The organism is Methylocapsa aurea, assembly GCF_000746085.1.
GTDB lineage: Bacteria > Pseudomonadota > Alphaproteobacteria > Rhizobiales > Beijerinckiaceae > Methylocapsa > Methylocapsa aurea.
Window position 1 is genome coordinate 567,817 of record NZ_JQKO01000001.1, and the last position, 57,671, is coordinate 625,487.

43 protein-coding genes and 1 tRNA gene (2 of these 44 only partly in view) are annotated in these 57,671 nt (G+C 60.2%); 27 read left to right on the forward strand and 17 right to left on the reverse strand.

Going from position 1 to position 57,671, the window contains the following annotated elements; translation table 11 throughout:
- Nucleotides 1-617, forward strand: partial view of an acyltransferase family protein gene (locus DL86_RS18525; RefSeq protein ID WP_162180383.1) — the end only. It extends 1,396 nt beyond the left edge of the window; only the last 617 of its 2,013 coding nucleotides appear in the window; its start codon lies beyond the left edge, outside the window; the stop codon is at nucleotides 615-617.
- 578 nt (nucleotides 618-1,195) lie between these two features.
- A complete protein-coding gene (locus DL86_RS02670) occupies nucleotides 1,196-1,399 on the forward strand; it encodes a hypothetical protein (RefSeq protein ID WP_036257704.1) in 204 nt (67 codons plus the stop codon).
- 299 nt (nucleotides 1,400-1,698) lie between these two features.
- On the opposite strand, the gene DL86_RS02675 is transcribed toward DL86_RS02670, so the two are convergent.
- From DL86_RS02675 to DL86_RS02685, 3 genes are all read right to left on the reverse strand, one after another.
- Complete coding sequence (locus tag DL86_RS02675; RefSeq protein WP_156964425.1) at nucleotides 1,699-2,661, reverse strand: aldo/keto reductase; 963 nt, start codon at nucleotides 2,659-2,661, stop codon at nucleotides 1,699-1,701.
- Nucleotides 2,662-3,490: 829 nt separating this feature from the next.
- Nucleotides 3,491-4,078, reverse strand: a complete 588-nt coding sequence (locus DL86_RS02680; RefSeq protein ID WP_036257706.1) for an LbetaH domain-containing protein — start codon at nucleotides 4,076-4,078, stop codon at nucleotides 3,491-3,493.
- 4 nt (nucleotides 4,079-4,082) lie between these two features.
- A complete protein-coding gene (locus DL86_RS02685) occupies nucleotides 4,083-5,267 on the reverse strand; it encodes a glycosyltransferase (RefSeq protein WP_036257708.1) in 1,185 nt (394 codons plus the stop codon).
- 602 nt (nucleotides 5,268-5,869) lie between these two features.
- Here DL86_RS02685 and DL86_RS02690 point away from each other — a divergent pair.
- Entirely contained in the window at nucleotides 5,870-7,378 is a 1,509-nt protein-coding gene (locus DL86_RS02690; RefSeq protein WP_036257712.1) for a hypothetical protein, read from the forward strand.
- A 266-nt stretch (nucleotides 7,379-7,644) separates the two neighbouring features.
- Here DL86_RS02690 and DL86_RS19045 read toward each other — a convergent pair whose 3' ends face one another.
- On the reverse strand, nucleotides 7,645-8,799 hold the full coding sequence (locus DL86_RS19045; protein WP_084572635.1) for an acyltransferase family protein: 1,155 nt from the start codon (nucleotides 8,797-8,799) through the stop codon (nucleotides 7,645-7,647).
- Between the two features lie 583 nt (nucleotides 8,800-9,382).
- Entirely contained in the window at nucleotides 9,383-10,186 is an 804-nt protein-coding gene (locus DL86_RS02700; protein ID WP_051952501.1) for a glycoside hydrolase family 25 protein, read from the reverse strand.
- Nucleotides 10,187-10,590: 404 nt separating this feature from the next.
- Here DL86_RS02700 and DL86_RS02705 point away from each other — a divergent pair, with 404 nt between their 5' ends.
- Nucleotides 10,591-12,327, forward strand: a complete 1,737-nt coding sequence (locus DL86_RS02705; RefSeq protein WP_036257719.1) for an ABC transporter permease — start codon at nucleotides 10,591-10,593, stop codon at nucleotides 12,325-12,327.
- A 10-nt stretch (nucleotides 12,328-12,337) separates the two neighbouring features.
- A complete protein-coding gene (locus DL86_RS02710; protein ID WP_036257721.1) occupies nucleotides 12,338-13,672 on the forward strand; it encodes an ABC transporter ATP-binding protein in 1,335 nt (444 codons plus the stop codon).
- 30 nt (nucleotides 13,673-13,702) lie between these two features.
- On the opposite strand, the gene mgtE is transcribed toward DL86_RS02710, so the two are convergent.
- Nucleotides 13,703-15,133 (reverse strand): magnesium transporter, encoded by a 1,431-nt coding sequence (gene mgtE, locus DL86_RS02715; protein WP_425348890.1) that lies wholly within the window; start codon nucleotides 15,131-15,133, stop codon nucleotides 13,703-13,705.
- 167 nt (nucleotides 15,134-15,300) lie between these two features.
- Here mgtE and DL86_RS02720 point away from each other — a divergent pair, with 167 nt between their 5' ends.
- A complete protein-coding gene (locus DL86_RS02720; RefSeq protein WP_084572636.1) occupies nucleotides 15,301-16,278 on the forward strand; it encodes a polysaccharide deacetylase family protein in 978 nt (325 codons plus the stop codon).
- Between the two features lie 60 nt (nucleotides 16,279-16,338).
- Here the strand turns inward: DL86_RS02720 and DL86_RS02725 are convergent.
- Nucleotides 16,339-16,423, reverse strand: a tRNA-Leu gene (locus DL86_RS02725).
- A gap of 181 nt (nucleotides 16,424-16,604) precedes the next feature.
- Between DL86_RS02725 and lipB the strand changes: the two genes are divergently transcribed.
- The gene (gene lipB, locus DL86_RS02730) at nucleotides 16,605-17,324 is read left to right on the forward strand and encodes a lipoyl(octanoyl) transferase LipB (protein ID WP_036257723.1); all 720 of its coding nucleotides are present in this window, start codon (nucleotides 16,605-16,607) and stop codon (nucleotides 17,322-17,324) included.
- Nucleotides 17,325-17,453: 129 nt separating this feature from the next.
- Nucleotides 17,454-18,119 carry a hypothetical protein gene (locus DL86_RS02735; protein WP_036258129.1) on the forward strand — a complete coding sequence of 222 codons (666 nt, stop codon included), beginning with the start codon at nucleotides 17,454-17,456 and terminating at the stop codon, nucleotides 18,117-18,119.
- A 44-nt stretch (nucleotides 18,120-18,163) separates the two neighbouring features.
- Here DL86_RS02735 and DL86_RS02740 read toward each other — a convergent pair whose 3' ends face one another.
- From DL86_RS02740 to proS, 3 genes are read right to left on the reverse strand one after another with little or no spacing between them, the layout of a single operon-like run.
- Nucleotides 18,164-18,847 carry an ABC transporter ATP-binding protein gene (locus DL86_RS02740; protein WP_036257726.1) on the reverse strand — a complete coding sequence of 228 codons (684 nt, stop codon included), beginning with the start codon at nucleotides 18,845-18,847 and terminating at the stop codon, nucleotides 18,164-18,166.
- A 2-nt stretch (nucleotides 18,848-18,849) separates the two neighbouring features.
- Nucleotides 18,850-20,121 (reverse strand): lipoprotein-releasing ABC transporter permease subunit, encoded by a 1,272-nt coding sequence (locus DL86_RS02745; protein WP_036257728.1) that lies wholly within the window; start codon nucleotides 20,119-20,121, stop codon nucleotides 18,850-18,852.
- Nucleotides 20,118-21,440: a proline--tRNA ligase gene (gene proS / locus DL86_RS02750; protein WP_036258131.1), complete on the reverse strand. Its 1,323-nt coding sequence runs from the start codon at nucleotides 21,438-21,440 to the stop codon at nucleotides 20,118-20,120. Before proS ends, DL86_RS02745 begins: the two co-directional genes overlap by 4 nt.
- Before the next feature lie 431 nt (nucleotides 21,441-21,871).
- Between proS and DL86_RS02755 the strand changes: the two genes are divergently transcribed.
- From DL86_RS02755 to DL86_RS18530, 11 genes are all read left to right on the forward strand, one after another.
- Nucleotides 21,872-23,140, forward strand: a complete 1,269-nt coding sequence (locus tag DL86_RS02755; protein ID WP_162180384.1) for an efflux RND transporter periplasmic adaptor subunit — start codon at nucleotides 21,872-21,874, stop codon at nucleotides 23,138-23,140.
- On the forward strand, nucleotides 23,137-23,904 hold the full coding sequence (locus tag DL86_RS02760; protein WP_084572637.1) for an ABC transporter ATP-binding protein: 768 nt from the start codon (nucleotides 23,137-23,139) through the stop codon (nucleotides 23,902-23,904). The genes DL86_RS02755 and DL86_RS02760 overlap by 4 nt, the downstream gene beginning before the upstream one ends.
- Nucleotides 23,901-25,121: an ABC transporter permease gene (locus DL86_RS02765; protein ID WP_036257731.1), complete on the forward strand. Its 1,221-nt coding sequence runs from the start codon at nucleotides 23,901-23,903 to the stop codon at nucleotides 25,119-25,121. Before DL86_RS02760 ends, DL86_RS02765 begins: the two co-directional genes overlap by 4 nt.
- 131 nt (nucleotides 25,122-25,252) lie before the next feature.
- Entirely contained in the window at nucleotides 25,253-25,678 is a 426-nt protein-coding gene (locus DL86_RS02770; RefSeq protein WP_156964426.1) for a hypothetical protein, read from the forward strand.
- Nucleotides 25,679-25,885: 207 nt separating this feature from the next.
- Complete coding sequence (locus DL86_RS02775; RefSeq protein ID WP_156964427.1) at nucleotides 25,886-28,189, forward strand: TonB-dependent siderophore receptor; 2,304 nt, start codon at nucleotides 25,886-25,888, stop codon at nucleotides 28,187-28,189.
- 2 nt (nucleotides 28,190-28,191) lie between these two features.
- Nucleotides 28,192-29,478, forward strand: a complete 1,287-nt coding sequence (locus tag DL86_RS02780) for a PepSY-associated TM helix domain-containing protein (protein ID WP_051952505.1) — start codon at nucleotides 28,192-28,194, stop codon at nucleotides 29,476-29,478.
- A gap of 12 nt (nucleotides 29,479-29,490) precedes the next feature.
- Complete coding sequence (locus DL86_RS02785; RefSeq protein ID WP_036257735.1) at nucleotides 29,491-30,078, forward strand: NAD(P)H-dependent oxidoreductase; 588 nt, start codon at nucleotides 29,491-29,493, stop codon at nucleotides 30,076-30,078.
- Between the two features lie 309 nt (nucleotides 30,079-30,387).
- The gene (locus tag DL86_RS02790; protein ID WP_084572639.1) at nucleotides 30,388-30,981 is read left to right on the forward strand and encodes a urate hydroxylase PuuD; all 594 of its coding nucleotides are present in this window, start codon (nucleotides 30,388-30,390) and stop codon (nucleotides 30,979-30,981) included.
- A 310-nt stretch (nucleotides 30,982-31,291) separates the two neighbouring features.
- Nucleotides 31,292-32,914, forward strand: coding sequence for an OpgD/OpgG family glucan biosynthesis protein (locus tag DL86_RS02795; RefSeq protein ID WP_036257737.1), 1,623 nt, complete (start codon nucleotides 31,292-31,294; stop codon nucleotides 32,912-32,914).
- Entirely contained in the window at nucleotides 32,902-35,157 is a 2,256-nt protein-coding gene (gene mdoH, locus DL86_RS02800) for a glucans biosynthesis glucosyltransferase MdoH (protein ID WP_084572640.1), read from the forward strand. Before DL86_RS02795 ends, mdoH begins: the two co-directional genes overlap by 13 nt.
- A gap of 92 nt (nucleotides 35,158-35,249) precedes the next feature.
- Nucleotides 35,250-36,014 carry a class I SAM-dependent methyltransferase gene (locus tag DL86_RS18530; protein WP_051952506.1) on the forward strand — a complete coding sequence of 255 codons (765 nt, stop codon included), beginning with the start codon at nucleotides 35,250-35,252 and terminating at the stop codon, nucleotides 36,012-36,014.
- A gap of 67 nt (nucleotides 36,015-36,081) precedes the next feature.
- Here DL86_RS18530 and DL86_RS02810 read toward each other — a convergent pair whose 3' ends face one another.
- Complete coding sequence (locus tag DL86_RS02810; RefSeq protein ID WP_084572641.1) at nucleotides 36,082-36,996, reverse strand: glycosyltransferase; 915 nt, start codon at nucleotides 36,994-36,996, stop codon at nucleotides 36,082-36,084.
- A 45-nt stretch (nucleotides 36,997-37,041) separates the two neighbouring features.
- On the opposite strand from DL86_RS02810, the gene DL86_RS02815 reads away from it, so the two are divergent.
- Entirely contained in the window at nucleotides 37,042-37,545 is a 504-nt protein-coding gene (locus DL86_RS02815; RefSeq protein WP_036257741.1) for an FkbM family methyltransferase, read from the forward strand.
- 72 nt (nucleotides 37,546-37,617) lie between these two features.
- The gene (locus DL86_RS02820; protein WP_156964428.1) at nucleotides 37,618-37,980 is read left to right on the forward strand and encodes a hypothetical protein; all 363 of its coding nucleotides are present in this window, start codon (nucleotides 37,618-37,620) and stop codon (nucleotides 37,978-37,980) included.
- A gap of 163 nt (nucleotides 37,981-38,143) precedes the next feature.
- Here DL86_RS02820 and ppdK read toward each other — a convergent pair whose 3' ends face one another.
- Nucleotides 38,144-40,822 (reverse strand): pyruvate, phosphate dikinase, encoded by a 2,679-nt coding sequence (ppdK, locus tag DL86_RS02825; RefSeq protein ID WP_036257747.1) that lies wholly within the window; start codon nucleotides 40,820-40,822, stop codon nucleotides 38,144-38,146.
- A 125-nt stretch (nucleotides 40,823-40,947) separates the two neighbouring features.
- Nucleotides 40,948-41,532 carry an HdeD family acid-resistance protein gene (locus DL86_RS02830; RefSeq protein ID WP_036257749.1) on the reverse strand — a complete coding sequence of 195 codons (585 nt, stop codon included), beginning with the start codon at nucleotides 41,530-41,532 and terminating at the stop codon, nucleotides 40,948-40,950.
- 917 nt (nucleotides 41,533-42,449) lie between these two features.
- Here DL86_RS02830 and dxs point away from each other — a divergent pair.
- From dxs to DL86_RS02850, 4 genes are all read left to right on the forward strand, one after another.
- Nucleotides 42,450-44,402, forward strand: coding sequence for a 1-deoxy-D-xylulose-5-phosphate synthase (gene dxs, locus DL86_RS02835; protein ID WP_036257752.1), 1,953 nt, complete (start codon nucleotides 42,450-42,452; stop codon nucleotides 44,400-44,402).
- Between the two features lie 276 nt (nucleotides 44,403-44,678).
- A complete protein-coding gene (locus DL86_RS02840) occupies nucleotides 44,679-45,236 on the forward strand; it encodes a hypothetical protein (RefSeq protein WP_156964429.1) in 558 nt (185 codons plus the stop codon).
- Nucleotides 45,237-45,405: 169 nt separating this feature from the next.
- Complete coding sequence (locus DL86_RS02845) at nucleotides 45,406-46,134, forward strand: TlyA family RNA methyltransferase (protein ID WP_036257758.1); 729 nt, start codon at nucleotides 45,406-45,408, stop codon at nucleotides 46,132-46,134.
- Complete coding sequence (locus tag DL86_RS02850) at nucleotides 46,131-47,405, forward strand: class I SAM-dependent RNA methyltransferase (protein WP_036257767.1); 1,275 nt, start codon at nucleotides 46,131-46,133, stop codon at nucleotides 47,403-47,405. Before DL86_RS02845 ends, DL86_RS02850 begins: the two co-directional genes overlap by 4 nt.
- 49 nt (nucleotides 47,406-47,454) lie before the next feature.
- Here the strand turns inward: DL86_RS02850 and DL86_RS02855 are convergent, their stop codons facing one another.
- Both DL86_RS02855 and prfB read right to left on the reverse strand, forming a co-directional pair.
- Complete coding sequence (locus DL86_RS02855) at nucleotides 47,455-48,264, reverse strand: rhomboid family intramembrane serine protease (protein WP_051952569.1); 810 nt, start codon at nucleotides 48,262-48,264, stop codon at nucleotides 47,455-47,457.
- Between the two features lie 51 nt (nucleotides 48,265-48,315).
- Nucleotides 48,316-49,447 (reverse strand): peptide chain release factor 2 gene (prfB, locus tag DL86_RS02860; RefSeq protein ID WP_156964430.1). Its coding sequence is split into 2 segments (ribosomal slippage): nucleotides 48,316-49,377 and nucleotides 49,379-49,447, totalling 1,131 coding nucleotides; the frame shifts between segments, so codons are not numbered across the junction.
- A gap of 186 nt (nucleotides 49,448-49,633) precedes the next feature.
- Here prfB and DL86_RS02865 point away from each other — a divergent pair.
- Nucleotides 49,634-49,972: a hypothetical protein gene (locus tag DL86_RS02865; RefSeq protein ID WP_036258150.1), complete on the forward strand. Its 339-nt coding sequence runs from the start codon at nucleotides 49,634-49,636 to the stop codon at nucleotides 49,970-49,972.
- Between the two features lie 29 nt (nucleotides 49,973-50,001).
- Here the strand turns inward: DL86_RS02865 and DL86_RS02870 are convergent, their stop codons facing one another.
- Both DL86_RS02870 and DL86_RS02880 read right to left on the reverse strand, forming a co-directional pair.
- Complete coding sequence (locus tag DL86_RS02870; RefSeq protein ID WP_036257774.1) at nucleotides 50,002-52,416, reverse strand: penicillin-binding protein 1A; 2,415 nt, start codon at nucleotides 52,414-52,416, stop codon at nucleotides 50,002-50,004.
- 393 nt (nucleotides 52,417-52,809) lie between these two features.
- Nucleotides 52,810-54,327, reverse strand: a complete 1,518-nt coding sequence (locus tag DL86_RS02880; protein WP_245276174.1) for an N-acetylmuramoyl-L-alanine amidase — start codon at nucleotides 54,325-54,327, stop codon at nucleotides 52,810-52,812.
- A 906-nt stretch (nucleotides 54,328-55,233) separates the two neighbouring features.
- On the opposite strand from DL86_RS02880, the gene DL86_RS02885 reads away from it, so the two are divergent.
- A protein-coding gene (locus DL86_RS02885; RefSeq protein ID WP_036257781.1) for an Rne/Rng family ribonuclease crosses the window boundary here: on the forward strand, nucleotides 55,234-57,671 show its 5' portion. It continues 745 nt past the right edge of the window; only the first 2,438 of its 3,183 coding nucleotides appear in the window; it begins with the start codon at nucleotides 55,234-55,236; its stop codon lies off the right edge, out of view.

Here is a 57,671-nt window from a genome sequence, read left to right on the forward strand (position 1 = left end):
GGTTTCATTGCAATGGCTTCGTAGACAAAGCATTGGATTTCGCCGACTCTCGCGATTTCAAACGCATCGTGCTCGTAGCGAATTGGTATAGCTACTTCAACCCGATCGATAATCACGTTTGTTTCCGGGAGGGCGACGCCTGCGTCTCGGGACAGGATCCATCGTGGTATCGTCAGCATCTCGAGGGCGCGCTTGCCGCAACGCGCGCGCGTCTCCTTCAATTGCAGAAGCGGGGAGCCGAAATCGCGTTCGTTTCATCGACGCCCTATGGCCGGTGGGATGTGCCAATGGAACTCTTGAAGCGGCGTTTCCTGGGAATGGATACGGCAGAAATCGCCTATGTCGACCGGGACAAATTCGAAGCGGCGTCCGGCCCGCTCAAGAGCCTGCTGATTTCCATGGCCACATCCATCGGCGCAAAATTTATCGATCCGCTCGACTTCCTTTGCGACGGCCGCCTCTGTCCCACAATAGACGAGAATGGCCTTTCTTATTTTCAAGATACTGGGCATCTGCGCGCCAGCACGGTGCGCACCAAACGATTTCATTATTTGGACGATGCAGCTGGCGCGACGAACCAATACAGCGCCATGCCGGTCGCCGGCATAGGGAATTGATCGTCTTCTGATGGCCTTGATAATGCGTCTAGAGCGCTTTCCGATCGAATGAAGTCATTCGATCGATCAGAAATCGCTCGAGTGTTAAAGAGGCCGAGCATGATGCCGAAAAGTGGAAACCGGTTTTCGGACGACATCATGCTCTAACTCTTTGATGAGAGGCGGATTCAGACTTTGGACGAGATCGCGTTGCGATTCCGTCCAAGGTCATCCGGCTCTAGCCGCCGCGCTCGCTACGAACGCTCAAGCGCCTTTTCTCGGCCGCTCTTTCCCCCCAAAGGTTTCGGAATTCTCCGATTGTCGCGCCAGGAGAGGATCCGGCCAAGGCGGCAGGCCCAGCCGCGGCAGGGCCGCGCCACGGCGCGTTTGCCTGAATTGGCGATTGCCTTGGCTGCCTTCTTGCTTGTCGCAAAGGCGCAATCCTTTCCGACAAAATCGGCTTTGCGCTCTAACCTATTGTTCTAACAGGGCTTTTTGTGCGAAAGACCTGTATCTTACCGTAGTTCACGCTCTAGCGTTGCAAGAAAACGTCCAGGAAACCCGACCTTATTGGCCAGGTCGCGAGGGAAAGCTGACACATGAATCTGGAAAAGGACGAAGAAGTCATTTTGACGAAGCTGCCGACTGGCAAGTGGGCCCCATTTCTTCGTTTAAACGGATATGAGGAGCCGATCAGCCTCAACCGTGAATTCAAGACCGAGGAAATGCTGGAAGGCTGGCTCGACACAACCGAAGCAAACAATCTGATCGATCAATTCATCACCAAGTACCGTAAAGCCTAGAACATGTTCCGAAAAAGTTGATCGACTTTTTCGATATTTAGACATCGGATATATCCGATGTCTCATAAGAACATGCTCTAGCGACAATTGAGCGGCTTTTCGCCATGCCGGATGGACGGCGCGTTGGAGAGGCCAGAGCCGGCCTCTTTCTCGGTCGCCCTTCCGGTTCAACGCATTAGCGGGAATAGGTTGCCCCCTGAGGTCGCCTTTTGGTCGCTCGGCCGAGCAAAATGACAGCGCCTGCTCGGGCCGAGACATTCTTCCAGCAACGGTCGCGGCATTGGCTGTTCCCGGTTTTGTCACGGATGCTCGCCAATGAAATATTTCTTGACGAATGGGCCAACGTCGTGGCGCGGCGCCAGGGAAGCCCTGGCGCAGTTCAGGTCGATATGGGCCTGATTGAACATCGTAGCGAGAACAACGCCCTCAGGATTGCTTGCAAAGGCATAGTCCAGCACAAGGTCGCTTGCCAAAAACGGAGGTCCATAGCCGAGTTGCGACGCAAGAGCGGCGAGGCGTCCGCCATCCATGACGAGCGCACGCGCAATACGCTCGAAAGCGCCCCGACCGAAGGCGCTTCGGGTTACAAAGAATGGCGCCGCCTCTCTGGAAAACGCAGCCCTCAATTGGTCCGCGGCGGGCTCGAACGGATTGTCCACGAACTGGGCGATGCGATAAACCGCAGACGCGCGCACTGCCCCAATGATCGTCTCCGGCGCTCCGGCGATCGAGACCGCGCGCGCATAACCCTTCTCGACCATGCGCTGCAACGCGCGCAAGATCGCCTCATCGACGCACTCCTCCGACGTCGGCCCATCCAAGACAAGCACATCGACATAGTCCGTCCGCAAACGCCGCAGGCTTTGAACAACCGAATCCTCGATCATTTCCGCCCGAAGCGGAGTGATGGCGCTCGACTTCGTTCTGGCAGCGTCGCCCCGGAGGTACGGAAACGCCTTGAGCGCCACGCGCGCCACGGGCTTTAACAGGCGCGAGAGCGGCGATGGCTTCGCTCTGGGCCTGCCAAACTTGGTGCAGATCACCAATCGGTCGCGGCGCCCCAGCAAGAATCTACCCAATATGGACTCTGCCGCCCCGTCGGCATCAGTGGGCGCGACGTCGCACCATGTTACCCCGCGCTCGAACGCGCGATCGAGCGCGCGGCGTCCCTGCGATTCAGAAACTCTCGAGCCGAGCGAGGCGCAGGCAAAGCCTAAAGCAGAGACATCGCGTCCAAGGCTCGGACAGGCGACAGTTCTCATCCGCACATCTCCCCTTATTCGTATCGCGCCAGCCGCCGCCGAGGCATTTTGCAACAAATTGGACACTGATTTTGCGATAAAGAAAATGCGCCAGAACAAAAATCGAAGCGGCTTTCACACCGTTGCATCATCCGCGTTCCGGCGTACCTAAGGCTTTGGCAAGAATGCGCCGCCAATATAGAATGATGTTACTCTGAATCTTTGGCCCGGGGTGAAATTTGCCCAAAATCATGAATCTGCTTTTGAACGATGATGTAATACATCAATTGAATCGCAGCGCGCTGTCGCCGATCATGCCCCACTCTTGATTTTGATGTTGCTCCAATCGACGCGCGTCACTCGACCGTGAGGCGCTCTGAATGCATCTTCAAGCGCAACGAAGAGATTCGCGCTTCTGGAGCATGTTCTTAAAAAAGTTGAACGACTTTTTCTATATTGAGACATCGGATCCGATGTCTCATAAGAACATGCTCTAACTCATTGAATCTAAGCAAATCCTTTTCGATCAGATGATTCCATCTGATCGTGAGGCGCTCTGGACAAAGGTTCAACCCCGCTCCTTATCTCTGCGAAACATGACAAAGCCGCGGGGAATTGTCCGCATGAGAGGCGCGATGCGCTACGCCGAAATATAGAGAGCTGAAATTATGGGGCCGCGCGCGAAAAAGAGCTTCGCTTCATCGGCCTCCAGGCCACTGGCCGCCCTATGCGACAAGTCGCCGGTCTTTCGCTGGGCGGCAAAGCCCGCGCAGACACTCTGTCCCCAACGATCCGGCTCAGCCGGTCATCCTCCGATTATCATCGGGGCAAGCAACACGCTCCCGCGCAATCACGCAGCCGTTTTGACGACAGCCGGGAAACGAACATTGCGCTGCTTGATCGGCCGAGCGGGATTGCCGGCATAAACTGTCCAAGAGTCAAGATCGCGAAATGTGACCGCGCGCGCGCCCAGGACGGCCCCATCGCCAATCGTCACGCCGGGGCCAATAAAGGCCTCGGCTGCGATCCAGGCTCGCCGGCCGATCGTGATCGGACGCGCAACTGTTTGGAAATGAACGTCTTCGATGTCATGGCCGGCGGAGCAAAGATGCGTTCCTTGCGAAACGACGGCATAGTCGGAAAGGGTGATTCTGGCGACCGAATAGACCGTCACTTGCGGCGCGATGATTGCGTAGCGCCCAACCTCCAGGTGGGGCGGATACCAGACCCTGGCGCTGCCATAGATACAGGCCGTAGGCGCCACTTTCGCGCCAAACAGCCGCAGGAGAACCCGCCTCCAGGCCACCAGCGGAGGTGGCGTCCAGGACGCGAGAACAAGCCAAGCGATGGTCCAGACGCCGCGAAAGGCGCGGTTCTTCAAGGAGTAAGTCGGACCGCCTTCAGTTGGCCGCGTCACTGTCGCATCGAGAATTTGCATGAATTTAACTCGCACGCATCGCTTCGATAAGTTGAGGCGCGTTTGACGCCATGTCGAATTTTTCGACAAATCCTTTTCGGGAGCGCTCGCCAATCCTGTGTTTTTCATCGGCCGAGAGACTTGTGAATTGGCTCAGCAATTGGGTAATTCCCGCCAGATCGTCATTGGCGACAAAACCGGCGCCGCTGTCTTGCACTTCTCGCCATGTATTGACCTTCGACGTCGTCAGCACCGGTTTGCCGCAGGCCATCGCCTCGGCGATGACAATGCCGAAGTTTTCCTGGTGTGATGGCAGAATGAAGGCGGAAGCCGCATGGAACGCCCCCCATTTCAAATCGCCGCTTAACATTCCCGGCCAATGAATCCGGTCGGCTACGCCGCGCCTGGCCGCAAGATCCTGCAATTTTTCCAGCCAGCCCACAGAATCCGGTCCGGCCATAACGAGATCCAACGAAGGATCGTCGCCGGCGATTTTCGCGAACGCCTCGATCAGCAAGTCGCAGCCTTTCTTGGGATGAATGCGGCTGAGAAAGAGGATGAAATTGCGGCCGGCCAGCTTTGGAAAAGCGGCGTGAAACGTCGCCATTTGCGCCTTAGGATCGCCTTTGACATCCAAAGTGCCATAGGCCACCACTCGCTCCTTGCAGCGGAAGGGCCAAAAGGACTTACGCGCGAGCCGGCGCTCCTCCTCCGACACGAAGAATACGGCCGCCGCGTTGGCGATCAAGCGGCCTTCGCTGAACCACCAGAGAATCTGCTTGGCGATGGCTTTGACAGGGTTGATTTTGTTGAAATAGGGATCGAGCATGCCATGTGCGTAGACATAATAGCGCGTATCGCTTTCGCGCAATGCGCGCCATGCGCCAAGAGCTGCGTAGCTCCACAGGCCGTTGACCACGACGGCGTCATATCGCCTTGCGTTCTCCCGGAGCCAGGGAACGAGATGCGGCGTATAGCCGTAACGCAACCAGGGAAGTTTCTTGCGCCACGCAGGATAGTCGGCGTTGCGAATTCCCATCGCGTAGACCGGCAGGGGACATGCGCTGACCCAAGGATCGCTTGGCGAATCGAGAGACAATATCTCGCGATCACATCCCTGTTCCCTCAATGCCTTCGCGGACGTGAAAATTCCTTCGATAGGACCGCCGTATTCCGGGTTCACTGTCAATATGACATGCAATATGATCATTGAACCTCAAGGCCCGCTAAAGCTGGTTTCAGAAGAGGCGTCTTAAATAGCCCGCCACAGGCCGGAGAGTCCGGCGCAGCTGGTCTTAACTCGGAACGCCTTGAAGCGCGTAATGCATGAACAGCAGCGTCATGAAACACATTATCCGATCTTGGCCACTGAAGCAATGCTGTATAGCATCGCGATATGTATATCAAATTGCCGACGCTGATCGATGCTTTCCGCCACCTTTTTCCTGCACCATATTTTCGGCGTTATTATGGCCTTTCGTAACGAGCTTGATCCTTTCATGACGCCAAAAATCTTCTTCAAACAGCGCAGTGGCTCCTTCCGGGAGCGGTCTCAGCCGCGAAGTTTTCCCAGACCGACTTGCTTGAGGATCAAAGGCAGAGAATGGCGCAGTCCGCCCAGAAAATAGGTCAGGTTGATCCGGGCCGCCTGAACGCAAGGGCTGACGCCAGCCCGCGGGATGCTGGCGCCAGCGCCGCCAAAAGCGTATAGCGGCGCTTCTGGCTTCAGAAAACAGCGAGCATGAATTTTGCTCGCATGCGCTAAGCCCGTGTGGCAGAGACAAGGCGGCGCCAGACGAGAGGTTCGAATACGTGATTAGCGGACACAATTCGATCGATTTGAGTGACACCAAAGTACCGATTGTAATTCCGCTCGCGGCGATTGGCATATTCGCGGCCATCCAGCTAAAATTCGGAACCGACCCTTTAATCGTGGCGATGTGCCTAGCCGCGACGGCGACGCCCTTTGTTCCGCTGCGCCTCTTCGGGCGTGATTTGTATTCGATGATCGGGATCGTTTTCAGCCTCCGCTATACAGGCGTGGCGCTGATAGCAAAGACATTCTACGGCCAGACTCTCGAAGAAAACTTATTCAACCCCTTTGCCGCCTATGCATGGGACTTGCTTCTCATGATCATAGTAACAGCGATATTGATGCTCGCCAGAGCTTTCGACCGTGGAACGGTGGCATTCCCCTTCCCAACCGATTTGAAAAGTCTGCGCCGGCTTTCACTGGTTTGTTTTGGAATTAGCACTGCCGCTCAGCTTCTCATGGCCGCGACCACATCGCGAGAGGAGGGCGCCTCTCTCGGCGCCATCGGGATCGTGCTCAACATCATGACCGAATTCAATTTCCTCGCCTTGATCGCGGAGGCCCAATACGCCATTGCCAAATCCAAGGGCCGCACCTTCATCACGCCTGTCCTCGTGATGATGCTCGGCACACTGTTTGCGTTTGTCGTCGCCTTCAACATGAGATCGGTTTTTGCCAACGGCTTGATTGCAATCGTCGTCACCGCTTTCATATATAGGATGTTGCGCCTACGTCATATCGTCGCGGGACTCGTCGTCGCCGGATTTTTCATGTCTTTTCTGACGCCGGTAACCTTGTATCTAAGACTACAAAGAACCGGAATGCCTATATCGCAATTTGCGGAACTGGCTGGCGTAACAATTGTGAAGGCAGCCACCGATCCAAGCTTTTTTAATTTAATTACATCCACCAACGCATCCGTCTATACTCCGAGCATCAATTCGGTGGAGGAATATGACTATTTTGGGGACGGATCGAATGTCTTAAATCGCCTCTCCTACATTGCCCTGCTCGACGCCGTCAACAATAGCGCCCGCACGCATCTACCGATCGGGATGCCAGAGGTGGACCAAGTCCTCACCCGCGTGGCGCCCGGATTTCTGGGATATAGTAAAGAATCGGTTTTGGGCGGCATGGGCGATTGGCTTTCCTGGCAAACCGGCCTCGGGACGCCCGGAAATGTCGCCTATCTGAATTTTGGGCTCCCAATGGAAGGCCTCGCGACATGGGGATGGATTGGATTCGTCACGTATCCAATCTTATTTTTACTTCCAACTCTCCTCGTCTGCGGCCGCTTGTCCAGCTTGCGCCTCCCGGGTCCAGTAAGCATATTTCTGTTTACCGCGTTTCAACATGCGCTTATCGAAGATACATCAGATGGCTTTATCGGACTGCTCACCCGAGGGCTGCCTGTCACTGCTGTATTACTTCTTATTTTGTATAAAGTGTTTTTTCAGCGCTCCCCTCAGTCCACGTCAGACTCCATCGCCACCTCGGCTGCGAATTAAAGCATTTTCGAGCAAAGCAGCAACCGGGGTTTGCGTTAAGAAAATGCGAAGACACAAGGACGTATAGCATTGTTCCGAAAAAGTTGATCGACTTTTTCGGAACAATGCTCTAACCCTTTGTCTCTGAGCGATTTCTTTTCAATCAGATGATTCCATCTGATCCCAAACGGTTTGGAAGCAAGTCGGAAGTCGCCTAAATTGCTCGAAACATGCGCAACATAAACGCCTGAAGCATTCAGGATCCGCAGGAACCACGAACGCAGCTCTTAGAGGACCCTTTCAACGCGTTCGTCCGCAACGGCATAGGCGGCTTTTTCGGAAGGAAGCTTTGATTCCGATCGAGTTCGCCGAGTTATATATTTTGCAAGTTGATGGGACGGGTTCTCGATAAATTTATAAGTAATATGCGCAACAGACAATATTGTTGCGCCGCAGCATATCGCGAGTATAATCTTTACCCAAAAATGCCAATTGACAACATTGAGGCTTACAGCCTCGTACTCAAAAATAGACAAAACCAGCCAATGCGTTAGATACAGTGAAAACGAAATTGTTCCGAGCCATAATACAATTCGGCGCGAAAAAAGATATTCGATATAGCCTCCTTTAAAACAGGAAAATATCAGGCCGCAAAAAGCCAAGGGCGCTAATATAGTGACAGGCGTCCAAATTCCAAGACACAGCACAATTACACTGAATATCTCTATAAGGCGCCGCGCGCCTGGCGATAATTCAGAATTTATCATGGCGTGAAAAAGCAGCACGCCCGCAGTAAACTCGCAAAGACAGCGCGAAAACGCGCCCCAATTTGCTACGTTTAGTCCCACTTCATTGCCATGCAAATACCAGTTACTAGCTCCGAATAAGGCTAGACTTCCACACATCAAAACGACGAGAGCCAGAGCTGAACGAATTCGCCCAACCGCTATTGAAATAATTGGAAAAACGACATAGGCGAATGCTTCAGCGCTCAACGACCAAGCGGGTATGTTCCAAATTGTCCCTCGATGGTAAACCCATTGCTGAACAAGAAATATACTTGCGATAAAAGAAGGAAGGTCGTGCGTCACTTTTTCTAGAATTGGGATAAAAACCGCAACAAGCGCGACCAAACATAGCGCAACAAAATTCAGCGGCCAAACTCTAAGAATTCGACCAGAATAGAAAGCGCTGCTCGCCCGAAGTCCACTTTCCGCAAAACTTTTGCTATAAACAAAGCTGAGCACGAATCCGCTCAAAATGAAAAATAGATCCACGCCCAGGTAGCTTGTCTTAATGAGCTGTAGGTTTCCAAATTCACTAGATGGAAATACAATGTGGACTGGGCTCGGAACATGCGCAAGAACGACCCATAGCGCGGCGATGCCGCGAATCCCAGTTAAGGCTGGAACAAAACGTCTCTCGATGCGCTCATTTGACATACAGCGCAACTACCATAATTGCGCACTGCACACAAGGCTATGCTCTAGTTTGATCGGGGGGGAGCGAACATGGGCTTAAGCGGATTCACGTTTGATCGCGGATTTGTCGCCCTTCTCCTTGCCGTCAATCTCCTCCGCGCCGGCAAGGAGAAGAGAAGCCTCAAACTCCGGCGACAGCGCGTCGGATGGAACACAGAATATTTCGCACCTCCGCTCGGAGCCCTACCGTATGGACAGGCTTTCGAAGTCCCGTCAAAGCGGATTGCAAAAGCGTGGCCGCCCTCTATAGTGAGGCGTCTTCAATCAAGCGAAAGGAGGTGATCCAGTGTCTCATTGTCTCACGTTGCGGGCCCTGACCTGGCGTCATGCTCTTGAGGCCTCCGCCTCCTGAGGTTTAAGTGAAAGTTCGGGATCGCGGACCGCGGTCTGGCAATGGAAGGGCTGCCCTCGCGGGCGGCCCTTCTTTTTGGCGACTTTTTCCTTAGAGCCGGATGTCGTCCGAAAACCGGTTTCCACTTTTTGGCATCATGCTCTAGACGGCCGCTGCGATAAGCCTTGACCTATGCAGGGCTGTGACAATCCGCTATTTGGCGGAAACCATCACCGTGTTTTGCGTAGGTCCGTTTTCACCAAAGCGGCTCCGGGAGCCGGGCGACTGCACGTTCGCCAGCCAAGCCTGCCAATCGCTTGCGGTGCCGTTGAAAGCGTTGCGGTCGACATAGCCTCGAATTCCAGCGACGCGCCCTTCGGCGGTGTGCTGCCAGAATTTCCAATGCCGGTCGCCGTATTTGACGGAAGGGTGATATTTCACGCTTCTGACCCAGATCGGGTATTCCGTGAACTCCCCTCGCATCACGTCACGGTGAAAATCGACCGCGGTATAGATGACCGGCTTCTTTCCGTAAGCCCGCTCCATCGCGGCGAGGATGATTTTCATCTGCCCGATGGCGACGTCGCGCGGCACCCGTTTGGCGCAGGTCTTCGACTGCCCGTTCCACTCGACGTCGAGCACCGGAGGCAAGGCGTCCGGATCGTCGGGAACATTGGCTGTGAACCAGGCCGCTTGTTCTTCCGCGGCTCTGCACCAATAGGCGAAATGATAGGCGCCCCGCGGCACGCCCGCCGCCTTCGCCGCCGCCCAATTGCGCGCGAATTTATCGTCGATATGATCGCCGCCTTCGGTCGCCTTGATCCAGGCGAAACGGACTCCCGCGGAATGAACGCTGTCCCAATCGATCTCGCCTTGGTATTTCGAGACGTCGATGCCATGAACCTCGTAGTCCGTGGGACGCGGAAAAGGGTCGTCGCCAAGGCCGGCGCCGCCGGCGCAGCCGGCAACCAGAAGCGTAAGTGCAAGCGCGAGGATCGAAGCGGGAGCTGGATGCATGGATTTACGAGCCAAACTGCGATCAGAATAAATTATTCCAAAAGCAGTAATGGGGCGTTAACAAGTCAAAAAAGCGGCCGTCCCGGAATCTGGCGTTAACTTTCCTCGGCCGCGATTCGTCGCGGCGCAACCTTTCCTTGAGCTTGATCTTCGTTTTTCGGCGCGCCCCCTCTGATCTGAGTCAGAAGGAATCTCTCGAGGCTCTCTTCCAACGCTCGATCCGCGCAATTCCGTCCGGACTTCCATCGCCCGCCCACTATGGGGAGCCAATCCCGGGCTTGGCTCCAGCGCCGTCATTGATTCGTCATCTCTCTCGACAATGGTAAATACCGCTTCCGAGTGCGTCTGCCCGCGCATCGTCCTCTTGACGGCGGATTATCCACGCGATTCTCTGAAAGGCTTCCATGGCGTCTCGGTTCGTCGCCTTCACCTCGCTCGGTCGGAAGGCGCTTCCCAATCAATATGATCTCATCGCCTTTGCGTTGATCTTTGGCGTCTTTGTCGCCATGGCGCAGGTCTCGGGCGGGTTGACCTTGCCCATCGCAGCTCCCGAATCGACGGCGATTTCCCTCGATTACGGCCATCTGCCCTATTATGCGCTGCGCACGACCCTGCGCATGTTCGCAGCGATTGCGGCCTCGCTTGTCTTCACTTTCGTCTATGCGACCCTCGCCGCCAAAAGCGCGCACGCGGCGCTTGTCCTCGTCCCGCTGCTCGATGTCCTTCAGTCCGTGCCGATTCTCGGCTTCCTCGCGTTTACGGTGACATTTTTTCTGGGCCTTTTTCCCGGTTCGATCCTGGGGGTGGAATGCGCGGCGGTCTTTGCGATCTTCACCTCGCAGGCCTGGAACATGGCCTTTTCGTTCTACCAATCGCTGCGCAACGTTCCGCGCGATCTCATCGAGGTTTCTCGCGGCTTCCAGCTCTCCAGCTGGCAGAGGTTCTGGCAATTGGAGGCGCCTTTCGCCATGCCGGCGCTGATCTGGAACATGATGATGTCGATGTCGGGGGGGTGGTTTTTCGTTGTCGCGTCCGAAGCGATCGCGGTTGGAGACACGACGATCAACCTGCCGGGCATCGGCTCCTATCTCGCCGTCGCCATCGAGCATAGGCGGATCGACGCCGTCATCGCGGCCATCGTCGCCGTGTTCGTCGTGATCCTCGCCTATGATCAATTCCTGTTTCGCCCCCTGGTCGCTTTTGGCGCGCGATTTAGGGTCGAATTGTCGGCCGGCCAGAACGTCGAAAAATCCTGGGTCGCGCAGGTTTTCGCGCGGACGCATTGGCTGCGCGTCTTGATGCGCGGCCCGGCGCAGATCCTCAAGGCCATCTCGCTGCTGCGTCTCGAGTTGCCAGGTCGCCACCGGGCGCTTTCACAGCAAAACCCGCGCCTGAGCCGGGTCATGGATGCTCTCTGGCTCATCCTCATCGCGCTCGCCGCCCTCTGGGCCTCATGGCTCATTGTCGATTATGTGCGGCAGGAACTGTCTTGGGCCGATCTTGGCCAGAGCGTCCTCTATACTCTATTCACCATGGCGCGGGTGATCGCCCTGATGATCCTGGCGACGCTTCTCTGGGTTCCAGTCGGGGTCTGGATCGGTCTGCGGCCGGCTCTTGCCGAGAAGGTCCAGCCGCTCGCGCAATTCCTGGCGGCGTTCCCCGCCAATGTCATTTTTCCCGTCGCGGTCGTATTGATCCTGAAATTTTCCCTCAACCCGGACATATGGCTGAGTTTTCTGATCGTCTTCGGCACGCAATGGTATATTCTTTTCAATGTCATCGCTGGCGCCTCGGCGTTTCCCAACGACCTCAAGGAAGCCGTCGCGAATTTTCGCATTCGCGGGTGGGACTGGTGGCGGAGCGTTATCATTCCGGCGATCTTCCCCTATTACGTCACCGGCGCGCTGACCGCGTCGGGCGGATCCTGGAACGCGGCGATCGTCGCCGAATATGTCAAATGGGGCGACGATACGATTTCGGCGCATGGGATTGGCGCCTATATCGCCAAGGCGACCGCGGATGGCGATTATCCCAAGATCGTGCTCGGCGTCGCGGTGATGTCGATTTTCGTAATTATGTTCAACCGCCTGTTGTGGCGCCCGCTTTTCGGTCTGGCCGAAAAGCGCCTGCGACTGGACTGAGGTCCTTGCCATGCTCGATGCGAATGCGCGGACGTCGCGCGATGCCAAGCTCCCCTTGCTCGAAGTCAAGAACGTCAGCCAGAACTATCTGACGGGGTCGGGCGAGAAAGGCCCGGCGGTCCTCGACAATGTCTCGCTTAGTCTGAAACCGGATGAAATTGTCGGCCTGCTGGGGCGCTCCGGCTGCGGCAAGTCCTCGCTTTTGCGCATCGTCGCCGGCCTCGCCAGGCCAGCTGGCGGGGATGTGAGCTATCTTGGCCAGCCAGTCGATGGGCCGGTCGATGGCGTCGCCATGGTGTTTCAAAGCTTCGCGCTGTTTCCCTGGCTCTCGGTGCTCGCCAATGTCGAGCTGGGCCTACGGGCGAAGCGCATCCCGCAAGCCGAAGCGCGCCGGCGCGCCCTGAAGGCGATCGATCTGATCGGCCTCGACGGATTCGAATCGGCCTTTCCGAAGGAGCTTTCCGGCGGCATGCGCCAACGCGTCGGCTTCGCGCGGGCGTTGGTGGTTCACCCCAATATCTTGCTGATGGACGAACCCTTCTCGGCGCTCGACGTGCTCACCGCCGAAACCCTGCGCACCGACCTTCTCGATCTCTGGGTCGAAGGGCGCATGCCAATCAAGAGCATCCTCATGGTGACGCATAACATCGAGGAGGCGGTTTTGATGTGCGACCGCATCATCGTGCTGGCGTCAAATCCGGGCCGCATCGCCGCTGAAATCCATGTCGGATTACAACATCCGCGCAACCGGCTCGATCCCGAATTCCGCCAATTGGTGGACAAGATCTACGCGCTGATGACAAAGCGGGCGGAACCCGCGCCGCATGGCCGCGAAAGCGTCTTCCCAGGCCTTGGCCTCGCCATGGCCCTGCCCCGAATTTCAACCAATACGCTCGCCGGCATGATCGAAGAAATCGCCGCCGAACCCTATTTGGGCCGCGCCGATCTGCCAGCGCTCGCCGACAGCCTGCAGATGGAAATCGACGAGCTGTTTCCGGTCGGCGAAACCTTGCAGCTGCTGCGCTTCGCCGAAATCGAGGAAGGCGACATCAAATTGACGCCGGCCGGGCGCCGCTTCGCCGACGCCGAAGTCGATGTCCGCAAGAAGCTTTTCGGCGACCATCTCCTCGCCTATTTGCCGCTCGCCGCGCGGATCAGGCTGGTGCTCGACGACCGACCGACGCACACCGCCCGCGCGATCCGCTTTTTGGGAGAGCTGGAGGATTACATGTCCGAGGAATATGCCGAGCGGACATTGAAAAGCGTCGTCAATTGGGGCCGCTACGGCGAGCTTTTCGCCTATGACGAGGCCTCCGAGACATTTAGTTTGGAGAACCCGCAGTAATCGCGCGCCGCTGTCCCAACGCAGCGCGATTTACGCAAGTCCGAACCAGAACGTCGCGATCCCCAGAAACGACGCGAAACCCACTACATCGGTGACCGTCGTGACGAAAGGGCTCGACGACACGGCGGGATCGATGTCGAACCGATGCAGCACTTGCGGGATCAGAATGCCGCCAAGCGCGCCGGCGACGAGATTGGTCAACATGGCGAGCGCGATCACGACGCCGACGCCCGCCATGCCGAACCAAAGGCCGGCGACAAGGCCGGTTATTGCGCCAAAGGCCGCCCCATTCACGGCGCCGACCAAAACCTCGCGCAAGATGACGCGCAAAGCATTTGCGTGGGAGAGCTCGCGCGTGGCGAGCGCGCGCACCGCCACCGTCATCGTCTGCGTCGCCGCATTGCCGCCCTGGCTGGCGACGATCGGCGCGAGCACGGCCAGCGCCACCATCTTCTCCAGAGACCCTTCGAAGAGGCCGAGCACGGACGAGGCGACAAAGGCGGTGATCAGATTGACAAAGAGCCAAACGAATCGGCTCTTCGCCGTCCACCAGACCGAGTCGGAAAGCTCTTCGTTTTCGGAGACGCCGCCGAGCGCTTTGACCTCGGCGTCGGCTTCTTCCTGGATGACGTCGACGATATCGTCGATCGTGATCACGCCGACGAGACGCTCGGCCTCGTCGACCACAGGAACGGATACGAGATTATAGCGCTGGAAAACCAGCGCCACTTCTTCTCGGTCCTCCATCACCTCGACCCGGCGGCGGTCGACGCACATGATTTCATCGAGACGCGCCGCGCTTTTCGACCGCAGCAAAGTGTCGAGAAAAACATTGCCCAAAAGCCGGTGCGCCGGATCGACGATGAAGATTTCGAAGAAGGAATCCGGCAAATGCTCTTCGTCGGTGTCGCGCATGACGTCGATCGCCTGCCCTGCGGTCCAGAACGGGGGCGCCGAGACGAATGTCGTCTGCATGAGGCGGCCGGCCGAATGGTCCGGATAATCGAGCGAGCGTTGCAACTGAGCGCGGTCGACCGGGGGCAGCGCCTCGAGAATTTCGGCCTGATCCTCGGCGTCGAGATCTTCGAGAATAGTAACCGCGTCATCGTTCTCGAGATCGCGGACGCCTTCGGCGACGGTCTGATTGGGCAGTTCCGCGAGGATCTCGTCGCGGATATTGTCGTCCATCTCGGTCAGAGCGGCGAAGTCGAAATCATGCCCCATCACGCGGACAAGCTCGGGGCGAAGATCCGGCTCGAGCGCGACAAGGAGGCCGCCGAGATCGGCTTCGTGCAGGCAGCCCGCCAGCGCCCGCACCCGTTCGGCGTCGCCCGCCTTGACCGCCGCCGCTACCTCATGGAGGAAATTTGGCTCGATCGCCCCATCTTCTCCGTAGATGGACGCGGCGTCGCCGGGGAGCCGGTCCGGACTTGTTGTTGCGGCGTCATATTTGTCATCAATATCAATCATGCGCGCAAATCAGCTCTATCTTTCGATTCCCCCGGTTCATAGGGTGCTTTCGCGCCCAAGGGAAACGCGAAAGCGCTGTTTCCTTGCTCTGGCCGCATTTTGTTTGGGCCGCCTCCGCCCCTGGCGGTGCGAGGCCCAATGCTAGATGGGAGGCGTCAATGAGACCCAACCGCAGGCTTTGGACTTCTGGATTAGTCCTCATCGGCTTCGCCTTTTTCCAAGCTCCCGGAACGGCGGCGGAGCAGCCAGCCCCCTGCCCGCCTGACGCTTTGGGCGTCAGCCGCACCTTGCGGCTCGGGACGCAAGGCGGCTGGCAGGCAGGCTTGAAAACCTATCCGCGCTCGCTGGCGTTGGACGACCACGAGATCGTGCTGACCTTCGATGACGGCCCGCATAGTCCGACCACCGCCAAGGTTCTCGACGCCTTGCGAAAGGAATGCGTCAAGGCGACGTTTTTTCTTGTCGGCCACAATGCGCAGGCCCTGCCCGACCTGGTCAAGCGCGAAGTCGCGGAGGGCCACACGCTCGGCCACCACACATTTTCACACCCGGACGCGACGCTGCGCCGCCTGAGTGAAAAGGCGGCGGAAGCCGAGATCACAAAGGGCATCGAGGCCGACGAAAAAGCCGCCTATGGCCAAGCTGCTTATTCTGAAGCTGGCGCGGCGCCAAAGACCCCGTTTTTCAGGTTTCCCGGCTTTGCCGACACGCCCGCGCTCGTCGCCTGGCTTTCGGCGCGAAACATCGCGGTTTTTGGCGCCGATTTCTGGGCTTCCGACTGGGCGCATATGACGCCGGAGGCGCAGCTAAATCTGGTGCTGACCCGGCTGGAAAAGGAGGGACGCGGGATCCTCCTGTTCCACGACACCAAGCAACAGACCGCGGACATGCTGCCAGCGCTGCTCCGCGAAATGAAGCAGCGCGGATTCAAGATCGTGCATATCGCGCCGGGCTCGGATCCGCCGCCGATGCGCGCGGCGCCCGAGGGTTGGACGTCGGAAACGGAAAAGATCATCGCCGAGGTGTTCGCCAAACAGGCTGGGGCGAGCAAGGCCGATGCGGATCAGAGGCGGCCAAATCAGACGCCGCAAGCCGATCCGAGCGCTTCAGGGGCGCCAATGGGCGCCCCTCGCTAAGCCGCCAAGCGAGGGCGCGCCAACGCCAATCGGCTTGAAACAGCGATCGGCCAAAAAAGATGGTGCGGCCAAGAGGACTCGAACCTCCACTGGTTGCCCAACTAGCACCTCAAGCTAGCGCGTCTACCAATTCCGCCATGGCCGCGAACATCCGCCCCGGCGCGCGGCGGGCCGTCGCACGGGCAGGCGCGTCGTCTAACAAATCGCCGCCGCTGTGGCAAGGCGTTCCGCGCGCGCAAAGCGCCTCGGCGGCGCTTATCGTCCGGATTTCCCACATCCGGCTTGAGCGGCGTATAATTTGCCCTCCCCGGGATCCTTCGATGCCAATGCCGCCACGCGATAACCCGACCCACGCCATGGCGCCGAAAGCGGACGCCCCGCCTGTCGAATGGCGGATTTCCGACGCGCCAGTCCCCTATGCCGACGCCGTGGCCTTCATGGAGGCCCGCGCGGAGGCGATCGCCGCCGGCGCCGCGCGCGAAATGGTCTGGCTCCTCGAGCATCCGCCGCTCTACACGGCGGGAACCTCCGCGAAAAAGTCGGACCTCGCCAATCCCTGCTTCCCCGTGCATGAGAGCGGCCGCGGCGGGCAATTGACCTATCATGGACCCGGCCAGCGCGTCGCCTATGTCATGCTGGATCTGAAGCAGCGCAGGCCGGATGTCCGCGCCTTCGTGGCTGGCTTGGAAGGCTGGATCGTCGCGACGCTGGAGGCTTTCAACGTCAAGGGAGAGCAGCGGCAGGACCGGGTCGGCGTCTGGGTTGCGCGGCCCGACAAGCCGCATGGCGCGGATGGCCAGATGGCCGAGGATAAGATCGCGGCGATCGGGGTCAGAATCAGGCGCTGGGTTTCCTTCCATGGCGTTGCAATCAATGTCGCGCCGGACCTCTCGCATTTTTCCGGCATTGTCCCCTGCGGGATCAAGGAGGCGCATTTCGGCGTGACGAGCCTGCGGGATCTCGGCCTCAAGGTCGGCATGGCCGATGTGGACGCCGTCCTCGCCGCGAAATTCGAGGATTTTTTCGGCAAGGCCGCGCCGGTCTGACAGAGCCAATCGGCTTGCAAGCCGCTCCCGATCCCACAGCGCAATGGCTTAGTTCTTGCTTTTTGGATGCGTGTCGCCGGCGCCGCCGGGCGGCGTCGAAGCGCGGCTTTGCGGGAGAACGAAAGTCAGATGAGCACTGGTTACGACATCAAATATGCGCAAGCGTTTTTCGCCTTGTCCGTGGAGGAGCGCCTCGCCAAGCTCATCGACAATGCGTTTCCAAGCTGGGTCTTCAATTGCAATTCCGGCGTCAGCCTGGTCTATGACCAATCCTGCAAAATGATCGAGGCCGTCACCGAAAAGATATTGGAGGTCGACGAAGCTTTTCTCGGCGATTTCGAGGTTTACGCCTCCAGCACCGCGCATGAGGTCGAGACCGGCTATGATCTCTACAATCCCGATACGGGGGCTCTGGTCGCCATCGGCGCGAATGGCAATGCCGACGGCTATTTCTTCATGCTGGAGACTGGCATTCGCGCGCTGAGCTCGGACGACGCCAAATTCGATCCGCGCTGGCTGTTTCCAGAAGACGCCAAGATCCGCGACCATCTGGTCAAAACCTACGGCCGGGTTTTTCCGGCGCAATTGCGTTATTGGGCGCAAGATTCCGACGGCTATCAGGCCCGCTACGACGAGTTCAAAGCAAGCCTCGGGCAATTCCCCAATGTGAAAGTCGCCGAGAAGCAATTAAGCGCGACTCTCCGCAAGAAGAACCGCTTCCGTCCAAAGAAGAAAGACGCGCCCGAGGATGTGGCGACGCCGATCACCGCGATCGCGATCGGCCTCGAACTCTGACGAAGGGCAATCCGGCAAGTCCGGAGCGCCGCCGGATTGAAACTTTAGTCCAGCTCCACCAAGAGACCGTCGCGCAGGGTTACGCGGCGGTCCATGCGCCCGGCAAGCTCCATATTATGGGTCGCGATCAAGGTCGCAAGCCCCGTCGCCCTGACGATGGCGTCGAGGGCTTCGAAAACATGATTGGCGGTCTTCGGATCGAGATTGCCGGTCGGCTCATCGGCGAGCAGCAGGCCCGGACCGTTGGCGACCGCCCGCGCGATGGCGACGCGCTGCTGTTCGCCCCCCGAGAGCTCCGCCGGCCGGTGCTTTGCGCGCGCGGATAATCCGAGATAGTCCAACAATTGCATCGCGCGGTCCTTGGCCTCCCGGCGCGAATAGCCGGCGATCATCTGCGGCAGCATGATGTTTTCAAGCGCTGAAAACTCCGGCAGCAGATGATGGAATTGGTACACGAAACCAATCTCGCCGCGCCGGATCGCGGTGCGCGCATCGTCGGCCATGTGCATCGTGGGAAGGCCGGCGAGATAGACCTCCCCGGCGTCGGGCCTTTCGAGGAGGCCGGCGACATGGAGAAGCGTCGACTTGCCGGCGCCAGACGGCGCGACGAGCGCGACGGATTGGCCAGCCCAGAGGCAAAAATCGGCGCCGCGCAAAATGTCAAGCGGCGCGCCCGCCTGCTTGTAGCTGCGTTGGATCTTTTCAAGATAGAGCGCCGGTGCTGACATGGCTATTCGTAACGCAGAGCTTCAACCGGATCGAGCTTCGCCGCCCGCCAGGAGGGATAGATCGTCGCCAGCACCGAAAGCGCGAGAGTCATCGCCACGACGGTCAGGACATCGCGCGGATCGACCACCGAGGGCAGACGCGACAGAAAATAGAGTTCGGCCGGAAAGATATTGGCGTGCAGGAGCCGGTTCAGAATCTGGCGAACCGCCTCGACATTGCTCGCGACGAGGAGACCGAGGAGAAAACCGGCGAAGGTTCCAGCGACGCCGATCGAAGCGCCGGTGATCAGGAAGATCCGCAAGATTGCGCCGCGCGTCGCGCCCATGGTGCGCAGAACTGCGATGTCATGGCCTTTGTCCTTGACCAGCATGATAAGGCCGGACACGACATTCAACGCCGCGACCAGCACGATCAGCGTCAGGATGATGAACATGACGTTGCGCTCGACATTCAGCGCATCGAAGAATGTCTTGTTGCGCTCGCGCCAGTCGGTCATGATCATTGGCCGCATCACCGCCGCGTCGATCTTGCCGCGAACCACGTCGAGTTCCTCCGGGTTGCGCAGGAAGATTTCGACAACGCTCGCCTCGCTATCCTTGCTGAAAAAGGCCTGCGCCTCCGGCAAGGGCAGATATACGAAAAGATTGTCGAATTCCGCCATCCCGATCTGAAAAATGGCCGAGACCGGATAGACCTTGCTGCGCGGCGTGACGCCAAAGGGCGTCTGCGCGCCATTGGCGATCAGGATCTTGATCTTGTCGCCGACCCGCAGACCGAGATTTTCGGCGAGCCTTTGCCCGATCGCGACTCCGCCCGCGGCGTCGAAGCCCTCAAGCGTGCCTTGCTTCACATTCCCGGCGATGCCCGGCAACCGCTTGATGTCGGCCTCCCTGACGCCGCGCACCAGCGCGAAGGCCATATTGGTCGTCGACGCCGCCGCCGGGGCCTCGATCATCGGGATGGTCAATTGGACCTCCGGAATGGCCCCCACCTCGCGCACGACTTCGTCGTAGTCGGTCAGGGGCGAATCGGCGGCCTGGAGGAAAATATGGCCATTGATGCCGACGATCTTGTCCAGAAGCTCTTTGTGAAAGCCATTCATCACCGACATGACCACGATGAGGGTCGCGACCCCGAGGGTAATCCCTAAAAAGGAGAAGCCGGCGATGACCGAGACGAATCCCTCAGAGCGCCGCGCCCGCAGATAGCGCAGAGCGATCATCCATTCGAAAAGCGCGAAAGGGCGCGTGCCGCCGGATGAGCTTGCCATCATGCGGCCGAAAAATGCGCGATCGCCTCGGCGGGCGAAAGCATTTGCCGCGCGCCCGTCGCCCGCGACTTCAGCTCGACCTTGCCTTCCGCGAGACCCTTGGGACCGACGATGATCTGATATGGCAGGCCGATCAAATCGAGCTTGGCGAATTTCGCTCCCGGCCGCTCATCGGTGTCGTCATAGAGCGCCTCGACCCCAGCCGTCTCCAAGGCGCGGTAAATTTCAAGGCAAGCGGTGTCGGTCGGGCCGTCGCCGACCTTGAGATTGGCGATGCCGATCTTGAAGGGCGCCACCGACTCAGGCCAGATGATTCCGTTCTCATCATGATTGGCCTCGATCAAGGCGCCGACGAGACGCGATACGCCAACGCCATAGGAGCCCCCCTGGAATGGCCGCTCGACCCCGTCCGGCCCAGCGATCAGGGACTGCATCGGCTTGGAATATTTATCGCCGAAATAGAACACCTGGCCCACTTCGATGCCCCGCGTGTGGATGCGCTTGTCCTCGGGCGTCTCGGCCTCGAAACGCGCTTTGTCATGCACGTCCTCGGTGGCGGCATAAAGGCGCGTCCATTCCTCGATGATCGGCGACAGGTCGCCGTCGTAATCGGTGTCCGCGCCTGGAATGGGCAGTTGCAGGAAATCGGAATGGCAAAACACCGCCGACTCGCCGGTTTGCGCCAGGATGATGAATTCATGGCTGAGATCGCCGCCGATCGGCCCGGTTTCCGCCCGCATCGGAATCGCCCGCAAGCCCATCCGAGCGAAAATCCGCAGATAGGAAACGAACATCCGGCGATAGGAGAGCCGCGCCGAGGCCTCGTCGACATCGAAGGAATAGGCGTCCTTCATCAGGAATTCGCGGCCGCGCATGACCCCGAAGCGCGGCCTCTGCTCGTCGCGGAACTTCCATTGAATATGGTAGAGAATTTTGGGCAGATCGCGATAGGAGCGCACCGAGGCGCGAAAAATTTCGGTGATCATATCCTCGTTGGTCGGCCCGTAGAGAAGTTCGCGCTCGTGCCGGTCCTTGATCCGCAGCATTTCTGGACCATAGGCCTCGTAGCGGCCGGATTCGCGCCAGAGATCCGCCAATTGCAAGGTCGGCATCAAGAGTTCGATCGCCCCCGCCCGGTCCATCTCCTCGCGAACGATCTGCCCGACCTTTTGCAAGACGCGCAGGCCCAGCGGCAGCCAGGCGTAAATTCCGGCGGCCTCCTGCCGGATCATGCCGGCGCGCAGCATCAGGCGGTGCGAGACGATTTCGGCCTCTTTTGGCGTCTCGCGCAGAATCGGCAGGAAATAACGGGAAAGGCGCATTGGCTTTTTATGTTCCGCTTCAACAGGATAGAATTTTAGACCCACCGGGCGCGCGGGGATGCCGCCCCAAACAATCGCAAAGGGCGAGAAAACACAAGCTGGCCGGTTCGACAGGAGCGAACGAAGGGCCGTGGCGCGACCGGACGCTGAGGCGGGCGCACCGCTCTGCATCGCGGATTCGACCGGCGCATGGCATAAGGGTAATTCAAGGGGCGCCTCGCATCTTGGCGGGTTTGGCTGTCGCAAAACGTTATATGCGAGACGGTATAAGTCGTCGTTAAAGCATGTCCTTGAAAAAGTTGCGCGCCTTTCTTGATCGGGACATGCTCCGCCGCTTTGGTTTCTTGCGCTGCGCGCTTTTTGGTCAGAGGAGTTCCCCATCGGGACTCTGTCCGACGCGCTCCTGGATGGTCTACGAGGACGAATCTGAAATGACCGTACAGGACCCTTCCCGCATCCCGCCTCGCCTTGGCGCAAGCTGGCGCGGGATGCGGAGGTTCGCGCTGTGGCTCGCGCTGGCTCTGGCCTCGGTCGCGGCGCTCCTTGCCGCGTGGCGCGCGTGGAGCCAGCGGAGCGAGGCGGCGACGCCCGCCTTTGAGACCAGGCTCATCGGCCGCGGCCTTGTCGAGCGCAGCATTTCCGCGACCGGCTCGGTGAAGGCGCTGGTCACGGTCGAGGTCGGATCGCAGCTCTCGGGAATGATTGCGGAGATGAAAGTCGATTTCAACGATCCGGTCAAAGAGGGCGATCTTCTCGCGGTCATCGATCGCGCGCCTTATGAGGCCAAGGTCGCCTCGGCCGCCGCCAATCTGGCCATTGCCCGGGCGGACATCGGCGAGAAGGAGGCCGCAGTGACGAAAGCGGCGACTCAGCTCGCGCAGAACAAACGCGATCTTGTCCGCCACGACGCGCTTGCCCCGAGGGGAATCTCGTCGGCGCTGCAACGCGAGCAGGCGGAGACCCAAACCGGGCTCGGAAAAAGCGATCTCGCCATTGCGCACGCCCAGCTCGAATCGGCGAAGGCCACCATCTCCCTGCGCGAGGCCGATCTTGCCCAGGCGGAGATCGATCTTGGCCATACGCTCATCCGCTCGCCGATCAACGGCGTCGTCATCGACCGCCGGTTTCAACCGGGCCAGACGGTCGCCGCGCAATATCAGACCCCGATCCTGTTCCAGATCGCTCAAGATCTCTCGCAAATCCTGATTTTTGCGCAAGTGGACGAGGCCGATATCGGCCCGGTCCGCCCCGGCGCCCCGGTCACTTTCACCGTCGAGGCCTATCCCGATGAGACATTCGAGGGCGTCGTCGATCAGGTCCGGCTCGCCGCAACGAAAACGGCAGGGGTCATTACCTATACAGTGATCATTCGGGCGCAAAATCCCGATCAGCGTCTCTTCCCCGATATGACCGCCACCGTAAGGATCGTCAGCGCGCGACGCGAGGACGCGCTTTATGCGCATAATGAAGCGCTGCGATTCCGCCCGCCAGCTTCGGCGGTCGGCCAAGAAGTCGACCTGGAAGAGGGTCAGGGGGATCGCGTTTTCACGCCAACGCCAGATGAGGATGGCAAGCTTCAGCGTCGGCCCGTGCGGCTGGGGCTCAAGGGCGACGGCGTAAGCGAAATTGTCGATGGCGAGGTGGCGGAGGGCGAGCCCGTCGCGATCCGCGCCAAGAGCGCGGGGCAGCGCCGGCCATGACCGCGAGCGGGGCCGGCTCGATCGAGCGGCCGATCATAGAATGCGTCGGCCTGACCAAAATTTATGACATCGGCGTTGAGAAGGTGCAGGCGCTGCGCGGCGTGACCTTCAACGTCAGGCGCGGCGAGTTCATCGCCATCATGGGAGCCTCGGGTTCAGGCAAGTCGACCCTGGCGAATCTCCTCGGCGCGCTCGACAAGCCGACCTCTGGAGACCTCACCATCGACGGCGCGGCGATCGCGCGCATGTCGGGCGATGAACTGGCCCGCTTGCGCAACCGCGACATCGGCTTTGTCTTCCAGCAGTTCAATCTGCTGCGGCGCATGACCGCCCTCGAGAATGTCCTGCTGCCGCTGAATTATTCGCAGTCGAAGGTTTCGGACGGGGCCACGCGCGCAAAGGCCAAGCTGGAGGAAGTGGGCCTTGGCGCGCGGCTGGGCCATACGCCCGCCCAGCTTTCGGGCGGCCAGCAGCAGCGCGTCGCAATCGCGCGCGCCCTCATCAACAATCCAAACATCATTCTCGCCGACGAGCCGACCGGCGCGCTCGACACCCATACCTCGCATGAGATCATGCGCCTGTTCAGCACGCTTCATGCAAAAGGGCTGACCGTGATCGTCATCACCCATGAGCCCGATATCGCGGGTTACGCAGAACGTCTGCTGCAGTTTCGCGACGGAAAGCTCATCAGCGATTGCCGGCAGGACATTCAGCAAGACAATCGGCAAGACAATCTGGCGCTTGCGGCGGGCGGCGAGCCATGACGCTTGGCGCCTGTCTTCGCGAAGCGATCACAGCCCTGCGCCTCAATGCGTTGCGCAGCGGCCTTACCGCCATTGGCGTCATCATCGGGGTCGCCGGCATCATCGTCCTGAGCGCCGCGGGCGGCGGCGCCAACAGGAAGATCGAGCAGCAGATCAATGCATTGGGTTCCGACACCCTCATTATCGCCCCTGTCAAGATGGAGAATACGGGTCAACGGGGCCCTGTCGTGCTCCTGACCGACGACGACGCGAAGGCCATAGCCGAGCGTGTGCCGGAAATTGTGCATATTACGAGGGAAGTCGACGGAAATGTCACGATCGTCGCAGGAAACGCCAGCTGGACTCCTGAATATTGGGGCGTTGACGCCTCTTATGCCGACGTTTTCAATGTAAAGACGTCCGAAGGCCGATTTCTCGACGAGCGCGACGTCCGCTCGGCGGCCAAGGTCATCGTGCTCGGCGCGACGGTGGCGGAAAAGCTGTTCGGCGGCGCGCAGCCGGTGGATCAGATCGTGCGCATGGGCGGCGTGCCCATGCGAGTCATCGGCGTGCGCTCAACGCTTGGATTCGTTGGCGGACAAAATCAGGACAACCATGTCTTCGTGCCGATCACGACGGCGCGTTCGCGCTTGCCGCAAAAGGAAAAAATTGCGCCGCGCCAGCTCAATCTGATCGATATGAAAGTCCTCGCCGGCGCGGACCGGGCGGCCGTCAAGGAGGCCATTTTGGCCTTGCTGCGCGAACGCAAGCATATTCGCGACGGCGAGCAGGACAGATTCGATGTGTTCGACCCGACCCAATTTGTCGAACTCATGAACGCGACGCATGGCACCTTGAGCTTGCTGCTCGGCGCGACGGCGGCGATTTCGCTCCTCGTCGGCGGCGTCGGGATCATGAATATCATGCTGGTGTCGGTGACCGAGCGCACTAGCGAGATTGGCCTGCGCATGGCGGTCGGCGCGCGCAAGCGCGACATACTCGCGCAATTCCTCACCGAGGCGGTCGCGCTTTGCCTTGCCGCAGGAATCGCCGGCTTGGCGCTCGGCGCAGCGGGCGCCTATGCCACGGCCGCTGCGGCCGGCTGGCCCTTTATCGTCGGGCCGCAGAGCGTGGCGCTCGCCCTTGCGGCTTCGGTTGGGGTCGGCGTGGCCTTCGGCTATGTCCCCGCGCGACGCGCGGCGTCGCTCAATCCGATCGATGCGCTGCGGCACGAATAGCGGCGCGGACAGCGCTGAACGCTGTGTATTTTTGCAACATCTATCTGAAATACGGCGGCGCGCGCCAGACGGGAGCTTTGAAGGAGGCTATCGCGCGGATATATAATGCCAACATTATTGGATTGTTCATCATGCGGCGACAGGCATCGAAATCGGCACTCTTGCTTCGTTCGATATTTCCGATCGCGCTTGCCTATTTTCTCGCCTTCAATAGCCTCCTGGGCAGTTTCGCTCAGGGCGCTGGCGCCTCGCTTGGTCGCGACCACGGCGCTGCCTTCACCAATCTTATCTGCGCCGCGGCGGCCATAGCGGACGGCGGCGCGGGGAGCGAGGCGCCCGGCGATGCGCCGGCGCACTCATCGCATTGCTGCATCCTCTGCGCGCTGGGTCAGCAGACCGCCGCATCTGACCATCCCGCGATCGTCCCAATCATCGCGCCGCCGCCTGAAAGATCAAGCCAGGACCTAAGTCTTCTCGCGCGGCCGGCGCCGCCCCCGCCGATGAACCGGGGCTTGCCAAGCAACCGGTCCCCGCGCGCGCCTCCCGCGACGCTCTGAGCGTTTCTCGTAACGAGAAACAGCATGGTCTCCAGTTGAAGGCCTCTTGTCGCCAGTTGCGGCCGGCCAGCATCCCGCCCCTATGGCGGACGAGCTGAATCGCCTCCGCTGCGAGCGCCGATGCGAGGCCCTCGAACTTTCCCTTTTTCATCTCGCGGGCCAATCGCGCGCCCTTTGCCGCGTCGGTCCAATTCGAAAGATGACGCTATGTCGCCGTTCAAATCCGAATCACTTGCAGCCGCAGCCCTGATGGCCGCCCTTTCCTCCACCGCCTTGGCGCAGCAAGCCGACAGCCAAGGCGGTGTCGCCTTGCCCACCGTCGACGTGACCGCCCCAGGCAATAGCGGGGCGGGGGGCGCCGGGAGCGGCGGCGAGGGCGCGGGAAATGCCGGCGCCGCCGCCGGCTATAGCGCGCCGCCCGTCGCCAGCGCCGCCAAGATCGATGTGCCGATTTTCGACCTTCCGATCTCGCTTCAGACCGTGCCGGAACAGGTCATCGTCGATCAAAACGCCATCACCATCCAGGAGGCGGTCCAAAACGTCAGCGGCGTGCGCTCGAACAGCAATAATCTCGAGGGCTATGCCTATAATATTCGCGGCTTCACCACCACCAATGTGTTCCGCAATGGCCTCTTGGTCGGCAACGCAATTGCGCAAGGATACGGCACGGCCAACCTGCAGGCGATCGAGGTGCTGAAAGGTCCAGCCTCCTTCCTCTTCGGCCGCGCCGACCCCGGCGGGGTGATCAACCGCGTGACCAAAAAACCCCAGGACGTCCCTTACTACAGCTTCACGCAGGAATTTGGTTCGTTCAACCTATGGCGCACGGTGTGGGATCTCACCGGTCCGGCGCAGATCCCGGGCCTTGCCGACAACGCGGTGAGCTATCGGTTTGCAGGCAGCTATCTGAATAATGGCGAATTCGTCGATTTCATAACGAACCAGAACGTCTTCCTGGCGCCTTCCTTCACCTGGAAAATCGACCCCGCGACAACCCTGACCGTCGAAGCCGAATATGTTCACCAGAACGCGCAAAGCAATGTCGGCCAGCCCGCCGTCGGCCTCTTTCCCCCCTATTATCCGGCGAACATTCCTGTCTACCGCTCCTTCGAGGAGCCAAATCAGCCGCCGGACACGGTTCGCAGTTCGCTGATCGCCTATGATCTCAAACATGAGATCAACAACGACTGGAAGATCACCAATCGCTTCCTCGCCGCCCGCGCCACGCTCACAAAAGCGGATATGACCGCCGATCCATTCAGCAGCCCCGACCCGATCACCGATAGTTTCGTTCGCAATCTCACCTATCAGAAATTGACCGGCACGAACTATTCTACAAACCTCGACCTGACCGGCAAATTTTATGTCCTTGGCGCCAGGAACGACGTCCTAATTGGCGCCGACTATTTCTACAGCTATTATAATTATGTTATTGGAGCTGACGGACTCTACCCGATCAACATCTATAATCCGATTTATGGAACCGTGCCAACCGCGGCCTTTTACAACATCGGCAACAAGGTGTGGGACGGGACAGCCGACAGCTTTCGATCCTTTTCCGCCAACGCGCAAAAGGATCTCGGCATTTACGCGCAGGACGCCATTACGATCTCGGACAACATCCATGTCCTGTTGGGAGGACGTTATGATTTCGCGGACGTGCGCTCTGGAAACTCCAATAATTTTACCGGCCTGGCCACGTTTGGCGAAGCCTATTCAAATTTCGGCATAAACCCTATCGTCCACAATCAGGCCTTCAGCCCGCGCGCCGGCGTAGTGTTTCAACCTGTTCCCTGGCTTGGCTTTTATGGCAGCTACACGAAGTCCTTCGGCGCCAACAATGGCGTCAGCGGCGCGGGCGTCCCCCTGGCTCCGGAAATCGCGACCGGATGGGAAGGCGGCGTCAAGGCCGAATTGCTGGATCGGCGGCTGACCGCGACCTTGGCCTTTTTCAACATCACCAAAAGCAATTTCTTCACGCCAAATCAAAACACCTTGAGCCCATTCGATGGCCGCGGCATTGGCGTGGTCCGTAGCCAGGGGATCGAATTGGATGTGCTTGGCAAGCTCACCAATGAGCTCAGCGTCATCGCCAGCTATGCCCATATCAACGCCAAAGTGATCAGCGACTTGCCCGGCGTAGATAGCCTGCTTGGAAATTCCCTCAACAGCTACGCGCCGGATTCCGGCAGCCTGTTCCTCGCCTATGAATTTCCAACCGACAGTCTCTTGCACGGATGGCGCGCGGGCGGAGGCGTCTACGCCGCAAGCAACCGCTGGGGGGATGACGAAAACACCTTCATCCTGCCCGCTTACGCCCGCCTCGACGGCTTCGCCAGATATCAGTTCACAGCGGGCGGCGCGCGCTGGTCGGCGCAAATCAATGTGAAGAACATCGCGAATGCGCGATACTATGACAGCAACGATGTCTTCTTCAACAATTTCGGAAGGTTCGGGGTCTTTCCCGGCGCGCCGCGCAGCGTGAGCGCTTCGCTGCGCGTCGAGTTCTAGCCATGGCGCGCCGCCTCTTTGTCTGGCTGCATCGCTGGGCCGGGCTCGCCATGACCTTGTTTCTCGTTATCGTCGGCTTGACCGGCAGCCTGCTTGCGTTCAACAGCGAGTTGGAGCGGCTGATCAGCCCGCAGCTTTACGCCGCGCCAGGACCAGGCTCGGCGCCGCTCGACGCCGCGGCGCTCGCCGAGCGCGCCGAAGCTATGTTCCCCAAGGCGCGGGTGCGAAGCGTCTCCTTCGCCGAACCAGACCAGGCGGGCCTGTCGATGATTGGGCGGACCGATCCGGCGACGGGAGAACCCTACGAGCTTGGCTTCAACCAGTTGTTCCTCGATCCGGCGACAGGGGAAGAGCTCGGCCGACGCAACTGGGCCGATATTTCGGAGGGCTGGGTCAATCTCATGCCCTTTATCTATAAATTGCATTTCCAATTGGCGCTGGGCGTGACCGGCCTTTGGATATTGGGCATCGTCGCACTGGTCTGGACGCTGGATTGTTTCGTCGGATTCTATCTCACGCTGCCGCGCATTTCTTGCGCGCGCGGCGGGTTCTTGGAGGGCGATCAAACCGGCGCGCAAGAATTCTGGCGCCGCTGGAAGCCGGCTTGGCGGGTCAAATGGCGAGGGGGCGCTTTTCGCGTCAACTTCGATCTGCACCGGGCCGGCGGCTTGTGGCTATGGGCGGCGCTGCTGGTCTTCGCCTGGTCCAGCGTCTACATGAATCTCTGGGATACCGTCTATACCTGGACGACCCGCGCCGCATTCGACTATCGCGCGCCCTGGACCGAGCTCAGCGATCTGCCGAAGCCCTTGGAGGCGCCGCGCCTTGGATGGCGCGAGGCCCAGGCCACAGGCGAACGATTAATGGCGGAGCAGGCGGCCAAACACGGATTTACCGTGGAGCGGCCAATCGCCCTCGCCTTCGACTCAGGCAAAGGCCTCTACACCTATACGGTGCGGAGCAGCAGCGACATTCAGGACCAGCGCGGCCGCACCGACCTCTATTTCGACGCCGATGCCGGCGCGATGCGCCTGCTTCTGCTGCCGACCGGCCAATATGCCGGCAACACAATCACCTCTTGGCTATACGCCCTTCACATGGCCAATGTGTTCGGCCTGCCCTGGCGGATCTTCGTCTGCGGGCTTGGACTGGCGATCGTCATGCTGTCGGTCACCGGGGTCTATATCTGGTGGAAGAAGCGCCGAGCGAGACTCCGAAAACTTGACCCACATGGCGCGAAGGCGCATTCGGCGAAGGCCCATTGCGCAAAGGTCTATGCTGGGAAATGAGGGACTCGACAAATGCGCGTGCTGCTGGTCGTCGCCCATCCTCTCGAAAACGGCTTCGCCAAAACCGCGGCGGCGCGAATCCGAGCGACCCTCGAGCGGCGCGGCATGGACGTCGATCTGATCGATCTTTACGCTGATCATTTCGACCCGCGCCTCACCGCCGCCGAGCGCGCAGGCTATTTTACCTCTCCCTATGACTGCGGCGCGGTCGCCGACTATGTCGCCCGACTCAGACGGGCCGACAAGCTCATATTCATCTTTCCGCAATGGTGGTTCGATATGCCGGCGATCCTGAAAGGTTTCTTCGATCGCGTGTTCGTCCCCGGCGTCGCCTTCGACTTCGCGCCGGGCGGCGCCCTGATCGCCCGGTTGACGCACATCAACGCGCTGTGGGCGGTAAGTTCGACCGGCGCGCCCTGGTGGATCGTTCGGCTTTACATGAACGACCCGGTCCGCCGTCTGCTCACGCGAGGCGTGAAGGCATGCGTCAATCGCAAGGCCAGCTTCAGGATGCTGACCTTGCACGGCATGGATTGCATGACCGAGGCGCGCGCCGGAGCCTTCCTCGACCGCCTGGAAAAAGCCTTCCAACGGTTCTGACTTAGAGCATTTTTGAGCGAAGCGGATGCCGGCTCGCGTTAAGAAAATGCGACAAAACAAAGACCTAGAGCTGCTTTTCCGCCGAAACTGAAAGCGCTCTAGGCTCAATGCGCTATCGGACGCGGGTGCGGCGGTCCATAGCCGCCAAGCCTTCTCGCATGGGCGCGACGAGAAGAGAGCGCATGCTCGCGCAGACCAAGCCCGCTCTCGCCAATCGAAAGCAAACGCTTTATTCTTACCGAATAATTTACCTATCGGCGCCGTATTTGCACCGTTACCGTTCTGGTTTCCTGGGAGGAGGAGCTTGCTATGGATGAATTAATCGCCAAATTTTCCAAGACAATCGAGAGGTTTTTCAAGACTATTGAAACCCTTAATGGCGCGCTGGCGCTCGGCGCCGGTTTCGCCGTCGTGCTGCTGGTGCTCTATCATCATGGGGACCTGGGAGAAGGGTATTGGGGGCCGTTCTTTACCTTCCTGCATGTCGTGTCCGGCATCACCTGGATCGGACTACTCTATTATTTCAATCTCGTGCAGATTCCGACCATGCCCAAAATTCCGGCCGAACTGAAGCCCGGCATCGGCAAATATATCGCCCCGGAAGCGCTCTTCTGGTTCCGCTGGTCGGCGGCCGCAACGGTGGCCACGGGACTGATCGTCTTTATCAGCGGCACGGCGGTCATTAATCTGACGATCTTAACCGGCGCGCTGCTTGGCCTGATCATGGCCTATAATGTTTGGTTCATCATCTGGCCAAATCAGCAGAAGGCGCTCGGCTTGATTCTTGTCGATGACGAGGCCAAGGCCAAGGCGGCGCGCACCGCGATGCTGACCTCGCGGACCAACTTCGTCCTATCGGTGCCGATGCTCTATTGCATGGTCACCGCGCGGCTCGTGGGATAGAGCCGCGCTCGGAGCGTGATCGCTTCAGATTGAACCGATCATGCTCTCCCCGGCCGGCGCCGTTCGCGGCGCATGGCATTTTTAGGCCCCGCGCGTTTCGCGGACCCTGCTCTGCTTTCGCTCGCATAACTGCGGCGAAAAAGCTGGCCGCGCGAGACTGCGCGGCCATAAAGGCCTCAAGAAAGACTTGGCGAAAAAGACTCGACGAAAAGGCTCGGAAGACATCTTATCGCCGCCGCATTATGCGCTATAGAGTCCCTCAGCGGTTTCCTTTCAGCAGCGGCGCGACAGACGCCGGACAGTCGGGTTCATGGTCCAACGCAGGGAGGTCTTGAAACTCGCCCTTGGCGGCATCGCCCTGGGTCGCGGCGTTGGTTTGCCGGACGCAAGCGCTGGCCCTTCTTCGGCGCAAAGCGCTTCGCCTGGGCTTCCGACGCCAAACATCCCCGCTCCGACCGCGCCTGCGCCAACTGCGCCCGAACAAGGTTTTCCCTTGAGCGAGCCGGCTCGATTCGATCCAGGCATGGTCGCCGACGCGGCCCGAGCCCTGTCGAAGCAGCCCTTCAAACCCGTCGCGGCCGATATTCCTGAGGCGTTCAGAAACCTTACCTACGAGCAATATGTCGGCATCAGCCATCGTCCCGGCGCAGCAATCTGGGCGTCCGAAAATGTCGGCTTCGCGCTCGAACCGCTGCATCGCGGATTCATCTTTTCGGTGCCGATGCAAATCAATCTGGTGGCGGAGGGGCAAACGCGCCGGCTCCTTTATGAATCGGCGCTTTTCGACTTCGGCAAGCTTTCGCCGCCGCCAAATATCGGCGACATCGGATTTTCTGGCTTTCGCGTGCTGTCGCCGCAAGAAAACGGCGTCTTTTATGAACTCGCCGCATTTCAGGGCGCGAGTTTTTTTCGCGCCGTGGCGCGCGGGCAAAATCTCGGTCCCATGGCGCGCGCGCTTTCGCTCAAGACGGCCGATCCGCGCGGCGAAGAATTTCCCGCCTTTCGCGCCGTCTGGATCGAGCGCCCGACACTCGCCGCCAACACGCTCGTCGTCCACGCTCTCATCGATTCGGAAAGCGTGACCGGCGCCTATCGCTTCACGCTACGGCCGGGCGAGGCGACGATCATCGACGCCGAATGCACCTTGTTCGCCAGGGTCGCGGTCGATAGTTTCGGGCTCGCCACGATGAGCGCGACTCATCTCTCCGGCGCGATAGACGACAAGCGCCGCTCCGGCGACCTGCGTCCAAGCGTCAGCGAAGTTGCCGGCCTGCAGATGCTGACCGGCAAAGGCGAGTGGCTTTGGCGCCCGGTCTCAAACCGGGACACATTGCAGATCTCGACCTTCGTCGATGAAAACCCGCGCGGTTTCGGCTTTCTTCAGCGCGACCGCAATTTCGATCATTATCAGGATGACGACCAGCACTGGGAGTCGCGCCCCTCGCTCTGGATCGAACCGATCGGCGATTGGTCATTTGGCGGCGTTCAGCTCGTCGAAATTCCCTCCGAATCGGAAGTCAACGACAATATCATCGCCTATTGGCAACCGCGCCAGCCGCTCGCCGCTGGAAGCGAGACCGGCTTCGCCTATCGGCAGTTCTGGTGCTGGAGCCCGCCGGAGCGCCCTTCCCTGGCGATCGCCGCGCAGTCGCGCTCGGGGCGCGGCTCGTCACCAAAACGCCGCCGTTTCATCGTCGAATTTACCGGAGATATTCTCAGCCTGCCGCAAAATGCCGGAGACATGAAGCCGAACTTAAGCGCAACGCCAGGATCGATCACCCTCATTCGAACGTTTCTGTCCGCCGACAAGACCTCCTACCGGGTCTTGTTCGAACTCGATTTTGGCGGCGACTCCTCCTCCGAATTGCGCCTCGTGATCGAGGCCGCGGGCAAGCCGATCAGCGAGACCTGGATTTATCGATGGACGCCCTGACCCATTCACAGCCGCGGGAAATGGCCGACGCCCCGTTGCATGGGCGCAACGCCGAGCTCAAGAGCGCGGATTTCAGCGCTTGCGAACCTTCCGCCTGCATGCCGCCCGAGGCGCCGCTCGCGATGCCGACGCAGAGCCTCATGCGCTTCTCCCGCGGCGACCGGCGCCAAAGCCTTCCCCGCCGGCCGGATCTGGGCGCCTGGCTGGCGCGCCTCGTCGTGTTCGGCGGCGGGCTCGCCCTCACCGCCTATGGCGCGCGCGAAATGTATGAAGTCGTCGCGGTCGGCGGCGTCACGCCGCTCGAATGGGCGCTGCTGATCCTTTTCGTCATCAATTTCTCCTGGATCGCGCTCGCCTTCACGAGCGCGATCGCCGGTCTCATCTGGCTCTTGTTCCTCGCCCCGAAGCCGCCCGCGCCGCCGGCTTCGCTGCGCGAGCGCACGGCCATCGTCATGCCAATTTACAACGAAGCGCCCGCCCGCATATTCGGCGCGCTCCAGGCAATGTATGAAGATGTCGAGGCGACCGGGTTGAACCCGTCGTTCGACTGGTTTTTTCTGTCGGACACGACCGACCCCGAAGTTTTCGTCGCCGAAGAACAGGCATTCATCGCCCTTAGGCAAAGGCTCGGGGGCGGGAACCGCGTCTTTTACCGGCACCGGCCGAAGAACACCAACCGCAAGGCCGGCAATATCGAGGATTTCGTCACCCGTTGGGGCGGCCATTACGCGCATATGGTGGTGCTCGACGCCGACAGCCTCATGACCGCCCATGCGATCGTCACCCTGGCGGCGGCGATGGAGGCCGACCCGGACGCCGGCATCATTCAGACCCTGCCGCTCATCATCAACCGCAACACGCTTTTCGCCAGGGTCCAGCAGTTCGCGGCCCGCATCTATGGGCCGGTGATCGCCGCCGGCGTTTCGGTCTGGATGGGGCGCGAGGGCAATTACTGGGGCCATAACGCGATCCTTCGAACCAAAGCCTTCGCGGCGCATTGCGGCCTGCCGGTGTTGCGCGGTCGGCCGCCTTTGGGAGGCCATATTCTCAGCCATGATTTCGTCGAGGCGGCGTTGATCCTTCGCGCCGGCTACGCCGTCTATATGCTGCCGACCCTCGGCGGCAGTTTCGAGGAGAGTCCGCCCTCGCTCATCGACCTTTCCGCGCGCGACCGGCGCTGGTGCCAGGGCAACCTGCAGCATATGCGAATCCTGCCGGCGAAAGGTCTGCATCTGGCGTCGCGGCAACATTTCGTGACCGGCATCATGGCCTATGTGGCCTCGCCTCTCTGGATGCTGCAACTCATCGTCGGCATCGCGCTGGTCCTGCAGGCGAGCTACATCCGACCGGAATATTTCACGAGCGAATTCACCTTGTTTCCGGCCTGGCCTCGGTTCGATGCGGCGAGATCGCTCTCGCTTTTCGGCCTCACCATGACCATCTTGCTGCTGCCCAAGATCTTCGGCCTGGCGCTCGCTCTGGTGCAAGGCCAAACCCGGCGCGGCGGCGGCGGCGCGTTCCGGCTCGTCGTCTCGACTTTTTTCGAGATCATCATGTCGGCATTGCTGGCCCCGACAATGATGCTGATCCAGTCCGGTCATGTCATGCATTTTATTTTCGGATTCGACACCGGCTGGGACCCGCAGCGGCGCGATGATGGGTCGATCCCTTTTAGCGCCATCATCCGGCGCCACCGCTCGCATGTCGCCATGGGAATTGTGATGCTCGTCGCCGGGCTTTCGATTTCGCCCTCGCTGGTTGCCTGGATGTCGCCAACCATCCTTGGCCTGCTTCTAGCGATCTTCCTGTCATGGGCGACAGGACTTCTCTCGGTGGGGCTAGCCCTGCGCCGCATCGGCCTCCTGGTGACCCCGGAGGAGCAGGCGAAGCCTCCCGTCGTCGCGCGCGCCAATCTCTTGGCGCAGGAACTCGCCGACAAGGAAGCCGAAAGCGCGCAGGGGCTCCGCGCCATCCATGCCGACCCTCAATTTTGGGCGTTGCACATGGCTTGGCTGCCGCCGGGACCAGCCCGTAGAAACGGCAATATTTCGGCCGAATGGGCGCTTGCCGAAGCCAAGCTGGGCGAAGCCTGGACCCTCGATGAAGCGCTATCCTGGCTGCAGCCCAAAGAGCGGATGGCGATCCTCCAGGATCGCGCGCTTATCAAGCGCCTCTCGCTCCTGCCGCGCGATGAGCCGCAACCGCCGCCCCTGGCCGAGGCAGTTCCGGCGGCAAGATCCTGAGCCCAGCCTCCGCCGCGTGGAGCGCAGCCGGCAATCGAACAAACGGGTCCGCGATCGCCGATCGCGCGCTATTTTGAAGGAGGGGCCATTCCATGTCCGCTGAAGCACCCGATACGGCAAGTCTCGATGCATTCAAGCAATTCATCTATCGTTCCTATGTTCAAACCAATCCGGTCTTTGCGAAAAAGGCGCCCAGGGGAGGCGCCGGACGCTGGCTGCAGATCGAGACTTTTCTTCGCAAGTCATTGCCTGCCGACAAAAAGTCTTCCCTCCTCGACTTCGGCTGCGGCGACGGACTGCTTCTTTCCGTGGCGCAGGAGCTCGGTTACAGCAATCTCGCCGGCGTCGATTTTTCCAGCGAGTTGCTGGAAAGAGCCTCCCTCCGCACATCGGCCAAGCTGCATTGCGCCAATGGCTTGGACTTCTTAAAGTCCTGCGCCGACAATGCTTTCGACGCGATCACGGCCTTCGATGTCCTGGCGAAATTGACCCGCCCGGAATTGCTGGAGATTTGCCGCGAGATCCACCGCACGCTGAAGCCCGGCGGCCGTCTGCTGATCTTTGTTCCCAACGGCGATTCGCCCTATTGCGGCGTCATCGTCTGGGGCGATCTCACCCATGAGAGGCCTCATACCAGGTCATCCCTCGAACAGATTCTTATTCCGCTCGGTTTTCAGGACATTCGAGCGATGGAGGCAGCGCCGGTCCCGCATGGCCTGAAGAGCGCCATTCGCGCGATTCTCTGGTATTGTTTCCGGGCCGTCTCGGTGCTTCGGCTGGCTGCTGAGACCGGTTATTTCCACGATCGCCTTTTGACCATGAATATATTTGTGACAGCTCGTAAGGCGTCAAAGTGACCATGCAAGTGACTGTGATCGAAGCCTATCTATTCAAATTGTTCGAGCCGGGCGAGGAGGCTTCTCTCTACGGAAGCATACTCATCACGACCGAACACCAATCTTCCACCATGAGCGTTATCGCGCCGAGAAAACTCGAAGCGCCTATCGTCGAAATCTGACGCTGCCACTCTTCCCCGTAACGGCGGGTCAGGCCTTGGTAGCTGAAACCCGCCTTCGCGAATCTTCTTGCGGACTTTGCGCGGGTTTTCATCTGCTCTGGGGAGAGCGACGCATCAATTTCCGCGTAGTAGTCCGCCTTATTGGCGCTTAGCTGTCCCACCCGCATACGGAAACCGCCGAGGACTGCGTCAACGCTTACGAGATCGCTATGCTTGGCGAAGCGCCGCCAGAGATCGAAATCACCCGCGAGCCGGAAATTCGCATCAAGGCCGCCTGCCTTTTTCCACAATCCCGCTCGCCAAAATGTGCCTTCCTGCTGAATGAACCGCGCGGTGCGGCCATCGAAAATACCGGCGGCAATGGCTTGTCGCGGGAATGGAGTGACCGGCGTGGGATATGAAAACATCGCGCCATCCTCAGCGATGACCATCGGCCGTCCGGTCACCCAGTCACAATCTAAGTATTTGTCGAAGATGTCAGCGACCGTAACGAAGGCGCCCGGTTCGAAACGATCGTCGGAATTGATCCACGCCATAATGTCTGAATCGCCACAGGCCGAAAAGCCGCGATTGACCGCATCGTAAACGCCCTGATCAGGCGCAGTAGCGAAAGAAAACTCAATTCTGTCGCACCCGATAGGAAAATCCGTCGCCAGGCGGGTCTTCCACGCCGTCAGCATCTCCAAAGTAGCATCCTTTGATCCACCATCTTGAACGTGATAGCGGATTGAAAAAGGACCTACTTGGCTCACCACGCTTAGAATGGCTTGATCAAGAAATCTCTCGCCGTTGAGCACCGGCGTCACAATGCTAAAACGCATAACTACTCCTCCCTGAAGGCAACCAAGCAGAAAGATCTGTTAGTTATGAATACTATAGTTCAAGCTCTATCCTTGCTAAAACCTTATGATATTGATAAATCAAAGGTGCGAATAGGGCCAGATACTGACGGCGGCTATATCCTAGCTGATGACATTTCCACCGCGCAGTCCATTATTAGCTACGGGATTGGGGCAGAATTTCGATTTGACATAGAGTTTGCAAAAAAAGGGCATGACGTCTATATGTTTGATCATACAATTCAGGGAATACAGGCAGAAGATAGGAGACTGCACTTCTTTTCAGAAGGCGTTGCCGGAAAGACGGACATAGCGAAAAATTTGTTTAGCATAGAAGATCATTTAGACAGACATAAAATCAGCGGAGATCACTTAATCTTGAAAATGGACGTTGAGGGCGCCGAATTCGATGCGCTGAGGGCGGTGCCAGATAACATTTTGCGTCGTTTTGAGCAGATTGTTCTGGAGGTTCATGGGTTGAATCGTTTGGACGATCCTGTCTTTCGCGCAAATTTTTGTGACGTCTTTTAAAAACTTAACGAAGTTTTCACGCTGTTTCATGTTCACGCAAACAATTGGGACGGCCCGAATGGCCTCGCTATCGTGTCAGGCATCCCTGTTTCGGGGTTGTTAGAGTTGTCTTATATCAAATCGACAAGCGTTCATCGTCGGCCATCCCAAACCTTGTATCCGACACCGCTGGACTACCCGAATACCCAGAACAAAGACAAGCTGTTGTGGTTTTTTCCTTTCTTGCCGACTTTCCTTACGCTGGAAAATTTCGTCGCCTGTGAGGAGCGCGTCGAATTATTTCATCGTCTCAACATCAACTCCGATCAGGCGCCGCACCGGCTGGAGAATGTTTCCGCTCAAATGGAAAATGCGCCTTCCAATCTGCGCGGAAAGGCAATTGGCCAGGCTGCACAACGGCAATGGTTTGATTTTTTCAGGATCCGGCGCCGATAGCGCTTTCGAAACAATCCCCGCCTTCGATGTCTTCGTGAAATTAACTCGCCCGGAACCGCTGGAGGTTCACCGCGAGATCAAGCACACGCCGACGCCCCGCGCCGGTTGCTCATCGTCATCCTGGCGGCGGCCGCCGTTCCCCGCGTCGTCGCATTGGGCGACCTCACGCCTGACTTTCGGGCTTGCGGTGGAGAGCCGCTTGCGCCGCGGCCAGCCTTGCGATCGGCACGCGAAACGGCGAGCAGGACACATAGCTCAAGCCCAGCTTTTCGCAAAAGGCGATCGAAGCCGGGTCGCCGCCATGTTCGCCGCAGATTCCGAGTTTGATGTCCGGCCGCGTCTTGCGGCTTCGCAAGACGCCGATCTCGACAAGTTCGCCGACGCCCTCTTGGTCGATCGTCACGAAAGGATCGGCGGCAAAGACGCCGCGAGCCACGTAGCGGCCGAGAAAAGACCCTGCATCGTCGCGCGACAGCGCCATGCAGGTCTGGGTCAGATCATTGGTTCCAAAGGAGAAAAACTCGGCGGTTTCGGCGATTTCGCCGGCGCGCAAGCTGGCGCGCGGCGTTTCGATCATCGCTCCAACAGTATAGGGAATCACGACGCCGGTCTCGATGGCGACGGCTTTAGCCGTAGCATCGACCCTGGCCTTGATGAGATCGAACTCGGCCTTGGCGATGATCAGCGGCGCCATGACCTCCGGCTGCACGAGTTCGCCGGTTATCTTCTTGACCGCGACCGCCGCTTCAAAAATGGCGCGCGCCTGCATTTCGATGATTTCTGGATAGGCGATCGCGATCCGGCTGCCGCGAAAACCCAGCATCGGATTGACCTCGCGCAAGGCCGCCGCGCGCCGCGATAGCTTTTCCGACGAGACGCCCATCGACTGCGCCACTTCGTCGATTTCCGCTTGGCTATGCGGCAAGAATTCATGCAGCGGCGGATCCAACAGGCGGATCGTCACCGGCAGACCAAACATGATCTCGAAAAGCTCGATGAAATCGCCCCGCTGGATCGGCAGCAGCTTGGCGAGCGCGGAACGCCGGCCCGCTTCATCATCGGCGAGGATCATTTCGCGCACGGCGATAATCCGGTCGCCTTCGAAGAACATATGCTCGGTGCGGCAAAGCCCTATGCCTTCGGCGCCGAACTTCCGCGCGACGCGCGCGTCCTGAGGGGTCTCGGCATTGGCGCGAACGCCCATCCGGCGAACGCCATCCGCCCATTGCATGAGAGTGGCGAATTCGCCCGAAAGTTCCGGCTGCAGCATTTTAACGCTGCCCTCGATCACCTGCCCGGTCGTTCCATCGATCGTTAGAATGTCGCCTTTATTGAAGGCGACGCCGGAGGCCGTCATAACCCCCTTGGCGTAATCGATCCGGATGCCGCCTGCGCCGGAGACGCAAGCCTTGCCCATGCCGCGGGCGACGACCGCCGCGTGGGAAGTCATCCCACCTCGCGTCGTCAATATGCCCTCGGCCGCGTGCATCCCGTGGATATCCTCCGGGCTCGTCTCAATGCGCACCAAGATAACCTTATGGCCGGCGCTTTTCAGCTGCTCGGCCTCATCGGCGCTGAACACGATCGCGCCGCTCGCCGCCCCCGGCGAAGCCGGCAAGCCGGTGGCGACCACGTTCCGCTCAGCGTAAGGATCGATCGCTGGGTGCAAGAGCTGCTCAAGCGAAGCCGGATCAATACGGGCGATCGCCTCGTCCCGGCTGATCAAGCCGTCCTGGGTCATATCGACGGCGATGCGCAGCGCGGCCTTGGTGGTGCGCTTGCCATTGCGGGTCTGCAGCATCCATAATTTGCCGTTCTCGACGGTAAATTCCATGTCCTGCATGTCGCGATAATGCTTTTCGAGCAGATTTGCCGTCCGCACGAATTCAGCGAAGACCCCCGGAAGCGTGGTTTCCAGCGAAGCCTTGTCCGACCCAGCGGCCAAGCGCGCCGCCTCGGTGATATTCTGCGGCGTTCTGATGCCCGCCACCACATCCTCGCCTTGAGCATTAAGAAGGAATTCGCCGAAAAGCTCCTTCGCGCCGGTCGCGGGGTTGCGCGTGAAGGCGACGCCGGTCGCCGATGTCTCGCCCATATTGCCGAAAACCATCGCCTGAACGGTGACCGCGGTTCCCCAGTTCGCAGGAATATCGTGAAGGCGACGATAGGTGATCGCCCGCGGATTTTGCCAGGACCCAAAAACCGCGCCGATGGCCCCCCAAAGCTGTTCACGCGGCGCTTGGGGAAAGGGCTCGCCTCGGGCTTCCAGAACCTTCGCCTTGAACGCGATGATCAGCCTTTTCCAATCTTCGGCGGCGAGCTCGGTATCTAGAGTTAACCCTTTGATTTCCTTATAATGCTCTAACATTTCCTCAAAGTGATGATGATCGACGCCAAGCACCACGTCGCAGTACATCTGGATGAAGCGGCGGTAGGAATCATAGGCGAAACGTTCGTCGCCCGAGCGTTTCGCCAAGGCTTCGACGGTGACGTCGTTGAGGCCAATGTTCAAAACGGTGTCCATCATTCCGGGCATCGACGCGCGCGCGCCGGAACGGACAGAGACAAGCAACGGATTTTCCGGATCGCCGAAAACCCGTCCGGTCAGCCCGCCAATATAATCGAGAGCGGCCTCCACCTCCGAGCCTAGCTCCGGCGGATAGCTCTTTCCATTTTCATAGAAAAAAGTGCAGACCTCTGTGGTTATCGTGAAGCCTGGAGGAACCGGCAGGCCAAGATTCGCCATTTCGGCGAGATTGGCGCCCTTGCCTCCAAGCAGATCGCGCAGATCTCGCGCTCCTTCGGCCCGACCATCACCGAAAGTATAGACCCATTTGACCATGTTGGTCCTCTAAATGCGATCGGTCCGCCGCAATTTGCCGGCGCGCGAACAAATCAAGAAGGACGGTCCCGGTCAGGAGCGGCGCGCTTGCTTCGCGCCAGCCCGTCAGCCGATGGAAGCGCAAATCACGAATGATCGCGCAGGCGGAAGCCAAAACTGATCCAGCCGAGGCCCCAGAAGAAAAGATCGATCCCGAGAAGAATTCCCAAGATGAACGGCGTATTGCCGGGCCAGCCAATAACGATCAAAAGGCCGACAAGCGCTGTCACGATGCCCCCGAAAAGAACCGAGCTTCGCGTGCCGGCGACGAGCTGGGTCCCAAAATAGATCCGCGCCAATCCCGTGACGATCAACCCCGCGCCGAGCATTAGCGTAAAGATCGCGGCCGCGACCAAGGGATTGGCGAGCGCGAAGGAGGCAGCCACTATATACAGCAATCCAGAAATGATCCAAAGAAAGAACCGGCCCCAGGTTTTCGCGCTAATGCCCAAGGCGATCTCGGACGCACCGGCAATGACCATGAAGATCGCAATGGTATAAACCGACGCGATCGTCGCCGTGACGTCGAGGATGATGGCGGCGATCCCCATTGCTACGCCAAGAACGCCGAAGGCGACGATCCAACCCCAGCGATGCCTTAAACGCTCGATCGCCGTTCCCAAACTTTTTGGGCCGCCCGAAACCGGAGCGGCATTATTTGAAGATGCCATGCGTCAAATTCCTTCCATCAGGAGCGCCGCCCGAGCGACTGGACTCGTCGCTCGATAGAACGCGCTCAGAACTAAAATTGTCAGAGCGGACCCTTGTGCAAAAAAGTCTGGCGGCTTCTGTGAAGCGCGGCTCCAAGCGCGGAGCCTTTTTTTGGCGAAGCGGGCGCAGGTTCGCCGAGAAGACGCTCCTAGCCAATGCGCCGGGGATGCTCGCGACGGCATCATTGTGCAAATAGCCTCATTGTGCAAATAGCCTCATCGCGCCCGTGGCGGGGCTTGCTCGAGTTCCCATATGAGGCGCGCCTCATCGAATCGCTGGCGAGGCGTCTGGCATTCTTGCAGAGGCGCGCTTGACGCGTTAGGCTTCAGCTCTTACTTGGGTTTTGTTTCGGTTTTCTAAACGCCCGTTCTTGCCAGAGCGTGATGTCGTTGAAATGCGATAATCATACTTTCTGTCGAGTTGATTCGACGCATGACTCAAGTCCAAAAAGGCCTTGTCCTGCTTGGAGCGCGCGGTCCTGCTGCGACAGGGCGGCTGACGGTCGCGGCCGGCTTCCGATCTTTGCGCGCGTCGGCGCATCTCGCATTCCGACGGCTTTGGCTGATCGTTCGTCGACTGTGACCCAAAGGTCGCGCCTTGGCGCTAAATGCCGGCGCCGGCGCTTTGCTCGACGGTTCGCGTTGCAGCGTTGATTTTTGTTCGTTATTTACCTTCAGATATGTCGGCAAGATGAAAAGGGTTGGGCTTCCCCTCTTGAAGCAATTTGATTCACACCAAGGCGTGTTCTTCGAAAACTGATCCCTCTTTTTCGATCAGAACACGCTCGAACTCTTTGGATCAGGGCGAATCCATTTCGATCATGAATCCCATCTGATCGGGAATCGCTCTAGGAAGGCAACCCCGGTTCGGGTCCTGCATGCATGAGGCGCCAGTGACGACTTCTTCGACCACCCCCCTGCTCGACACGATTGCGGCGCCATCGGACTTGCGGCGTTTGACCGAGGCGGAGCTTGTGCAGGTCGCCGATGAGCTGCGCACCGAGACGATCAGCGCGGTTTCGGTCACAGGAGGACATCTTGGCGCAGGCCTGGGCGTTGTCGAGCTCACGGTGGCCTTGCATTACGTTTTCGATACGCCAAATGACCGCTTGATCTGGGACGTCGGCCATCAGGCCTATCCGCATAAGATTCTCACTGGCCGGCGCGACCGCATCAGGACCCTGCGCCGGGGCGGCGGGCTTTCCGGCTTCACCAAAAGGTCTGAGAGCGAATATGATCCTTTCGGCGCCGCGCATTCCTCGACGTCGATCTCTGCCGGCCTCGGCATGGCGGTGGCGAATACGCTGGCCGGCAAGCCGGCCAATGTCGTCGCCGTGATCGGCGATGGCGCGATGTCGGCGGGCATGGCCTATGAGGCGATGAACAATGCCGGCGCGATGCATTCGCGTTTGATCGTCATTTTGAACGACAATGAAATGTCGATCGCCCCCCCGGCCGGCGCGCTCTCTTCCTATCTGGCGCGGCTGGTGTCCGGCGGGACCTATCGCTCGGTTCGCGAGGCGGCGAAACAGCTTGGCCGCCATTTGCCGCGATTTGTCTACGACAGGGCGCGCAAGACCGAGGAATTCGCGCGCAATTTTTGGGCCGGCGGCACGATGTTCGAGGAGCTTGGCTTTTATTACGTCGGTCCAATCGACGGACATAATCTCGATCATTTGCTCCCGGTCTTGAAAAACGTCCGCGATTTCAAGGAGACGGGGCCGATCCTGGTCCATGTCGTCACCCAGAAGGGCAAGGGCTACGCCCCGGCCGAGGCTTCGAGCGACAAATATCACGGCGTCAACATGTTCGACGTCGTCACCGGCAAGCAGGTGAAGCCCAAGCCGAACGCGCCGCTCTACACCAATGTTTTCGCCGACGCCTTGGTCAAGGCCGCCCAGACTGACGACAAGATCGTCGCGATCACCGCCGCGATGCCGGGCGGCACCGGGCTCGATATCTTTCACAAGTCGTTTCCCGAACGCGTTTTCGACGTCGGAATCGCCGAACAACATGCCGTGACCTTCGCCGCCGGCCTCGCGACCGAAGGCTATAAGCCGTTCTGCGCGATCTATTCGACGTTTCTCCAGCGCGGCTATGATCAGATCGTCCATGATGTGGCGATCCAGAATCTGCCGGTTAGATTCGCCATCGACCGCGCCGGCCTCGTCGGGGCGGATGGCGCCACCCATGCCGGATCCTTCGATATCTCCTTCCTCGGAATCCTGCCCAATATGGTCGTGATGGCGGCGGCCGATGAGGCCGAGCTCACGCATATGGTTGCCACCGCAGCGGCCTATGATGAAGGCCCGATCGCCTTGCGCTACCCGCGCGGCGAAGGCGTCGGCGTTGAAATGCCGGCCGAGGGACAGATTTTGGAGATCGGCCGCGGCCGCATCCTGCGCGAAGGCAGCAAAGTCGCCATTCTGTCGCTCGGGACGCGCCTCGCCGAGGTCTTGCGGGCCGCAGAGGATCTCGCCGCTTATGGCGTTTCGACCACCGTCGCCGATGCGCGCTTCGCCAAGCCGCTCGATCTCGATCTCATCCGGCGCTTGGCCGGCAACCATGAAGTGCTGCTCACGATCGAGGAAGGGTCGGTTGGCGGGTTTGGCTCATTCGTGATGCAGGCGCTCGCCGAGGAGGGCGCGCTTGATGGGACTGGCATGCGCGGGCTGAAATTCCGCTCGATGGTGCTGCCCGACATCTTTCTCGATCATGACAAGCCGGAAAAGCTCTATGCCCAAGCCGGGCTCGACGCCAAAGGCATCGTCGCCAAGGTCCTGGCGACGCTTGGCCGAGACAGCGATGCGATGAAGAGCCGGATTGCATGAGCATGTTTGGAAGACGGCGATTTGAAATCTGACGTGGTGCGATGATCCGCACCGCGATCATCTCAGCTTCACAACAGCGCTTGGCCGAGCCTTGGTTTTTATGAACGCTTCGAGCAAGTGGCGGCGCTCATCCTGATTGTAGGCGCCTCGACTGGCTTTCGACATAGCCAGCGCAACCTGTATTGTGATCGGCCCCGTTTCTGATAGGCTTGACTCGCGCGCACATCGAAGTTCGCATCCTAGTCGCGATAACCATATGACCGGCGGAGCAGGCTCATGGCGAGAGAGTATACGATTTCCGACCGCGCTTTAGTCGCTTTGGTCACTCAACTCACCGGCGGCTACCCCAATCCGGATGACACTTCCCCGCCGGGCCCTTGGGGCCCGGTCATTCGCCAAGCGTTGGAGCGCCTACGACGGGCGTCGGGTCCGGTTCCTGATCCTTGGCTTGAGGTCGCGCTCAATCCCCAACCGCTTCCGCCAAAGGCTGCTTTCGCCACCGCCTTTGCCCAACAGATCGTCGATCGGGTTCTGGTGCTGCAGGATGTCGCCGACGCCATGCCGCGACAAGGCGAACAGCAGGGCATTATCATCGTCAGCGGCTATATCTCAAGGTTTGTCGACGATTATTGCGGCACCGGCTTTCGGTTCAAATGGCCCTTTCCCGGACCCCGTCCAAATTGGTTCACCGAGGAAGTCAATGGCGCCGACTTGATCCTGGCGGGCGTCCAATTCGAGCGGGCCGCCGCAGAAATCTCCAACGAAGAACTGACGCGCAGTCTCATCGATGGCGCGGCCAGGCTGAAGGAGACTGGTCTGGCGAGACTTCAGTAACCGCTTTGCGGGCGCCTTTATTATGACCAAGATGGCCGACGTCCCCGGGGCCGGCCATGGTTGCGGCGGCGATAGCGGTTGATGCGATTGGAAGCAGGCTCAAGACTGCGAAACCGCTTGCAACCTTATTTGCGCGCCCATTTGCGAGCCATTTGTGCGATCCGTTTAAATGACTCGCCAACGCGCTGATCTCGCTCTAGTCGAACGCAAGCTTTTCGAAAGCCGCGCCAAAGCGCAGGAGGCGATCGCCGCCGGACTTGTGCGCGCCGATGGCAAGGTTCTGCGCAAGGCCTCCGAGCCGGTCGATGCCGGCGCCCAAATCGAAGCCTTTGCTCCCTACCCCTGGGTCTCGCGCGGCGGATTGAAACTCGCCGCCGCGCTTGAGGCCTTCGGTTTCGATCCGGCCGGGCGCGCCTGCCTCGACATCGGCGCGTCAACCGGAGGATTCACCCATGTTCTTCTCGCGCGCGGCGCTCTGGAAATCCTCGCCATCGATGTCGGACGCGGCCAATTGCACCCCGATCTTGCGCGCGATCCTCGGGTCATGTCGCGCGAGGCGACTGATGCGCGAAGCCTCACCCGCGCCTCGCTCGCGCACGCGCCGGAGTTCGTAACCTGCGACGTGAGCTTTATTTCTCTCAAATTGGTGCTTCCCATCGTGTTGCCGCTCGCCGCTCCCAACGCAAAGCTGGTCGCTCTCATCAAGCCGCAATTCGAGGCCGGTCCCGGTCACGTCGTCAAAGGCATCGTCAAGGATGCAGCGATCCGGCGCAAGGCCTGCGACGATATCCACTCCTTGGTGGAAGCCCTAGGCTGGCGCGTCGATGGGCTGCTGCCCTCCCCGATCGAAGGCGGCGACGGCAATATCGAATTCCTCATCGGCGCGACGCGGGCATGATCGACCTCAACGCAAGGCTACATGTCGAACGCCTGGGCCAGCGCGGCGAAGGTCTCGCGCGGGGACCCGAGGGTCCCGTCTTCATTCCCTATGCCCTGGCGGATGAAACGATCATCGCCGAAGTCGACGGCTCGCGCGGCAGGCTGGTCGAGATCGTGACCCCGTCCCCCAATCGCATCGACCCATTCTGCCGCTATTTTTCCGTCTGCGGCGGCTGCGCGGTTCAAACGCTCGCCGCTGCGCCTTACGCCCAATGGAAACAAAGCCTTCTCGTCGTCGCGCTGAAACAGGCCGGGCTTGCGGCCACTGTTGAGCCGCTGGTCGATGCGCATGGCGAAGGGCGCAGGCGCGCAACGTTTCACGCCCGCGTGGACTGGACCGGCAAATCGACGACGGGGTTCATGCGGGCGCGGGCGCATAAGATCGTCGAGATCGACTCCTGTCCGGTCCTGGCGCCCGCCATGCTTCGGGCGGCGCCAGTGGCGCGGGCGCTGGCGCAGGCGCTCGCCGGATCAGGAAAGCCGCTCGACATTCTCGTCACCGCGACGGCGTCAGGCCTGGATGTCGATCTCAAGGGACATGGGCCGCTGAGCGAGGACGAGAGCCGCAGGCTTGTCCGGCTCGCCTTGACGCAGGATCTGGCCCGCCTGTCGAATCATGGCGCCATTGTGTTTGCCCAGCGCACGCCGATGCTGGCCATGGGTCGGACAATGGTCGCGCCGCCGCCCGGCGCCTTCCTGCAGGCAACGGAGGCCGGCGAACAAGCGCTGGCGGCAAAAGTCTGCGCCGCCGTCAAAGGCGCTGGCGAGATCGCCGACCTTTTCGCAGGCGTCGGAACTTTTTCGTTGCGCATGGCCGAATTTGCCGGGATCCACGCCTTCGATCTCGAGGAGGCCGCACTCGGCGCCCTAGCAAAAGCGGCGCGGATTGAAGGTCTGCGGCCGGTAAGCGTCGAGGCGCGCGATCTCTTCCGCCGGCCCCTCGCGCCAGCGGAGTTGGCGCGGTTCGAGGCGATCGTGTTCGATCCGCCGCGCGCCGGGGCCGAGCAACAGGCGCGGGCGCTCGCCGCCTCCCGCGTCCCTCTCGTCGTCGCCATATCCTGCAATGCGCAGACATTCGCCCGCGACGCGGCGATCCTTTGCAGCGGCGGCTATGAAATCGCGCGGATCGAACCGATCGATCAGTTTCGCCATTCGCCGCATGTCGAAATCATTGGCGTCTTCCACCGCCCGGCGGAGAAATCTCGGAAAATCCGGCGGCTTCTGGGGTGAGCGTCAGCGTGACCCTATTCGCGATCTCTTGCGGGCAATCGGAATTTTTCTAGCGCGCAGGATTGGACCGATGAACCGCGATGGGCGGCGGATCAAACCATTGGAACGCCAGAAGCCCGACCAGAAAGCCGCCGATATGGGCCTCCCAAGCGATTGTCGCGTCGGTCACGCCGAGCGGCCCCGACATGGCGCCGGATAGGAAATTAGCGAGGAACCAGAAGGCGAGAAAGCTGATCGCGCCGCGATTCGAAACAATCTCCCGCAAAGGAAGCGCCGGCAAACGATAGGTCAGGTCTTGCTCCGCCCGTTCGGAAAAGCCGAGGGCTTCCCCCAGCGGCGCGCCGGGTTGAAACACGAAACGCACCGCCGCGGCCATCGCGCCGGACACCACTGCCGAAGCCCCAATGACCGGCTGCAAACTGTCCATATGAGTGAGGAAATGCGTCGCCGCGCCGGCAAGCGCGGCTGCGACGCAAAACACCAGGAAACGCGGCGTCCCGAAGCGGCGCGCCACGGCCGAGCCGAAGGCCACGAACCAGAGGCTATTCATGCCCACATGCAGCCAGCCGCCATGGAGCAGCGCATAGGTAAGGAGCGTCCACCATTGCGCCCGGCCATCGCCAAGGAAATAGCGATCGAGTTGAAAGCCGGGGCCCGTCAGGTCGTCATTGGCGGCAAAAACGCGATCGGGATCAAAGGCGAAAGTGAATCGTCCCGGCACGAATGCGAAGCGCTGGAGAATCTTTAGAAAGATTTCCGGCGGGAGAAAATCGCATATGGCCTCGATCAAAACCAGCGCCGCGATGATGTAAAGGATCACCGTCGGCACGTTGAAAATGCGTTCCTTCGGGTGGCGCATGCTCATGCCTCGTCAGGGCTGCTTCGGGCGAGCCGGCGCCGGATCGCCATTTTAGTCCACGTCCTCGACGGCGAGGGCGGCGCCGCCGGCGAGTTTTTGCGCCAGCGCCGCTTCCATGAAGGGATCGAGTTCGCCATCCAGGACCTCGTCCGGCGTTCCCGAGGTCGCGCCGGTGCGCAGGTCCTTCACCAGCTGATAGGGCTGCAGCACATAGGAGCGGATCTGATGGCCCCAGCCGATTTCGGTCTTGGTGGCTTCGGTGGCGTTGGCCTCCGCCTCGCGCCGCTCGATTTCCTGTTCATAGAGCCGCGCCCGCAGCATGTTCCAGGCGGTGGCGCGATTCTTATGCTGCGACCGCTCGCCTTGGCAGGCGACGACGATTCCGGAAGGAATATGGGTGATGCGCACCGCCGAGTCGGTGGTGTTGATGTGCTGGCCTCCAGCGCCCGACGAGCGGTAAGTGTCGATCCGACAATCGCTTTCATTGACGTCAATTTCAATCCGATCGTCGATGACCGGATAGACCCAGACGGAGGCGAAGCTCGTATGCCGGCGGGCATTGGAATCGAAAGGCGAGATCCGCACGAGCCGATGCACGCCGGATTCGGTCTTCGCCCAGCCATAGGCATTATGCCCCTTGACGAGAAGCGTGCCCGATTTCAGCCCCGCCTCGTCGCCGGCGGTCTCCTCGATGATCTCGACCTTGAACTTATGCCGCTCGGCCCAGCGCGCATACATGCGAAACAGCATGCGCGCCCAGTCGCAGCTCTCGGTGCCGCCGGCGCCCGAATGGACTTCGATATAAGCATCGTTGCCGTCGACCTCGCCCGAAAGCAGCGCCTCGATCTGGCGGCGTTCGGCCTCGAGCTTCAGCGCCTTGAGCTGATCGACGCCTTCCTTCTCGGTGGCGGCGTCCTGTTCCGCCTCACCCAGCTCAACGAGGGTCACGGCGTCATCGAGTTCGCTCTCGAAGCGATTGATCGAGCCAAGCCTGTCCTCGATTTCGGTCCGCTCGCGCATGATTTGCTGCGCGGCCTCCGTATCGTTCCAGAGATTTGGATCCTCGACCTTGGCGTTCAGTTCGGCGAGACGGCGGCCAGCGGCGTCGACGTCAAAGATGCCTCCTCAGCAATCCCATGGATTGCTTGATGGCTAGAACCAGCGCTTCGGCTTCGGCGCGCATGTTTGGGCTTTCTGATCGGAGGGAAAAGGGCGCGGATGCGCCTAAGTTGGCGGGAACATAGGATGGCGGGCAGGTGATGTAAATGGGCGAGGAGACTTACGACTTTCCGCCAAGTCGCGCAGGAAAACTTTGTCGCCGGCCAGCGAAGACCCTATGATCGGAGCAGATCAAATGGAGGTGGCGGGGATGCCGGATTTCAAACTGCCTCTGTCGGGTGACGTCACTCAGTCCTTTGGGTCCTGGATCGGCTCCCTCAATGCGATGGGCGCTCAATTCAGCGTGATCAGCGTCAATCTCGGCAAATCCTCCGACCCTAGGGTCGAAGAGCAAATGCTCAGCGACGTGGGGAGCTATGGCAAGCAGCTTGGCCGGATCGAGGACGCCCTCGCGGTCCTGCTCGACCATTTCCGGCCCGATCGCGCGCTGACTCCGGCCGAAGACAAGGCGATCCGGGATCTCCGGCGCATGCTGGAGGACGTCGCCGAGGTGAAGGAGCGCTGCGCAGCCAAGCACGGGCGCTCCTGACCGATAGGCTTCAGTCCGTTTCGCTCGCCCTAATATAAGCCGCCGGTGCCCGTGCCCACCAGGCGGTCGGCGTCGGGATTGACGGCCTGCGCGCGCGGCGACGCGTCGCCGGCGGCGTAGGAATCGGGCGGCGCCGTGCCCGGCTTGAAGGCTTCCAAAATCGCGCCAGACCCGCTCGAACGCATGCCCGATTTGGCGTCGACCGAAATCAGCTTGATCCCCGGCGGCACCCGGAACGGAACATCCGGCTTGTCTTTCAACGCCATTTTCATGAAATCGCCAAAGATCGGCGCGGCATATTGCGACGCCTGCGCCGAATCGCCGAGCGAACGCGGCTGATCATAGCCTAGGAACACCCCGACCGCGAGATCGGGCGAGAAGCCGACGAACCAGAGATCCTTGGCGTCGTTGGTCGTGCCGGTCTTGCCGGCGAGGTGTCGGTTGGCGTCCTTGATCCTTTGCCCTGTGCCGCGCTGGATCACGCCTTCCATGATCGAGGTGATCTGATAGGCGGTGAGCGGATCGAGCACCTGCTCGCGCTTGTCGATCAGCCGGGGCTCGGGCTGATTCTGCCATTTCTGCGCGTCGCAATTCTCGCAGATGCGCTCGTCGTGGCGGTAGATGGTATGGCCCCAGCGATCCTGAATGCGGTCGATGAAAGTCGGCTTGATCCGCTTGCCGCCATTGGCGAGCATCGAATAGGCGGTGGTCATCCGCATCAAGGTCGTCTCGCCCGAGCCGAGCGACATCGCAAGGAACGGCGGCAGATCGTCATAAATGCCGAAACGTTTGGCGTATTCGGCGATCAGCGGCATGCCGACGTCGCGGGCGAGCCGCACCGTCATCTGATTGACCGAATGCTCGACGCCAAAGCGCAATGTATGCGGTCCGCCCGACTTGCCTTCGAAATTTTCCGGCCGCCACACGCCCAGGCCCGGGCCTTGATCGACTTCAATCGGAGCGTCGAGGATGATCGAGGAGGGCGTATAGCCATTGTCGAGCGCCGTAGCATAGACGATCGGCTTGAACGAAGACCCCGGCTGGCGCAGCGCCTGGGTGGCGCGGTTGAACTCGGACTGATCGAACGAGAATCCGCCGACCATGGCGAAGACGCGGCCGGTATAGGGATCCATCGCCGCGATGGCGCCGCCAACTTCCGGGATCTGGCGCAGCCGATATTGCCCCGGCTTGGCCTCGATCTGTTCGACATAGATCACGTCGCCCGGCCCGAGCGCCGACCGTGAGCCGGAGCCGCGGGTCCAATGCATGCCGACGCTATTGGAAAGAATGCCGGATTCCCGTTCGCGTTCGATTTCGCCGGATTTTTCGCGGCGCGGCTGCAAGCCGACCCGCGCCCCGGACTCGTTGGCGTCGATGACGACGGCGAGCCGCCAGGGCGCGACATCGCCGAGGGCTGGAACATCGGCGAGCGGAACGCCCCAATCCTGGCTGATGTCGATATGGCGCATCGGACCGCGAAATCCATGCGCCTCGTCGTAACGCACAAGGCCATCGACCAGGGCGCGGCGCGCCATCAGCTGCATCTTCGGATCGAGCGTTGTGCGGACAGACAGGCCGCCCTCGTAAAGTTTCTTCTCCCCATAACGCTCGCCGAGTTCGCGGCGGACTTCCTCGGCGAAAAAGCCGGCGGCGAAAGCGTTGGGGGAGAGGACGCGCGGATTGACGCCAAGCGGCTCGGACTTAGCCTTCTCGCCATCCGGGCGAGACACATGGCCATTCTCGACCATCCGGTCGATCACCCAATTGCGCCGCTCGATCGCCCGTTCGCGCTTTTGAAAGGGATGATAATTATTCGGCGCCTTCGGCAGGGCGGCGAGATAGGCGGCCTGCGCAATCGTCAGTTCATGCACCGACTTGCCATAATAATTCAGCGCCGCGGCGGCGACGCCATAATTGCCAAGGCCAAGATAGATTTCGTTCAGATAAAGTTCGAGAATCTTTTCTTTCGAATAGGCGCCCTCGATCCGGAAGGACAGCAGCGCCTCGCGGATCTTGCGTTCGATGGTGCGCTCATTCGTCAAGAGAAAGTTCTTGGCGACCTGCTGAGTGATTGTCGAAGCGCCTTGGACGCGCCGGCCGCCCTGCGCCAGAACCAAGAGGTTGCGCAGGATGCCTTCTGGATCGACTCCGGCATGGGTGTAAAAATTCTTGTCCTCGGCCGAAAGGAAGGCCTGTTTGACGAGCGGCGGGATGGCTGCGCTCGGCAAATAAAGACGCCGCTCGCGCGCATATTCAGCGACGAGCGAGCCGTCGACGGCATGCACGCGCGTCATGACCCGCGGTTCGTAATTCTTAAGCTGCGTATAATCGGGCAGGTCCTGTTCGAATTTCCAAATAAGAAGCCCGGCGGCGCAAGCGCCGACGACAAAAATAATGGCGCCTGTCGTAAAAATAAAACCGAAGAAACGGGCAATCAGCCGCATGCAAATTGGCCTCTCGAATTCGGAGCGCGCGCGGCCATCGGCAAATAATGGCCCTACCCCGCGCCGACGGTCGAAGAAATCTCGCCGTTGGAATTTGTAAACCGTCCGTCGAGGGCCGGTTCGCGAGAACGTCGCTTTATTCCTGCGGCGCTTTTGTGGTGATAATTTGTCCGAGCGCCAAGCGCCAGATTCAACTTTCTTCTCTGGCGCGTCCGATTCTTTTCAAGCCCCCCGGCGACTCCTGCGACGAAAGGAGCGAACTGAGCGCGATCACCCATGCATTATTTTTTACATACTAATATATGATTTGATTCTCAAACATCCGCATCCTTGTGAGGGGCCGCTCTGCAAGGATCCCATCGACAAATCCAGCGGCTTTCTTGAGGACATGCTTCATCGCCTCCCCGCCGCATCCGCCATCGGCGCGCGAAGGGCAGCATTATTGGCGCCGGATCCTGCGTCGGCGGGGCCGGGCCCTGGAGGGGCCGGCGCGGGAGCCTCCAAAGGCGGCTGCGCCTTATTTCCGGTGACGAGGGCTCCCGCGCTCCCCCGCGCAGAGAAAAACGTCGCAATGGCCTCGGCGACGCGACTCGACGCCTTGTCGCGCCATTCCGCCGAGCTCAAGGCCGCATCATCCTTTTCATTGGAAAGATAGCCAAGCTCCAACAGCACCGAAGGGACGTCGGGCGCCCGCAAGACCCGGAAGCCCGCGGACCGCTGCGGGTTCTTATTGAGCCGCCCGGCCACCTTCCAATAATTCACCAAAGTGCGGGCGAATACGTGGCTGTAGGCGCGGGTTTCCCGACGGGTCAGATCGAACAAAATATCGGAAACGTCGCCGGCGTCATCCGCCCCGTCGAGGCCGGCCGCGGCGTCGGATTGATTCTCCTTCTCGGCGAGGCGGGCGGCCTCGGCGTCCGATGCCCGGTCCGAGGCCGTATAGACGGTTGCTCCGGCGACATCGGCGGCGGCGGACAAAGTGTCGGCGTGAATGGATACGAAAAGGGCGGCATTGGCGTTTCGCGCCATCTTCACCCGCTCCGCGAGCGGAATGAAACTGTCGTCATCGCGAGTCAAGACGGTCATGAACCGCCCATCGGATTCGAGCTTGGCCGCAACGGCCTTGGCGAAGGCGAAAACCAGATCCTTCTCGACCAGACCGTTGACCATCGCGCCAGAGTCGATGCCGCCGTGCCCAGGATCGATCATGATCACCGGCCTTCCCGCCGCGGCCACGAATTTTTGCGTCTGCCTGGCCTGCGCCTGCCCGGCCAGGGCGGCGCGCGCGGATTGAGCCGCCGCCCGGAACTCCGCCCGATCGGTTTTGGCGAGCTCGATAACCAGGCGCGCCTTGCCGTCGCCGTCGCTCTTATCGCAGGCGGCCCGCACGATCCGCGCCGGCGCGGCGAGATCAATGACGATGCGCGACTTTCCCTGCTCAAGCTGGCCGAAGCGGAAAGAGCCGACGAGAACGGCCGGCTTGGCGTGCCGCGCGCGCCGTCCCCTGTGGCGCGGCGGCCTCGGCGGCTTGCCGATCTGTGGATCGAGCGCGAACTCGACCTGAGGCAAATCGACGATGATGCGATTTGGGCCGGCAAGCGCGAAAGCCGCCGCCTCGACCGGGCCCGAAAGCTCGAACACAAGCCTGGCGCTGTCGGCGTTTTCCTCGAGCCGCGCCGCTTTGGCGACGAGGCGTCCACCCGGATCGAGGGAATCCGGCGCCCCCTTTATGAGCGCGCGGTCCATTTTCCCGATCAGGTCCTCAACCTGGCCCTCGGCCGGCGCGGTAAGCTGAGCGCCAGGTTGCCCGCCGATTTGCGCGCCGCGCGCGAGCGTCATCCCGGCGAGGGCCAGCGCCGCCATCCCAAACGCGATGAGGACAGCCCTCGGACCGGCGGCCTTCCAAATCATCGCGCCCTCCGGCATTCGATTCGCCCCGATTCGCCTTCTCTCGCCTGCGGTGCGCCGATCCGGCGCGCCCCATCATTTGAGCGCTTCAACCCGATTCCCACTTTTCTTGACTTCGCCAGAATCCCTCTTGCTCATAGGATCAGCGCGGTTAACGCCGTGTAACTATGCCAGAAGCCGGGGGCTTCGACCGTGACAGTGGGGACACAGGCGAGTAAAAACTTGCCAAACCGCTAAGAAACCCGATATGAAAGGGGCATTCTTTCTCGGGCCCGGAAATTCGGGCGCTTCGAGCCATCGGCCCCCATCCGGCTTTCCGCCGCCTTTTTCACATGGCGTTCGAGTGTTCGGCGTTTGAGTTTTTGGCGTTTGGCTCGTTAATGTTTGGATCTTGGACGCTTGGGTCTTCGACAATTGGGTCTTGGACATTGGGGTCTCGGACCTCTCGACGCGAAAACCGGAGCTGAGATGGCTTCGCGCTTGGCGACGCCTCAGCGGCTCCAGCCCGGAATGAATTTTGGACGGTTGCCGTTTCGGGCAAGCTGTCCCGAATAGGTAAAGTGGACATGGTCTGCCTCGCGGCGAGTGACTCGGCGACGGTCAAGCATATTGGCGATGCAATTCATTGGGTTGCAGAGGCGCCGGTCCCTTTTGGTCCAAAGCGTATGGTTTCTAAGTCGATGCGTCATGGTCGCGACCCTTCGGGCAGTGCGTGCTTGAAGGGACCCGGCCCTCGCGGATCGTCCCGCCTCAGCAAAACGCTCCACCGCGCGTTTCTCTTTTTCCAATCCCCCTCCCATCCAATGCTTGACGCGCGCCTGTGTCGGCGGCGCCTCACGCCGGAGTCTCTTTCGCAGACTTTCGCCGGCGGCCGCAGCCCCACGCGCGTCAGGCCTCAACGAGTTTCAAATGGCCAACAAAATGCTCATCGACGCGTCCCACCCGGAAGAAACCCGGGTGGTCGTGCTTCGCGGTAACCGGGTTGAAGAATTCGATTTCGAGTCCGCCAGTAAAAAACAGCTTCGCGGCAATATTTACCTCGCCAAGGTCACCCGCGTCGAGCCATCGCTGCAAGCAGCCTTTGTCGATTACGGCGGCAACCGGCACGGTTTTCTTGCCTTTTCGGAAATCCACCCGGATTATTATCAAATTCCGGTTGTCGACCGGCAGGCGCTCATAGACGAAGAGGCCCGCGCCCAGCGCGACGAAGAGGACGACGAGTCCCGCGCGCAGCGGCGCAGCCGCCGGTCCCGGCGCGGCGATCGCAACGGCAACGGACGGCGCGTCGAGAAACGCCGCGACGACGAGACCCTCTCCGAGACATTTGAAGGCGAAGCGCTGTCGCAGCTGGATGCCGGTTTCGAGGTCGAGGCGGTGGGATCGGAGCCCGGGCGCTTCGATGCCGACGAAGTCAATGGATCATCGCCATCAGAGGCCGCGACGGCGGAATCTGACGACTCGGATGAGTCGTTTCGAGAAAACGCGCCTGCTCCCGCGGCCGGCGAGGCATCGGACGAACCCTTGTTCGGCTTCGCCGAAGAGGGTTTCGCGCCAACTCCAGAGGCGGAAAATTTTGCTCCGGAAGAAGACCTCCGGCGCGAATCATCAGACGCCTTTGAGGACCGCGCATCGCAGGACCAGGCTTCGTCGGACGCGGCCGAAAACCGCTCGCCCGATCATCGTCACGGCGACGCCGACGACGAAGGCGAGGATGACGAGGAGCAAGTCGAACAACTCGGCGGCGATGCGATGGAGGATGTGCCGGCCCGGCCGCACCGCTATCGCAAGCAATATAAGATCCAGGAGGTCATCAAGCGCCGCCAGGTTCTGCTCGTGCAGGTCGTCAAGGAGGAGCGCGGCAACAAGGGCGCCGCTCTGACGACTTATCTCTCGCTCGCCGGACGCTATTCCGTGCTGATGCCGAATACGGCGCGCGGCGGCGGCATCTCCCGCAAGATTACCGACTCGACCGACCGGCAGAGGCTGAAATCGATCGCCCAGGAGCTTGAGGTTCCGGAAGGCATGGGCGTTATTTTGCGCACCGCCGGCGCCTCGCGCACCAAGGCCGAGGTCAAGCGGGATTTCGAATATTTGCTGCGGATGTGGGAGACAGTTCGCGAAATCACTTTGCAATCCACGGCGCCGACGCTCGTCTATGAGGAGGGATCGCTGATCAAGCGGTCGATCCGCGATCTTTTCAACAAGGATATCGACGAGATCCTGGTGTCCGGGGAAAACGGCTATCGCGAGGCGAAGGAGTTCATGCGCCTGCTGATGCCAAGCCATGCCAAGAACGTCCAGCCCTATCGCGATCCGCAGCCCATCTTTGCGAAATCCGGCGCCGAGGCGCAACTCGATGCGATGTTCTCCAATCAGGTGACCCTACGGTCCGGCGGCTATATCGTCATCAATCAGACCGAAGCCCTGGTCGCAATCGACGTCAACTCGGGCCGTTCGACGCGCGAACATAATATCGAGGACACCGCGCTTCGGACCAATCTCGAGGCGGTCGATGAAATCGCCCGCCAATTGCGGCTCCGCGACCTCGCCGGCCTTATTGTCCTCGATCTCATCGACATGGAGGAAGGCCGCAACAATCGCGCCGTCGAGCGTCGCTTGAAGGACGCTCTCAAGAACGACCGGGCGCGCATCCAGGTCGGCCGCATCTCGCATTTCGGCCTCCTGGAAATGTCGCGCCAGCGCATCCGCACCGGCGTTCTCGAAGGCTCGACCGTCATATGCCCACATTGCGCCGGGGCGGGGATGCTGCGCTCCACCTCCTCTATCGCCCTGCATGTCCTGCGCATTCTGGAAGACGCCCTGATCAAGAGCGCGAGCCATGACATCATCGTCAAGACGCGGACCATTGTCGCGCTCTATATCCTCAACCAAAAGCGCGCCCATCTGCATGATTTGGAAAGGCGATTTGGCGCGTCCGTGACCGTCGCGGCCGACGACAGCCTGACCGGGGCCACTTATTACGCGTTGGAGCGCGGCGAACCCGCCGTCGGCTCGATCGAGACGCCGGCGCTGGCGCAAGGCGAGCCTCACCGCGGCGCGGTCCAACCGGCGACGGATCGTTTCTTCCGAGAAGCGGACGAAGAGATCGAGGCCGATTTGATCGGCTCGGAATTCGCGGCCGACGCGAATGAAGACGAAGACTCGCGGGAGACCGTCCAGGACGGCGGCGAGGTGGCGGCGCGCGAACGCGGACAGGACAGAGCGATCGAGCGCCAGGATGGCGATGGCGAAAGCGACGCCGATGGCCGGCGCAAGCGCAGACGCAGACGCAGGCGCGGCCGCGGATCTGATCGCGAGGGATCAGGGATCGCCGCGAATGCGCCCCA

Excerpts from the sequence above, each read along its gene's own strand:
- DL86_RS02745 (WP_036257728.1), bottom strand. The coding sequence starts at position 20,121 with ATGATGGCAAGCTCATCCGGCGGCACGCGCCCTTTCGCGCTTTTCGAA.
- DL86_RS02815 (WP_036257741.1), top strand. The coding sequence starts at position 37,042 with ATGAATACTATAGTTCAAGCTCTATCCTTGCTAAAACCTTATGATATT.
- proS (WP_036258131.1), bottom strand. The coding sequence starts at position 21,440 with ATGCGCCTTTCCCGTTATTTCCTGCCGATTCTGCGCGAGACGCCAAAA.
- DL86_RS02775 (WP_156964427.1), top strand. The coding sequence starts at position 25,886 with ATGTCGCCGTTCAAATCCGAATCACTTGCAGCCGCAGCCCTGATGGCC.
- DL86_RS02790 (WP_084572639.1), top strand. The coding sequence starts at position 30,388 with ATGGATGAATTAATCGCCAAATTTTCCAAGACAATCGAGAGGTTTTTC.
- mdoH (WP_084572640.1), top strand. The coding sequence starts at position 32,902 with ATGGACGCCCTGACCCATTCACAGCCGCGGGAAATGGCCGACGCCCCG.
- dxs (WP_036257752.1), top strand. The coding sequence starts at position 42,450 with ATGCATGAGGCGCCAGTGACGACTTCTTCGACCACCCCCCTGCTCGAC.
- DL86_RS02720 (WP_084572636.1), top strand. The coding sequence starts at position 15,301 with ATGAGACCCAACCGCAGGCTTTGGACTTCTGGATTAGTCCTCATCGGC.
- lipB (WP_036257723.1), top strand. The coding sequence starts at position 16,605 with ATGCCGCCACGCGATAACCCGACCCACGCCATGGCGCCGAAAGCGGAC.
- DL86_RS02785 (WP_036257735.1), top strand. The coding sequence starts at position 29,491 with ATGCGCGTGCTGCTGGTCGTCGCCCATCCTCTCGAAAACGGCTTCGCC.
- DL86_RS02850 (WP_036257767.1), top strand. The coding sequence starts at position 46,131 with ATGATCGACCTCAACGCAAGGCTACATGTCGAACGCCTGGGCCAGCGC.
- DL86_RS02880 (WP_245276174.1), bottom strand. The coding sequence starts at position 54,327 with ATGATTTGGAAGGCCGCCGGTCCGAGGGCTGTCCTCATCGCGTTTGGG.
- DL86_RS02675 (WP_156964425.1), bottom strand. The coding sequence starts at position 2,661 with ATGAGAACTGTCGCCTGTCCGAGCCTTGGACGCGATGTCTCTGCTTTA.
- DL86_RS02770 (WP_156964426.1), top strand. The coding sequence starts at position 25,253 with ATGCGGCGACAGGCATCGAAATCGGCACTCTTGCTTCGTTCGATATTT.
- DL86_RS02670 (WP_036257704.1), top strand. The coding sequence starts at position 1,196 with ATGAATCTGGAAAAGGACGAAGAAGTCATTTTGACGAAGCTGCCGACT.
- DL86_RS02810 (WP_084572641.1), bottom strand. The coding sequence starts at position 36,996 with ATGCGTTTTAGCATTGTGACGCCGGTGCTCAACGGCGAGAGATTTCTT.
- DL86_RS02865 (WP_036258150.1), top strand. The coding sequence starts at position 49,634 with ATGCCGGATTTCAAACTGCCTCTGTCGGGTGACGTCACTCAGTCCTTT.
- ppdK (WP_036257747.1), bottom strand. The coding sequence starts at position 40,822 with ATGGTCAAATGGGTCTATACTTTCGGTGATGGTCGGGCCGAAGGAGCG.
- DL86_RS02855 (WP_051952569.1), bottom strand. The coding sequence starts at position 48,264 with ATGCGCCACCCGAAGGAACGCATTTTCAACGTGCCGACGGTGATCCTT.
- DL86_RS02795 (WP_036257737.1), top strand. The coding sequence starts at position 31,292 with ATGGTCCAACGCAGGGAGGTCTTGAAACTCGCCCTTGGCGGCATCGCC.
- DL86_RS02735 (WP_036258129.1), top strand. The coding sequence starts at position 17,454 with ATGAGCACTGGTTACGACATCAAATATGCGCAAGCGTTTTTCGCCTTG.
- DL86_RS02755 (WP_162180384.1), top strand. The coding sequence starts at position 21,872 with ATGACCGTACAGGACCCTTCCCGCATCCCGCCTCGCCTTGGCGCAAGC.
- DL86_RS02845 (WP_036257758.1), top strand. The coding sequence starts at position 45,406 with ATGACTCGCCAACGCGCTGATCTCGCTCTAGTCGAACGCAAGCTTTTC.
- DL86_RS02830 (WP_036257749.1), bottom strand. The coding sequence starts at position 41,532 with ATGGCATCTTCAAATAATGCCGCTCCGGTTTCGGGCGGCCCAAAAAGT.
- DL86_RS02700 (WP_051952501.1), bottom strand. The coding sequence starts at position 10,186 with ATGCATCCAGCTCCCGCTTCGATCCTCGCGCTTGCACTTACGCTTCTG.
- DL86_RS02710 (WP_036257721.1), top strand. The coding sequence starts at position 12,338 with ATGCTCGATGCGAATGCGCGGACGTCGCGCGATGCCAAGCTCCCCTTG.
- DL86_RS02685 (WP_036257708.1), bottom strand. The coding sequence starts at position 5,267 with ATGATCATATTGCATGTCATATTGACAGTGAACCCGGAATACGGCGGT.
- DL86_RS02840 (WP_156964429.1), top strand. The coding sequence starts at position 44,679 with ATGGCGAGAGAGTATACGATTTCCGACCGCGCTTTAGTCGCTTTGGTC.
- DL86_RS02765 (WP_036257731.1), top strand. The coding sequence starts at position 23,901 with ATGACGCTTGGCGCCTGTCTTCGCGAAGCGATCACAGCCCTGCGCCTC.
- DL86_RS02780 (WP_051952505.1), top strand. The coding sequence starts at position 28,192 with ATGGCGCGCCGCCTCTTTGTCTGGCTGCATCGCTGGGCCGGGCTCGCC.
- DL86_RS02680 (WP_036257706.1), bottom strand. The coding sequence starts at position 4,078 with ATGCAAATTCTCGATGCGACAGTGACGCGGCCAACTGAAGGCGGTCCG.
- DL86_RS02760 (WP_084572637.1), top strand. The coding sequence starts at position 23,137 with ATGACCGCGAGCGGGGCCGGCTCGATCGAGCGGCCGATCATAGAATGC.
- DL86_RS19045 (WP_084572635.1), bottom strand. The coding sequence starts at position 8,799 with ATGTCAAATGAGCGCATCGAGAGACGTTTTGTTCCAGCCTTAACTGGG.
- DL86_RS02740 (WP_036257726.1), bottom strand. The coding sequence starts at position 18,847 with ATGTCAGCACCGGCGCTCTATCTTGAAAAGATCCAACGCAGCTACAAG.
- DL86_RS02705 (WP_036257719.1), top strand. The coding sequence starts at position 10,591 with ATGGCGTCTCGGTTCGTCGCCTTCACCTCGCTCGGTCGGAAGGCGCTT.
- DL86_RS18530 (WP_051952506.1), top strand. The coding sequence starts at position 35,250 with ATGTCCGCTGAAGCACCCGATACGGCAAGTCTCGATGCATTCAAGCAA.
- DL86_RS02870 (WP_036257774.1), bottom strand. The coding sequence starts at position 52,416 with ATGCGGCTGATTGCCCGTTTCTTCGGTTTTATTTTTACGACAGGCGCC.